40 protein-coding genes (1 of these 40 running past the window's edge) are annotated in these 57,671 nt (G+C 35.1%); 24 read left to right on the forward strand and 16 right to left on the reverse strand.

Going from position 1 to position 57,671, the window contains the following annotated elements; all coding sequences use genetic code 11:
- On the forward strand, window positions 1-3,422 hold a 3,422-nt coding region (locus tag V7719_RS11195; protein WP_335729998.1), incomplete at its 5' end, for a choice-of-anchor L domain-containing protein.
- Between the two features lie 75 nt (window positions 3,423-3,497).
- On the opposite strand, the gene V7719_RS11200 is transcribed toward V7719_RS11195, so the two are convergent.
- The 3 genes from V7719_RS11200 to V7719_RS11210 all read right to left on the reverse strand — a co-directional run bounded on the left by V7719_RS11200 (window position 3,498) and on the right by V7719_RS11210 (window position 8,239).
- Window positions 3,498-3,878: a hypothetical protein gene (locus V7719_RS11200; protein ID WP_335729999.1), complete on the reverse strand. Its 381-nt coding sequence runs from the start codon at window positions 3,876-3,878 to the stop codon at window positions 3,498-3,500.
- A gap of 69 nt (window positions 3,879-3,947) precedes the next feature.
- Window positions 3,948-5,330 carry a DUF5689 domain-containing protein gene (locus V7719_RS11205; RefSeq protein ID WP_335730000.1) on the reverse strand — a complete coding sequence of 461 codons (1,383 nt, stop codon included), beginning with the start codon at window positions 5,328-5,330 and terminating at the stop codon, window positions 3,948-3,950.
- Between the two features lie 59 nt (window positions 5,331-5,389).
- Window positions 5,390-8,239 carry a TonB-dependent receptor gene (locus V7719_RS11210; protein WP_335730001.1) on the reverse strand — a complete coding sequence of 950 codons (2,850 nt, stop codon included), beginning with the start codon at window positions 8,237-8,239 and terminating at the stop codon, window positions 5,390-5,392.
- Between the two features lie 138 nt (window positions 8,240-8,377).
- Here V7719_RS11210 and V7719_RS11215 point away from each other — a divergent pair, with 138 nt between their 5' ends.
- Window positions 8,378-9,448, forward strand: coding sequence for an endonuclease/exonuclease/phosphatase family protein (locus V7719_RS11215; protein WP_335730002.1), 1,071 nt, complete (start codon window positions 8,378-8,380; stop codon window positions 9,446-9,448).
- A gap of 72 nt (window positions 9,449-9,520) precedes the next feature.
- Here the strand turns inward: V7719_RS11215 and V7719_RS11220 are convergent, their stop codons facing one another.
- Window positions 9,521-9,955 carry a hypothetical protein gene (locus tag V7719_RS11220; RefSeq protein ID WP_335730003.1) on the reverse strand — a complete coding sequence of 145 codons (435 nt, stop codon included), beginning with the start codon at window positions 9,953-9,955 and terminating at the stop codon, window positions 9,521-9,523.
- 53 nt (window positions 9,956-10,008) lie between these two features.
- A complete protein-coding gene (gene pbpC / locus V7719_RS11225) occupies window positions 10,009-12,360 on the reverse strand; it encodes a penicillin-binding protein 1C (protein ID WP_335730004.1) in 2,352 nt (783 codons plus the stop codon).
- Window positions 12,361-12,438: 78 nt separating this feature from the next.
- Between pbpC and V7719_RS11230 the strand changes: the two genes are divergently transcribed.
- On the forward strand, window positions 12,439-14,736 hold the full coding sequence (locus V7719_RS11230) for a T9SS type B sorting domain-containing protein (RefSeq protein WP_335730005.1): 2,298 nt from the start codon (window positions 12,439-12,441) through the stop codon (window positions 14,734-14,736).
- 16 nt (window positions 14,737-14,752) lie between these two features.
- Here the strand turns inward: V7719_RS11230 and V7719_RS11235 are convergent, their stop codons facing one another.
- The 8 genes from V7719_RS11235 to V7719_RS11270 form a co-directional block, all read right to left on the reverse strand.
- Complete coding sequence (locus tag V7719_RS11235) at window positions 14,753-15,064, reverse strand: antibiotic biosynthesis monooxygenase family protein (protein WP_335730006.1); 312 nt, start codon at window positions 15,062-15,064, stop codon at window positions 14,753-14,755.
- Window positions 15,065-15,112: 48 nt separating this feature from the next.
- Window positions 15,113-20,695: an alpha-2-macroglobulin family protein gene (locus tag V7719_RS11240; protein ID WP_335730007.1), complete on the reverse strand. Its 5,583-nt coding sequence runs from the start codon at window positions 20,693-20,695 to the stop codon at window positions 15,113-15,115.
- A gap of 516 nt (window positions 20,696-21,211) precedes the next feature.
- The gene (locus V7719_RS11245; RefSeq protein WP_335730008.1) at window positions 21,212-26,434 is read right to left on the reverse strand and encodes an MBG domain-containing protein; all 5,223 of its coding nucleotides are present in this window, start codon (window positions 26,432-26,434) and stop codon (window positions 21,212-21,214) included.
- Window positions 26,435-26,956: 522 nt separating this feature from the next.
- Complete coding sequence (locus V7719_RS11250) at window positions 26,957-27,550, reverse strand: HD domain-containing protein (protein WP_335730009.1); 594 nt, start codon at window positions 27,548-27,550, stop codon at window positions 26,957-26,959.
- Window positions 27,551-27,657: 107 nt separating this feature from the next.
- Complete coding sequence (locus tag V7719_RS11255; protein WP_335730010.1) at window positions 27,658-29,610, reverse strand: adenylate/guanylate cyclase domain-containing protein; 1,953 nt, start codon at window positions 29,608-29,610, stop codon at window positions 27,658-27,660.
- A 194-nt stretch (window positions 29,611-29,804) separates the two neighbouring features.
- Complete coding sequence (locus V7719_RS11260) at window positions 29,805-29,975, reverse strand: hypothetical protein (RefSeq protein ID WP_335730011.1); 171 nt, start codon at window positions 29,973-29,975, stop codon at window positions 29,805-29,807.
- A 186-nt stretch (window positions 29,976-30,161) separates the two neighbouring features.
- Window positions 30,162-30,965, reverse strand: coding sequence for a DUF6090 family protein (locus tag V7719_RS11265; protein WP_335730012.1), 804 nt, complete (start codon window positions 30,963-30,965; stop codon window positions 30,162-30,164).
- Between the two features lie 2 nt (window positions 30,966-30,967).
- Complete coding sequence (locus tag V7719_RS11270) at window positions 30,968-32,047, reverse strand: isoaspartyl peptidase/L-asparaginase family protein (protein WP_335730013.1); 1,080 nt, start codon at window positions 32,045-32,047, stop codon at window positions 30,968-30,970.
- Window positions 32,048-32,168: 121 nt separating this feature from the next.
- Here V7719_RS11270 and amaB point away from each other — a divergent pair, with 121 nt between their 5' ends.
- From amaB to V7719_RS11290, 4 genes are all read left to right on the forward strand, one after another.
- Entirely contained in the window at window positions 32,169-33,722 is a 1,554-nt protein-coding gene (amaB, locus tag V7719_RS11275) for an L-piperidine-6-carboxylate dehydrogenase (RefSeq protein WP_335730014.1), read from the forward strand.
- Window positions 33,723-33,853: 131 nt separating this feature from the next.
- Window positions 33,854-35,227, forward strand: a complete 1,374-nt coding sequence (locus tag V7719_RS11280; protein WP_335730015.1) for a DUF1800 domain-containing protein — start codon at window positions 33,854-33,856, stop codon at window positions 35,225-35,227.
- 2 nt (window positions 35,228-35,229) lie between these two features.
- Window positions 35,230-36,420: a DUF1501 domain-containing protein gene (locus tag V7719_RS11285; RefSeq protein WP_335730016.1), complete on the forward strand. Its 1,191-nt coding sequence runs from the start codon at window positions 35,230-35,232 to the stop codon at window positions 36,418-36,420.
- Between the two features lie 575 nt (window positions 36,421-36,995).
- The gene (locus V7719_RS11290) at window positions 36,996-37,586 is read left to right on the forward strand and encodes a hypothetical protein (protein ID WP_335730017.1); all 591 of its coding nucleotides are present in this window, start codon (window positions 36,996-36,998) and stop codon (window positions 37,584-37,586) included.
- Between the two features lie 11 nt (window positions 37,587-37,597).
- On the opposite strand, the gene V7719_RS11295 is transcribed toward V7719_RS11290, so the two are convergent.
- From V7719_RS11295 to V7719_RS11305, 3 genes are read right to left on the reverse strand one after another with little or no spacing between them, the layout of a single operon-like run.
- Window positions 37,598-38,731: an ATP-binding protein gene (locus V7719_RS11295; protein WP_335730202.1), complete on the reverse strand. Its 1,134-nt coding sequence runs from the start codon at window positions 38,729-38,731 to the stop codon at window positions 37,598-37,600.
- 32 nt (window positions 38,732-38,763) lie between these two features.
- Window positions 38,764-39,492: a phosphodiester glycosidase family protein gene (locus V7719_RS11300; protein WP_335730018.1), complete on the reverse strand. Its 729-nt coding sequence runs from the start codon at window positions 39,490-39,492 to the stop codon at window positions 38,764-38,766.
- 49 nt (window positions 39,493-39,541) lie between these two features.
- Window positions 39,542-40,405 carry an aldo/keto reductase gene (locus V7719_RS11305; protein WP_335730019.1) on the reverse strand — a complete coding sequence of 288 codons (864 nt, stop codon included), beginning with the start codon at window positions 40,403-40,405 and terminating at the stop codon, window positions 39,542-39,544.
- Window positions 40,406-40,509: 104 nt separating this feature from the next.
- Here V7719_RS11305 and V7719_RS11310 point away from each other — a divergent pair, with 104 nt between their 5' ends.
- The 17 genes from V7719_RS11310 to V7719_RS11390 form a co-directional block, all read left to right on the forward strand.
- Window positions 40,510-41,082, forward strand: coding sequence for a DUF4382 domain-containing protein (locus V7719_RS11310; RefSeq protein ID WP_335730020.1), 573 nt, complete (start codon window positions 40,510-40,512; stop codon window positions 41,080-41,082).
- 189 nt (window positions 41,083-41,271) lie between these two features.
- Complete coding sequence (locus tag V7719_RS11315) at window positions 41,272-42,273, forward strand: AAA family ATPase (protein WP_335730021.1); 1,002 nt, start codon at window positions 41,272-41,274, stop codon at window positions 42,271-42,273.
- Between the two features lie 103 nt (window positions 42,274-42,376).
- Window positions 42,377-43,243, forward strand: a complete 867-nt coding sequence (locus tag V7719_RS11320; RefSeq protein WP_335730022.1) for a DUF58 domain-containing protein — start codon at window positions 42,377-42,379, stop codon at window positions 43,241-43,243.
- Window positions 43,244-43,261: 18 nt separating this feature from the next.
- On the forward strand, window positions 43,262-44,920 hold the full coding sequence (locus V7719_RS11325) for a hypothetical protein (protein ID WP_335730023.1): 1,659 nt from the start codon (window positions 43,262-43,264) through the stop codon (window positions 44,918-44,920).
- Entirely contained in the window at window positions 44,920-45,924 is a 1,005-nt protein-coding gene (locus V7719_RS11330) for a vWA domain-containing protein (RefSeq protein WP_335730024.1), read from the forward strand. Before V7719_RS11325 ends, V7719_RS11330 begins: the two co-directional genes overlap by 1 nt.
- Before the next feature lie 106 nt (window positions 45,925-46,030).
- The gene (locus V7719_RS11335; RefSeq protein WP_335730025.1) at window positions 46,031-47,074 is read left to right on the forward strand and encodes a vWA domain-containing protein; all 1,044 of its coding nucleotides are present in this window, start codon (window positions 46,031-46,033) and stop codon (window positions 47,072-47,074) included.
- 171 nt (window positions 47,075-47,245) lie between these two features.
- The gene (locus V7719_RS11340; RefSeq protein ID WP_335730026.1) at window positions 47,246-48,076 is read left to right on the forward strand and encodes a tetratricopeptide repeat protein; all 831 of its coding nucleotides are present in this window, start codon (window positions 47,246-47,248) and stop codon (window positions 48,074-48,076) included.
- A gap of 26 nt (window positions 48,077-48,102) precedes the next feature.
- Window positions 48,103-48,369, forward strand: a complete 267-nt coding sequence (locus V7719_RS11345; protein WP_335730027.1) for a hypothetical protein — start codon at window positions 48,103-48,105, stop codon at window positions 48,367-48,369.
- A 21-nt stretch (window positions 48,370-48,390) separates the two neighbouring features.
- A complete protein-coding gene (locus tag V7719_RS11350) occupies window positions 48,391-50,166 on the forward strand; it encodes a BatD family protein (RefSeq protein WP_335730028.1) in 1,776 nt (591 codons plus the stop codon).
- The gene (locus V7719_RS11355; protein ID WP_335730029.1) at window positions 50,166-50,927 is read left to right on the forward strand and encodes a tetratricopeptide repeat protein; all 762 of its coding nucleotides are present in this window, start codon (window positions 50,166-50,168) and stop codon (window positions 50,925-50,927) included. Before V7719_RS11350 ends, V7719_RS11355 begins: the two co-directional genes overlap by 1 nt.
- Window positions 50,928-50,986: 59 nt before the next feature.
- Window positions 50,987-51,289 carry a hypothetical protein gene (locus V7719_RS11360; protein WP_335730030.1) on the forward strand — a complete coding sequence of 101 codons (303 nt, stop codon included), beginning with the start codon at window positions 50,987-50,989 and terminating at the stop codon, window positions 51,287-51,289.
- Between the two features lie 86 nt (window positions 51,290-51,375).
- Entirely contained in the window at window positions 51,376-52,944 is a 1,569-nt protein-coding gene (locus V7719_RS11365; protein ID WP_335730031.1) for a SulP family inorganic anion transporter, read from the forward strand.
- A gap of 12 nt (window positions 52,945-52,956) precedes the next feature.
- On the forward strand, window positions 52,957-53,766 hold the full coding sequence (locus V7719_RS11370; protein ID WP_335730032.1) for a universal stress protein: 810 nt from the start codon (window positions 52,957-52,959) through the stop codon (window positions 53,764-53,766).
- A 51-nt stretch (window positions 53,767-53,817) separates the two neighbouring features.
- Entirely contained in the window at window positions 53,818-54,444 is a 627-nt protein-coding gene (locus tag V7719_RS11375) for a carbonic anhydrase family protein (protein WP_335730033.1), read from the forward strand.
- A 21-nt stretch (window positions 54,445-54,465) separates the two neighbouring features.
- Complete coding sequence (locus V7719_RS11380) at window positions 54,466-55,146, forward strand: DUF2490 domain-containing protein (RefSeq protein ID WP_335730034.1); 681 nt, start codon at window positions 54,466-54,468, stop codon at window positions 55,144-55,146.
- A 73-nt stretch (window positions 55,147-55,219) separates the two neighbouring features.
- Window positions 55,220-57,082 (forward strand): SulP family inorganic anion transporter, encoded by a 1,863-nt coding sequence (locus V7719_RS11385; RefSeq protein ID WP_335730035.1) that lies wholly within the window; start codon window positions 55,220-55,222, stop codon window positions 57,080-57,082.
- A 36-nt stretch (window positions 57,083-57,118) separates the two neighbouring features.
- Window positions 57,119-57,671, forward strand: the 5' portion of a protein-coding gene (locus V7719_RS11390; protein WP_335730036.1) for a carbonic anhydrase. It continues 74 nt past the right edge of the window; the window shows 553 of its 627 coding nt (coding positions 1-553); its start codon is at window positions 57,119-57,121; its stop codon lies beyond the right edge, outside the window.

Consider the following 57,671-nt stretch of genomic DNA (forward strand, 5'->3'; position numbering starts at 1 on the left):
TAAACCTTGTAGATTGTACACAACCACCATTACAATTTAATTATTGTTATGATAATAATGATGATACAGCTTGGTTATTTGAATCAACAGATGGAAGCCCAGTAAGATTAACATTTAATGCTGGAGGAATTGAAAGTTGTTGTGATGATATTTTAGTCTATGATGGTCAAGATAATACGGCACCATTAATTTACCAAGGAAATAACGGAGGAGATCTCTCAGGATTGACATTTGATTCTACGGGTGATTCGTTGTATATGGAAATTGATGCTGATGGCTCTGTAAGCTGTGCGTCTGGAAGTGGATGTTGTACAGCAGAATGGGACTTTACGGTTGCATGTGCAACCTGTGTCAATCCAGAAGCAACATATGCTGTAGTTTCGAATTGTGTAGTTGGACCAGGATTTTTAGTTGATGTTGACTTAACAAATTTAGGTTCTGCGACATCAATTACGATCAGTGATGACCAAGGTAGTGCTCCTCAAACGGTTAGTGTTTTAGGGATTGTTACTTTTGGACCTTACACGAATAATACACCTGTAGAAATTACCGTTGCTAACGATGATGATACTAATTGTATATTAACTAGTAATCCATTAACTCAGGAATTCTGTATTGATAACATTATTGATTGTGCAGTGGGACCATTAAATGCATTCTATTGCTATGATAATAACGATACTAATCAATTTTCATACACAAGTACAGATGGGTCACCAATAAGAATTACAATTAACTCTGGACAAATTGAAGGCGCACCTTTTGACTTCCTTGTTGTTTTAGATTCTGATGGAGTCACTGAATTATATAATGGAGAAGGTAATGATGGTGTTTTAGATGGACTAGTATTTCAATCTACAGGTGATACAATCTTTTTCCAAATTACATCAGATGGTTCTATAAGTTGTGCTTCAGGTAGTTTCTGTTGCTCTAGCGGAATTGATTATACTGTAACTTGTGCAACATGTGTCAATCCAACTGCTACATATCAAGTTATTGATGATTGTGCAAATGGAGAACAATTTTTAGTTGATGTCAACGTAACCTCTCTTGGTGATGCGACATCATTAACAATCTCAAATAATATTGATGCTAATACGGTTGCTGCAACTGCAACTGGTGTTTATCAAGTTGGTCCATTTCCTTTTGGAGTTGATGTCATTATCACCTCAAATAATGACCAAGATGTTAATTGTGTTATTAATAGTAACGCCATTCAATTATTAGCTTGTCCTCCAGATAATGATAACCCTTGTAATGCAACTGTTGCAGGAGTTAATGCAGATGATAGTTGTGATATCATAACCTCTGGAACATTATTAGAAGCTACAGATTCAGGAGTTCCAGCTGGAACATGTGGAGGAGATCCAGACGATGATGTTTGGTTTGAATTTACTGCCGTAGATGAATTTCAAATTATACAATTAACTAATATTGATGGGACAGGCTTCCAAAATTTAGATCACGCAGTTTATGAAGGTGCTTGCGATGCTCCTGTTGAATTATATTGTTCTCCAGATAATGCAAGTTTAACACCAGCTTTAACCGTTGGAAATACATACTATATTAGAGTGTTTTCTGCAGGTAATGATAGTGAAGATTCTACATTTGACTTATGCATTAGACCAGGTACTGGAAATGTATCTGTAGATCAAGATATATATACCATTGAAGAATTAGTAGTTGATATTTTAATTGATAGCCCTTGTGCTCTAATTACAAATATTACGTCCTCAACAGGTACAGATTTTGGAGATGTGAATGGTATTGGTTATTTCTCTTCCGATGAAGGAAGTTTCCCTTTTGAAGAAGGAGTTATTTTAACCTCTGGAGATGCAAGTAGAGCTGGAGGACCTAATTTTAATGCGATGAGTGATGGTGGATTTGGATGGCCTGGTGATGCAGAATTGGCAACTGCTGTAGGAATAGTTTCCAATAATGCGTCAATTATAGAATTTGATTTTGTACCATTATCTGATGAAATCAGTTTTGATTTCTTAATGGCTTCTGAAGAATATAATGGAAACACTGGCGGTACTTTTGAATGTACATTCTCTGATGCGTTTGCGTTTTTATTGACAGATGAAAATGGTATTACAACCAACCTTGCAGTACTTCCTGGTACAACTACGCCTATTCTTGTAACGAATATTCATCCTGAGAACCCTGGATGTGCCGCTATAAACGAAGAATTCTTTGGAGGATATACACCTCAAAATTTACCTCCTATCTCATTTGATGGTCGTACAGAAGTGTTTACTGCATTTTCTGAGGTAAACATTGGAGAGACGTATCATATCAAACTAGTGATATCAGATGCAACAGATAGTGCATTGGATTCGGGTGTATTCTTGAAAGCAGGAAGTTTTGATATTGGTGAAGTTGAATTGGGAGCAGACATTACTGTAGCTTCAGGAACTGCAGCATGTCTTGGCGAGCAAATTGTAATAGAAACTCAAGCGCCTTCAGTAGATCACGTTTGGTTTAAGGATGGATTTCAAATAGAAGGTGAGACAACTAATAGTTTAACGGTTACAGAAGGCGGGGTTTACACAACTCAGCTTATATTCTCACCATCTTGTATTATTTCAGATGAGATTTTGATAGAATTCTTACCATTACCAATTGCAAATACACCACCAGATTTAGTTGGATGTTCAATTGGGAATGATACAGCAGTATTTAATTTATCAGATAATGATTTACCGATTTTAGGAGATACGCAAAGTCCAACAGACTTTACAGTAACGATTCATTTAACTGAACAAGATGCTATTGATGGTGTAAATCCATTAGTAAGCCCTTATACAAGTGTATCAGATCCTCAAACTGTTTATGCTCAAGTGACAAATAATGCTACTGACTGTATCAATACAACAAGCTTTAATTTAGTCTTAGGTATTGAACCAGAAACTACATTTACTCAAGACTTTGATTATGAAGTGTGTCCTAATGCAACCGTACCTCTAATTATAGAAGCAACACCTGTAAATTATGCAACTTCGGAAGTTGCCATAAACTGGTACCTTGATGGTGTACTACAAGCTGGAGAAAATGGATTGACTTTCCCGGTTCTTATCGCTGGAGATTATGAGATCGAAGTTATTTTTAACGATACAGGTTGTTCTAGTATTGCGAGTCAAACAGTAATAGAATTAGAAAGTTGTATTATCCCTCAAGGTATTTCGCCAAATGGAGATGGTATGAATGATACTTTTGATTTGAGTAGCTATAGAGTTAGTAAACTTGAAGTCTTTAATAGATTTGGGACTCTAGTCTATTCAAAAACGAATTATCTAGATGAATGGTTTGGACAAGATAAAGATGGTGACGAACTACCAGTAGGAACTTATTTCTATACTATGGAATATGAAGATGGTAAGCGAAGAAGTGCTTGGGTTTACATACAACGTTTAAATTAATCAATCACTTATAATAATCAAAAAGCCTCTAGCGAGTTTTCGTTAGAGGCTTTTTATTTGAGATATGTTTTCTACTTAGAAAGCGTAAAGCAAAATAATGGATAGTATAATGCTACCAAGCAATAAAAACCAAAGCAACCAAATGTTATAATGCTCTGGTTGAACCTTATTGTTTTTTTTCGCATTAAGAATCCTTCTTTTTTTACCACTATACTGTATCCAGTTTCTAAAGTAAATAAATAGACAAGCCATTACAAAAAGTGTCCATGCTTTGGAAGAAGACATTGTCGTGGTGTTCATTTCATTTAAAAACAGAGCAATTACAATTCCTGAAAGTAATAACAAACTGCATTGAAGCGCAGTAATGTAATATAATGCTATAGTATTTGCTTTCTTTTTTTTGGTTGGCTTATAATGCTGAAAAACATTATAGAACAATACATCAAATGTGTTCATATCAGTAAGAGTGATAAAAGAAAAGCCACATCTGTTGAAGATGTGGCTTCTACTTTAATATATATTAAATTAGTTACCTGTAACTTCTACGTTATCTAAATGATATCTTGTAGTAGCACTAGGATCTGAACCTTCATAGAAGAATCCAATATTTATCATTCCATCTATACAAGAGATATTGATTGGACCTACAGTTTCAAAGTCACCAAAACCACCAGAAGGACCTGAAGGAATAGAAGCGTCTAGAGGTTGCCATGTAGCTGTTTCTGGATCTCCAGCATAGTCTGTTGATATAAATGCGGATAAGATTGTCCCGTTATCATAGTTTGCTTGAATATCAAATAATAATTCTTCTCCTGTTGTTCCATCTAAGTCAATAGAAGGTGTCACTAACCAAACGTTAGCTTCAGTATTTCCAGATGAAAATGCAGAAATTTGAGAATAATTGTTTCCTCCAAATCCATTAATAAACCAATCAGTATCAGTACCACTAATGTTTATGTTATCCCATCCTTCAGAAGTATAAGTGCCAAATCCTTCAAAGTCTTCTTCAAAGAGATTTGAACCACCACCAGAAGTACCAGTACACTCTAAAAAGTCTGGATCACAACGCTCAGCGTTATCAAAATTGATATCCTCTGGAGAGTTGATGTTTATTGTATAAAAATCATCAAAAAAGTCTCTTGTTAAGATGCCATCTAAAGTTCCTCTATTAGCAGGTAATAATAACGATTTAAAATCTGAAAAGGTACTTGTGCTTAAGATTACTGAAGAACCAGTAGAACAGCTTTCTAATTGACGTTCTCCATCGAACTGATCATTGTCTTCGGCAGCAAATGTTTTTAGATTATCGCCAAGTACATCATTTCTGTTGAATTGCACATCGCTTAAACGAATGTATAAGTTTTCAAGATCGTTAGAAAAATCTGCAATTGTAATTTCTAAAGGTACGATTGTAGCAACTTCAGAAGTACGAAGTATAAATTCTGTCATTTCAGTTGAAGCAATTTTTTCTAAACTGTTTCCTTCTCTTCTACCTATTTGTACAACACCATTATCTACAGCAACAGATAAACCATCAAGCTTTACATATACTTTTCTTCCGAAATCATAGATTGTAAATAAAGGATTCACATCAATTTGGACAACAATACCTGCTGTTGGATTTTCTGATCTATCTTGTAATACCAGTTCTTCAAAGAAGTTTCCTCCTTCATCACTAGAAATCACGTAACCTTCCATGAAGTTATTAGTATCTTCAAATGTAATGATCTCATCACCCGATTGTGTTAAATTACCAATAACGGCATCTATATCTATAATATTCCCGTTAATAACTGGATCTGTAACTTCAACGTTAGGTGTGTCAAAATCATCATCCTGAACACAAGCATTAAGTACTACTAAACTTAAGGTAAGTAGTATGATTTTGTTTAAATTAATTGTTTTCATTTTTTTTTCTTTTATCTCATCCTTATATAAGGATATTATTTTGTTTGTTTTTAAGCTTTTTAGAATCTAAGGTATACATTTAAATAGTAAGTTGTTCCATTTCCGTTAAAGTAACGAGAACCAAAAACAGGACCATTATCTCTTGATTGGTCTTCTAATAACCTAGTATACTTTGGCAGTCTTGATTGTTCAAATCCACCAGTTTTATATTCTTGATCAAAGATGTTATTAATTGTTGCAAAGAATCCAATATAATAATCACCAACTCTCCACGACTTTCCTCCAACAACATTTACGAGAACGTAATCATCAAACTCCTCTTGTTTAAGTAAATCTCTAGCAATATCTTCGTCATAACCAACAATAGCTTGGCCATCAAAATCTGTAGTAAAGTTAGCAGATCTAGCTAGGTTACCAACATCAATATAAGCATTTGAGAAGTAGTTTGTTGTTACACCAACATTCCAAAAATCTGGATCTCTATATTCAAATCCTATTTGGTACGCGCGCTCTGGACCTCCAGCTACATGGTAATCTTTGATATTTGTTGTTCCATCACCAAAAGTTAACGGACCATCAAAATCATCACTTGTTAAGTATAAGTTAGGATTGTTATTAAATGTGTACTGACCAACAGAAGCCGCAGCTTTTAATTTTATAGTTGGTGTGACTTGAGCTTCAATACCTAATTCAGCACCAATATGTCTTTTTTCAACATTAGTTAGAACCTCTTGTACAAAGGCGTCACCAGTATTTAAACCTAATCCGGCTAAATCTTCAGTAAAGAAGAAACCAATATCCGTTCCGTTTTCAAATCCAGAATAGAAACCAGTAAGTCTTGCTTTTATAATTGGAGATCTAAAAATATAACTCACATCAACAGATTGAATGTTTTCACTTTTTAATCCAATAACAACATCATTACTTTGTCTTGCATTATTAAACGAATTTCTAATTGTTGGTGCTTTTGTAAAGTAACTAGCGTTAACATCAATAAGATGACGTCCAGTAAGTTTATAAGTAGCTCCTGCTTTTATACCATAATTAGAAAAGTCTAACTTTTCACTTTTCCCAAATGAACGTGTTCCAGCAAAGTTTCCGTTATCAAACAAACCATTTCTTTGGTAAGTTGTTTGAGAAATATTTGCGCCTAAATAGAAATCTATTTTGTTGTATTTAAATTGTGCTTGAGCAAATCCTGTAAGAACATCGGCGTCAATTTCATAGTTGTATTTATAACGATCACCTTCTTGAACAATTCTATTAGGATTGTTTAAATCACTTTGTGCAACGTCTTCTAAAGATCCACCAATAGCATTTGAGTCTTCTTCAGCAAAGAAATCTACATCTAAATAACCAGTTCCTCCTAAAAGGTCTTTAAGATTAGCAAAGTTTTCACTTTTTAGCTTTCTATAGCTAACCATGGCATTTAATCTCACGCGTTCTGATAACTCTGTATCAAAAATAGTATTGATTGTAAATTGTGAATCGTCGATTCTGTCTTCCTGAATAGCATAGATAGAATTTCCACCTTGAGTTCTTAAAGTCGCATTCGCACTATATAATGCATTCCAATCAAGCTGTCCATCATTTCTGAAATCTTGTCCAGCTATATACGCTTGCTCATAATCATAAGCTGTTGGGTTTGTATCTCTTAAATGATAACTTGGTAAGTTTTGATAGTAGGATGGATCTGGATTTCTTGCACCACCTAAATAACTAGCTTGTCCATTAAAATCAACTAAGCGTGTTCCACCATTGTCAATTCTAGTATTACCTATTTTTCCAAATTGGTAAGCTATGTTTGTGTTTAAATTTGTTTTAGATGAAATATTCCAGAAATGGTTTAACATCAATATAGGTTCTTTAATTTCTCTTACCCTAGAGTTTCTAATGTCTCCATCTTGAGTTCCCCAAAATGGGTTGTATTGTCTTCCTTTTAAAGTAAGAACTTCATCTGTGATAGCTGTTGAACGACCACGTCTATTTTGAGCGTATATACCAGTAAAGTTAATACTGTGCTTATCGTTGATTTTTTTCTCAACAGCCGCAAAAAATGAATTAGAATCGTAAAGTGTTCCATCTACATAGCCTTCATTTCCAAAACGTCTAGATCCTAAAACTGAGTAAGACCAGCCACCTTTAAGTAAACCAGAATTATAACTAGCCATAACGCGACCATTATAACTTCTGTTAGCCGATGCATAAGAAATTCTTCCACCTTCACGGTATTTAGAGGCTCTCATTATAATGTTGTTAGTACCAGCAAGATCTCCAAATGAATAATCATTGGCAGACATTCCCATAGCGAATACTTGGTTTCTTTGAACGTCATTTACGCCACCCCAATTTCCCCATTGTGGTCTTCCATTAAACTGCTTGTTCATTTCAACACCATTAATAAGTACTTTTCCATTAGCATTATCTAGACCTCTAGGTCTAAAAAATGTTGAGCTAAAGTCATAAGCAGCTGCTCTTAAGAATTGATCTTTAGATGCTTGTAGTAATCCAGAAATATTGTCTGTTAAACCATCATCCTCACTATTTAAATTATCATCTGAAATTGAAATAACGAAAGAATCGGAATTGCCATTGTCAAAGTCAAGAGTCATACCGCTTATATCTACGGTTTGACCTTCATTAACAACAATAGGATAACGTTTTGTAACAAAACCTTCTTTTTCAACTTTAAGTACTTGTTCTCCTAATGGAACAATGGTTTTAAATTGAAACTCACCATTGGCATCAGTTTCAACTGATTGCGAGGTTTCCTCAATAGTAATAGTTACATCGGGAATCGGTTCTCCTGTAGTCCCATCAAGAACGCTACCTTTAATGATAGTCTCCTGAGCGAAGGATGTGAACACGGAGAACAGTCCGAATAAAATAATAAAAAAACTTTTTTTCATGCCTTATTTATAAGATTAATAGTTCTTACGCTTTAAATAATAGTTATTTAAAGCGGTCAAATTTACATTATTTATAATAAATACATACTTTTGGCTCAACATTTGTAATCATCATAACGATAACGTAATATTTAATCTATGAAACCACTACATTTCTCACTAGCAATTATTTGTTTTTTAATGACATTTAATAGCTTTTCCCAAGAAGAGAAAAAAGAAAAACGCTTTAAGATTCATACAGTAGCTTTCTATAATTTAGAAAATTTATTTGACACTATCAATGATGTGACAAAGTTTGATGAGCGTAGCCCAATAATGGAAATCAAAGCTGATAGAGCAGGAATCTATAAAAAGAAGGTCAACAATATGGCGAGAGTTATAGCTGACGTAGGTGCAGGTGTAACTGGAAACGCGCCAGCAATAATAGGCGTTTGTGAAATTGAAAACCGACAAGTATTAGTGGACCTCGTAAATCATCCATTATTATTAGCTAAAGATTACGGAATCATCCACTACGAATCTCCTGATGTAAGAGGAATTGATGTGGCATTATTATACCAAAAGAAATTATTTAAACCGACTACCCATCATTCATTTGAGTTGTTAATTTATGACGATGTAAGCAGAGATCAAGTCATGACAAGAGACCAATTGTTAGTTAGTGGAGAGTTAGACGGAGACCTAATTCATTTGATTGTTAATCACTGGCCGTCAAGAAGTGGTGGAGAAGCGAGAAGCCGATCAAAACGTGTAGGAGCAGCTAAGTTGAATAAACGTATTATAGATTCTTTACAAACCAAAGATCCTTATGCTAAAATTTTCACGATGGGAGATTTAAATGATGATCCTACCAATTCGAGTGTAAAAGATGTATTAAAAGCTGAAGCAAATAAAGAAGATCTAGACTTAAAAGGGATTTATAATCCTTTTGAAAAAATGTTTACTGACAAAGGATATGGTACAACAGCTTATAGAGATGCTTGGAGTTTGTTTGATCAAATTATGATGACAAAACCACTAGTCGAAACAGAAGATTATACATCCTATAAATTTTATAAAGCAGGTATTTATAATAAACTATATCTCACTAATAAAAGAGGGAGATATAAAGGATATCCTTTTAGAAGTTTCGCCGATGGTGGATTCACAAACGGTTTTAGTGATCACTTTCCTGTTTATGTTTACTTAATCAAACAAGTGGAGGACTAAAGACAATTTACAGTATAAAAAAAGGCGCTATTAAAAATTTTTAATAGCGCCTTTTTTTTATAAAAGAATGACTTAAAACCAATTCGACCAAGGAATTCTAGATAACACTAAAACGAGACCTAAGGTGTAAAATATAGCCAGCATTTTAAATTTTGGTTTAGAAGTCAACTTCTTCTTATGTTTCGAATACCCAATAGTAATCAAAGCAACAGCAAGAATCCCAACAAACGGATGCTCTACAGCTAAGAGTCGGGAAAATGCATCTAATCCTACCATGCCATTAGCACTTATGTTTTTAAAACCAAAAGGAGAAGAGAAATACAACACCAAACCAATTAGTAGTTGAATATGCATAACGATTAATGTAAATAGAGAAATTCTAAAATCGATGGCTTGAAATTCTTTATTACCAAAAAATTTAAATAACGCATTCAATGACGCGACAACTATCATTAATAAAACCAGATACGCCCAATAAGAATGGAGCATTTTAACAACTTCGTACATTTTTTATAGTTTAGAAATTAGATAAGCAAATGTAAGAATTTAAACCTTACGTGTTATTCGGAAATTTTAATGGTTCGTTTCGCTTCATTACCAAATTCATCTACAACTGTAATGAGGTGTTCTCCTGTCTTCGGAATAATCGCCAATTCATGAATATCTTTAGTAGAGCCAACGTAAGTTTCATCTAAATACCAATAAATATTAGTTTCTGGTTTTGAATGGGTCACCTTTAAAATAAGATCATTGATTTTCCCATTAAAATCTTTCGGAAGGAAAATAGAGTTGTTTTGTTTCGGATAAATAAAATCCATGGTCTCTTGAACCTCTCCAACACAATCCAATCGCAGTTTTGGGAGTGGTTTATAAAACGGATTTTTAGTTTTGTAATAATGTGCTTTTAAAGGGGATAATACAAACCAAGGCTTATGCTTTATATTGCTTAAGTTCTCACAAGATGAATTTACCTGATAGGTTTCAGTAGCATCAACATGTGCTAGAATATGATATGGACAAGGCGCCGTTTTTAATCCGCTATTTTGAATAAAGGTTTCTTCAGTAACATCACAAATAGAAGAGGCTCGATGCCCGCTTTTCGAACATACAGTCACTTCCTGCATTTCATCATAAGGTTGTGCAAACCATTCACTATTTGGTAATATATCAAAGACATCAAACAAAATTGGCGCAGCGGTTTGGACGCCAACCAAACCAGGACGACCTTCTCCATCTGCATTTCCAACCCAAACACCAACAACATAATCTTTTGTAGTACCAATAGCCCAAGCATCTCGAAAACCAAAACTTGTTCCTGTTTTCCAAGCGATCTGTTTGGAATCGTCAAAAAACTCCCAACTTTCATCACCTTCAGGTCTATTTACCTTTTTTAAACTTTCATAAGTAAGATAAATTGATGCAGCATCAAATATGGTTTTATCAGAAGATCTGTTTCCGAAGTCAACAGTTTCCGAAGCTATAAACGATGGCTCTACAAATTCATTAGTATAGTATTCGCTTGAAGTTTCTGAAAAGTGATTTAATGTAGACGATAAAGATGCATAGCTCTTACATAAATCCCAAAGATTACTTTCTGCGCCTCCTAAAATGAGTGATAAACCATAATGGTTGGCATTGTATTTTAAATCTTTAAGTTGTAATTGTTTAAGGTATTGGTGGAACCTATCGAATCCAAAATCTTGAAGCATTCGCACCGCAGGAACATTTAGCGAACGTGATAAAGCACGGCTCGCAGGAACGACACCATCAAATTCTTTATTGTAATTTTCTGGATTATAACTTCCAAATTGACTTGGCACATCTGCAACCAAAGTGTTTGGTAGTAAATCTCCAGAATCCAACATGGCTGCATACAAAAAGGGTTTTAAGATACTCCCAGTACTTCGAGGTTTGTCTATAATATCCACGTCTTTTTGATGTGATTTGTCTGTAGGCGTGTTTCCAATATAGGCTATAACTTCTCTAGTATGAACATCCAATACAAGAACTGCTGCGTTGTGAATTTCGTTTTGTTTCAAAATATTATATCGATTTTTCACAATGTGATTTACACGTTCTTGTAGTTTTGTGTCAATTGTTGTTTGTGTACGCTCACCACGATTAGTTTTTGCCACTTTTTGTAAAAGATGTGGAGCAATTTGTGGTAAAGCATATGGTTTTTGAGGTAAGTCTTCGGCAATGGACAAGTCGTAAGTTAAAGTATCTATGATTTCATTTTCGAGTAATTTTTTAAGCAAACGATTACGTTTTTCTAACAATCGTTTTTGGTTTTTCCCTGGATAAATCAAACTTGGAGCATTTGGTAATACGGCAAGTGTTGCGCTTTCTGCCCATGAGAGTTGGTATGGATCTCTATTAAAATAACGCCAAGCTGCTGCGTCCAAACCAACAACATTACCTCCAAAAGGCGCATTACTACTATAATAACTGAGAATTTTTTCTTTAGAATCACGGAATTCTAACCGCGTCGCTAGAATGATTTCTTTAATTTTTTCGAGGTAGGTTCGCGATTGTCCTTTTCGAGATAGTCGAATCACTTGTTGTGTTAATGTACTTCCACCTCGCTTTACCTCTCCAGAACTGATGTTGTCTTTTAATGCCTTAAAAATTGAAATAGGATTAAAACCGGGATGCTTATAAAAGTATTCATCTTCAAACTGTACAATACAGATTTTAAATTTTTCTGGAATACTATCATTATGAGGAAATCGCCATTGGCCATCAGAAGCAATTTGAGCGCCTAAAAGCTCATTTTGTTTACTCGTAATAACCGTGGCTGTTGGGTCTTCAAACAGGTTCTTAGGTAAACAGAAATAATAAACGACCAAAAGCACTAAAAGCACTATTGACTTTTTTTTATTCTTTTTTATGTACTGAGTTAACCTATACATGTACTGCACTATAACTTTATAGCTGTATTTATTATGTGAAATATAATTAATTTAGAGTCATTGACCTTAAATATATACGTGGGAAAGTACTTTAATAATCTTAATGTAATCATAATATTTAGTATTTTTTTTTCTTCGGAAATGGGATATGCTCAACTTGGGTTTTGTCAAGGAAATTCTGGTGACCCAATCTTTGTAGAAGATTTTAGTGCAGGACTAGCAGATACATCATTGCCTTCTGGAACAACAACCTACAATTATGCTAATGGTGGTCAACCTCTTGATGGATTGTATACCGTAAGCAGTAATACCAATTTCTTTGATTGGTTTAGCGTTCAAGATCATACACCTAATGATGTCAATGGAAGAATGCTTGTTGTGAATTCTGCAGCAGCAGCGGGAGAGTTCTATAGAACCAACATTAATGGTTTATGCGAAAACACCTCTTATGAATTTTCCTCTTGGATCGTGAATTTAACACCAGCTGGTGGGTTTTGTGGAGCTGGAGCCATTCCAGTAAATGTAAGATTTGAAATTTGGGATAACACAGATGCTAATTTGTTGGCCTCAGGAGATACGGGAAATATTAATAGCTCAGGTTCACCAAATTGGCAACAATATGCTTTGGTTTTTCAAACCATTCCAAGCCAAACATCAGTGATTTTAAAAATGATTAATAACGGTGCTGGAGGCTGTGGAAATGATTTGGCTATCGATGATATTGTGTTTAAGAGTTGTGGCGATTTTATTGAAGTTAGAGACACAGTAAATAATGATAGTATTTCATTATGCAGTAGCGAAACACCTTTTTCTACAACATTAACCGCGACACCGGATAATACAGTTTTTAGCAACCACTTTTATCAATGGCAAGAAAGTCCTGATGAAAATATTTGGACAGATATAGCTGGAGCAACAAGTGATAATATCATACTTACTGGAATATCCAGTACAATGTATTACAGGGTTAAAGTAGCCGAATTTGCAGCTAATCTGAGTAATTTAGATTGCATTACGTTCTCAACAACTTATGAATTAATTATTAATCAAGCACCCAATCCCCCAACTATAGCGTGTTGGGAAACCGCTACATTAAATAATACAACATGTTCATGGGAAGTGTCAGGAACGCAACCACCAGAGCCTACAGGATTGGAGTGTTGGGAAAGCACTAATTTTAATACAACAACATGTAGTTGGGAAATCATAGGAACACAACCAGCACAACCAACACTTGAATGTTGGGAAACCACAACATTCAATAATACGACATGTCTTTGGGAAGTATCAGGAACGCAACCAATAGAGCCTGCGGGACTTGAATGTTGGGAATCTACTAATTTTAATACGACGACGTGTCTTTGGGAAGTTACGGGAACACAACCAACACAACCTGCACTTGAATGTTGGGAAACGGCAACATTTAATACGACAACTTGTAGTTGGGACGTTTCAGGATCACAACTTTTAGAACCTACAGGACTTGAGTGTTGGGAGGTCACAAATTTTAATATTACAACTTGTAGCTGGGAGGTTACTGGAACACAGCCTGTACTGCCAATAATTGAATGCTGGGAGACAGCTACGTTTAATACAACAACATGTAGTTGGGAAATCACAGGAACACAACTTGAAGCACCAACCAATTTAGAATGCTGGGAAACGGCAACATTTATTGAGACCTCTTGTTCTTGGGAAATTACCGGAATTCAAACCATTGATACTATTGAAGAATTCTCTACGATTTGTGAAGGTGAAGACATTACATTACAAGCGAGTACAGATATTAGCAACGCAACATACCAATGGGATTCAGGTGAAACTACAGAGTTTATAACCGTAAGTTCACCAGGAACTTATGTTGTAGTAACCACAGATGGTTGTGCGACCATAGAAAAAACAATTGTTGTTGAGCAACCAGAAGCACCTATTATTGAGAGCATTCAATCTGACGGAAACGATATTATAGTGCTCACCTCTAATTCGGGAAATTTTATATATTCTTTAGATGGTATTAATTTTCAAACGAATAATATCTTTTATGATGTTGATGGCGGGAAGTATACTATTTATGTGAAATCAATTGATTGTGATACTAATGTTACTACAACACATTTACATTTTTATATACCGAAATTTATCACGCCAAATAATGATGGAAGACATGATACTTTTAGCTTATTAGGTATTGACTGCTTCGCATCATCAGAAGTTTTTATCTTTAATCGCTACGGAAAACTGCTCTTCTCAGCATATGATAGTCCAGCAAACTGGAATGGCACAATGAATGGTAAGGATTTACCAACTTCAGATTATTGGTATCTTATCATAATTGAAGGACAAGAATTTAGAGGGCACTTTACATTAAAACGATAATTCATCTCACACGTTTCTATGATTTAAAGAACTCATATTCACGCTCTACTTTACAGATTCTCACTTTATACCAACGATACCAATCTTCTCGACCTTTTTGTTGTGCTACTAAATGATCAGTTTCTTGTTTCCAATTTTTGATGGCTTTAAGACTTTCCCAATAACTTACTGTGATTCCAATAGCATTTCTTGCGCTTTCAATGCCTAAAAATCCTTTTTGCTGTTTAGCTAAGGTTTCCATTTGATTTGCCATGTCTGAATACCCTTCGGTGTTTTCAGAATGGGTTGAGGTGAAGATCACTGCGTAGTATGGGTTCGTGTTTGTCATTTTAAATTATTTAAATTTTGTCATTCCGCACCTGATGCAGAATGACAGTTATTTCTGTACTTCAATCCAACGCCCTTTGTTTCTCACAAAGAAATCGTTATCATACATCGCTTCTACTTGAGTTCCTGGTAAATAGTAGGTTCCTAAGTATGCCGCGTTGAGCATAACCGTAAATACTTTGGTTCCATATTTTCCTTTTGAAGGTAAATCGAAATAGAAGTTGACGCGATCATCTCTAATGTCTGTAAATCTTGCTGAACTCGTCGTCGTATCACCAAAATCTGTAAAACGTGTGTTCACAATTTCCCAACCTGAAGGGAAAATTTGAGTCAAAGCTACATCACGTAAGTTCTGACTTTTTAGATTACTGACACTAACTCTAGCGATAATATCTTGTCCTTGTTGCAGCTTCTTCACATCTATACGATTTCCTTTTAAATCTGTATAAATTACATCAACACTCAAGCCACGTTGTTCAGCTAATTCTTGTCCCAAAGGCAGTTTTCCAGAATTTAAGACACGTACATAAACCAAATTATTTGCGGAATTTCCTAGTTTCAATGTATTAGAACCATCAACGACTTGAAGTTCACGCTGTGCAATCGTACTCTTGGTACTTATCGTTTCGGTTTTACCACCAAATGTATAACTGAAATTCATATCCTTTCCACCATTAGCCTCCACCATTTTTGCCATAGCTAATAAACTGTAAGCTGTCGTTTGAGTACTCATCCATTGTTTACTTGATAAATCTTTTGCAATCAGCTCTGAAATTCCTCGCGCTTTCGGGTTTTTAGTAATAATCATCGTTTCTAAAGCCATAGCTCGATTACGATCTACCGAACCATAGGTATAGTAATTATTCTTAGGTGGTTTGAAATCTATATTCGCCGTTTTAGATAATTGCACACTAGCTTCTTTTTGTCCAGCAAGAGCGTATGCTGCTGCTAATCGCCATTTGGCTTCGTTTGAAATTTCAGTAAACTCTCTTAAACGGTTCATGGATGCTAAGTCTGGACTACCAGCTAAAGCCAATGTGTACAATCTGTAGGCTTGTGCTAAATCTGAATTGTAGTGTCTGTAACTCGGTCTCCAATCTCTGGCAGCTTGTTTTTGATAACGTAACCAATTGCTTTTAAAGGTGAGTGGTAACACAAATCCTTTCTTTTCGGCTTCAATTAAGAAATGTCCAGCATAACTGGTTCCCCAATCATTGGCTGTGTTTTCACCAATCCAATAACTCATACCACCATTTGGACGTTGGAAATTCCCTAAACGCTTAATACCGTTTTCTATGTTTGACTGAATTTCTTGTTGTTTCTCATATTTTAAATCGAAAATATCACTTAAGTATAACTGCGGAAAAACGCCAGATGTGGTTTGTTCAACACAACCATGAGGATACTTAATTAAGTATTGTAATCGTTTTGAGAAATCCATTGGAGGTAAGGTTGAAAACTCTACTGTAGCTGAATTGCTTCCAGGAACTCCGAAGGTTTTAAACGCTAACGTTTGTGAAGTCTTGGCTTCAAGTTGTGCACTTTCATATAAGGACGTTATCGGATTAGGATTAACAACATCCAATTCTACTTTATACGATGACTTTTCGCCATTTCCTGTAGCTATGACTTCAATAGTATTGACGCCTTTTGCTTTACTCACATCCAATTCAAAATAGGCCATCTGTTCGTCTGGTTTATCGAACGTCATTTTTTGAGAGCTATTTCCAACGACTGAAATACCATCGCTTAGTTTTAAACTCAAAGTCACATTTTTCACTTTTGGTTCCATAGCGAAAACCGTTACAGGAAGCATAACTTTTTCACCAGGACTTAATTTTCTTGGTAATGTCGCCAAGACCATTAAAGGCTTTTTGACTTCTACCGATTTATCTGTGCTTCCGTAGGCTTCTGTTTCATTATTTCCAGCAATAACCATAGTACGCACTGCACCAACATAATTTGGCATTTTAATCTTATGAGATTTTCGTGCGCCAGCTTCTAATTCAAAAGGCCCTAAATAGGTTACAACAGGTTTAAAACGGTTTGCTTTTTTGTTTTTACCTTTGGCTGCACTGCCATCACCACCGATCGCAAACACTTGGTCGATACTCCCAGAATACGCACCAATCACATCATCATAAATATCCCAGGTTTTTACACCAAGCGCTTCACGAGAATAAAAATCATCCCATGCATTAGGCGTTTTAAATCGTGTTAAATCCAACAATCCTTCTTCAACCATAGCAATGGTATACGTCATTGGTTTTTTATTTTTTTCTGAAACATAAACCTCAAATTCTTGTTCTGGTCTAAGTACACTTGCCATTCGTAATTCCGGTTCGAGAATGGTTTTCGGATCTTCCACTAAAATTGGAATTATACCATATAATCGAATTGGTAAATCGTTACTGGTTATCGCGTGAGGTTGCAATAATGAGATATTAACAAACACATTTGGCGCCATTTCCGAAGTCACAGGAATATCAACTGTTGTTTCACCTTTTGTAGTCTTAACCCATTTGTACTCTATCACATCTGATCCATTTTCGATACTTACTAAAGCGCGGCCTTCATCACCAGACGGGAATTTAATTTTAGCTGTTTCACCAACGAGATATTTATCTTTATCTGATGCAAAGACTAGCATTTTAGCCGCTTCTTTATCGTTTCCAGTTGACATTCCAGACCAATTTCTGTAGAAATAAGCAGTTCGCCCAGTGGCATGACCACTTACAGGATCGTAAACTCTTATGAGGTAACGACCTCTTTCATTTTCTGGAATTTTAATGGTAAAATTTGTTTTCCCGTTAGCACCTGTTGATACTTTTTGATTGTGAACCGGTCTATGGTAATTACTAGAAACATAGTTAGATAAATTGTCGTAAGAGGAATTCCACCACCAACGCCATTCTATTTTATAGACTTTCACTTCAAGGTTATCTCGTTGCACAGGATTCCCGTCTTTATCTACTACAGCTAAGTCAAAAGTTTGGTTAGTATCCGTAAAAAAAGACCCATAATAATTGCCTTTAGGTGATTTTAAGCCAACATAAGACGGATAAGGCGAATAGGTTTTTGTAAATGCATCTAAAGAAAAATCACCCCCATTTTCGAAGGCTCTAACCAAGAATTGTGCGTTAAGCATTCCTGGTGCATTTTTTCCAATATCTAGTTTGGTATTAATAGTTGCTTTTCCGTCTTCATCAAGATTACTTTCAAAAACATTAAGTTCTTCGGTATTGAATTGACGTGATGGATCAGTAAACGTATAACCTTTGAAGTTTTTAAAACCCGTATATGAGTTGCTAAATTTCGCTTTAACTTCAGTTTTAATGTTTTTTGCGGGTGCGCCATGTAACCATTTAACGTCGATAGTTCCATTGAGTGGCTCTCTACTGGAAAGCACTTCTTGTTCGAAATTAACTTTAATCTTAAGTCGGTTGGGTTTTACTGTTTCAACTTTTAATGATTTATAGAATTGAGCACCACCAACTGAAACTTTAGCATTGTAGTTTCCTGTTTTTCCTTCAGAAGATGTTGGCACAGTAAACTTATAGAAGTTATTGACATTATCTGTAGTTACATTTTTGTAAACCAGTTTTCCGTTAGGATCAGTAATTTCCATTTTAACCGGATGCCCTTTTGGAAGATCATTAGCCTTGTCATTGAGCATAAACGTTAAGAATAGTGAATCTCCTGGTCGCCAAACACCTCGTTCGCCATAGATGTACCCTTTTAAGCCGCGTTGCAACCGTTTCCCAGAAACATTAAACTTGCTTAAGGATAGCGAATTTCCGTCGGTAAGTCTTAGGTAACTTGTGTTATTACCTTTAGTGACAATGGCAAATGAGGCATATTTATTGGCTTCGTAAACCGCTAAGCCTTCACTATTTGTAGTAACCGAACCTATTTCTTGTTGCTGAAAATTATATAGCTTAATTGTTGCACCAGCTTCGGGTTGGGTGTTTAAAATATTTGTAACCGCAAAATAGTAGTTGTTATTAACGCCTTGCTTGACGATAACGCCTATGTTGGAAGCTAATAAATTTTGTGAAATAACTCGGTTCTCGTTGTAATAAGCATCATGACACGGATTATCTCGTTGTCTCCAATTATAGGTGTGATTTCGGTATCTGTATGTTCGATTATCCCAATACTCTTGCTCTCTCAGTTCTTCGTCTTCGGTATTTGAATCTGCGTAGTCATCATAGTAATAATCTTCTTCATAATAGTAGTCGTCATATTCGTCATTTTCATTTAGGTTATTATCAGGATTTGCTTCACAATCGTATAACGAGTAGTTTCGAGAATAGCTTAATTCGACTCTGTAAATGGCTCCAGGATCTGCCTTAAAGAATTTTGATAAATCGATACTGTAGGCTTTCCATTTTCCGGAGTTTTCTGCAGCAGATTGTAATTGTATGGTTTGTTTAGCAATGCGACGACCAACACGTTTAATTTCGTTTTGGTTATTGCTGGACATTGGATTGTCTTGAAGAAACTGCAGTACATTATCTTCAAAAATTTTAATGACTCTCACATCAATAGCACTCAAATTAATAGCCTCAAAGTTAAATTTAAGGTCACTGGAGTTTGGTAAAATCGTTCCGTTGCTAACTAAGCGAACTTGTGGTTTTATTTCTTCAAAAGAAATGGCTTCGGAGAATGGTGTTTTAAGTTTATAGCCATCGGTGTTTTTAATGCCTTGAAATACATCAACTTGAATATTACCAACTAATTTAGTATCTGGATATACTTTAAGAACATTACCAACAACAACAAATTTTGGATTTTTTACCTTCTGAATAGTGACTAATCCATCAAAATTTTGTTGATTTTTTATAGGATCAGAAAAATTGATATATAAAAATTGCTCGGGACTTTTATAAGCTTCAACATTTACAATTTTGAAGTTATTAATACCTGGAATTTGAATTTTGTTCTGGCCTTTATTTTCTGCACTAATAGGTTTTCCATTCCATTTTACAATGATTTCTGAATCTTCAACGAAGCGATTAATGCTATCTATTTTAAATTCGAAATATTTTGAGTGTTGGTTAGGTGCATCAAATTCTAACCTTAGTTTTTTTCCTTTTTGAGTGGCTTCAACTAATTGTTTTGCCTCATCTAAAGAAATCACATCAGCCGATTTGATAACTGCTTCTAAGTACTGCCATTTTTTGCTATACGACTGTAAGCTATTCGTGATGATATTAAAATTTGGTGTTATGGTTTTAAACTGAAATACATAATCCTCATAATCTTTAGGCATATCCTTGTAGATCTTATCTAGCTTTACAACGACTGTATATTCTGTTGCTGGCTCTAGATGTTCGTCTGGCATAAAAACTAAAGTATGTTTGTTAGACGCTTTAAGTATCCCTTCAACATGTGGAGAAATACGAATGAGATCAGTATCAATGACTTTGTCAATCCCCCAACCTTCAACATCATTTGCTAAGTTAATTACGATAGGGTGTACAACCGATTGTAAGCCAGAGGTGGTATAACTTATATAGTCTCTAAACTTGAATAGATTGTCAGTTTCTTGAGTAATGTCTTCCTTTTTCTTGCAGGAAAACATAATGACGAAGCATAAAATGAGTGCAGAAAGATGTTTTAGTTTCATGGCTTAGCGTATGTTTATTGGTTTGTATTTAAAAGTTCAAACCATCAATTTGACATTTGAATACCATAAAAATAAGCTATTCATGAGGCTCTAGAGCTTATGTTTTGTTATGTGTAATTGATAAAATAGAATTCGTTGAGAATTGATAAGAATTCGTTTTTTTTATAGGTTATAAACCCCGATCTCTAACTCACCTAAAAATTGCCATTAACATTCCCTGTCTGTAGCATATTTGCACCTCTTGTCGTTGTTAATGTATGAACGTTTTTTGGGAACACCTTGGTATATACGACTAAATAAAATTCGTATTAAATTACGGATATAGAATTATTGAACGTGGAAGATTTCTAGAATATATAGCGATGAAGAACCTGTACAATTTGAAAATCACGACAAGTTTATTTTAAGGATTGGAATGACCATCCTAAATCACATGATATATTTGGAAAGGTCAGACTCATGGTTGTTATAACCTTGGGTCTGACCTTAATTGGAATGCGCTAATTAAACCTAAGGTTATTTCTTCATTATTTTATATGCGGATCTATTACCATTGTGCTGATAAATGAAAAACAATATTCCTGGGCTGTAATCAGAGACATCAATCTGAATGTTGGATGATGCATTTAATTGATAATCCTTTTTGTGTAATATTCTTCCGGTTTGGTCTAAAATCATGAGGCTAGCTACACCTGTTTTATCAGCAATCGTGAGATTGACGAAATCACTGGCTGGGTTTGGATACAATTTAGTTTGTCCCTCATAATGCGTTGTCAATTGATTGAGGTTAGATTTGGAATTGTCATCCTTTTGATCTGCGTCAATGGGAGTTTCAGGTGTGGATGTATTTCTAGAAGGTGCAGTCTCGTCACAAGGGTCAGCATTGGAGCCATTCGCTGACTTCGATGCATTGTTACAGCCTTGAGTAATTACTTCCCATTGTAATCTGCCTCCATTGGTGTAAATATCAAAAGTGTGCGTGCCTGGCAAAAATAGTTCAGGAGGAGATCCAATGAATTGTGCATTGCCTTTTAATAGATTGTTAGGGCCATTAGGGATGTATATAGGCACATTTAATCTGTTTGTGTATTCAAATCGTAGTAGGCTTACTATGTTCGGACTACCAACCAATGATGCAGGGCTTTGACATAGGTCAGAGGCCTTGATACGATCGTTGCATCCTACTATAGGGTTTACGAACAGGGACCCTGGTGTTTGCGTAATGGTATAATTATCGTAACCCGAAAGGCTTGACAGATCAGCAAATACGTCATAAAGGCCTCCATCTAAACTACCAGTTTGTACAACGCCATATTGGTCTTGAACAATGAAACTTGTTATGTTTGGAGTCACATCATCACAGACCAGTCCGTTTGCTACAGCATTAAAATTAGTCGGTACGGCATCTCCTTCTGAAATAAAGGATGAACCTATTTCAATATGAAGCTCAGCGGTTGCGACAGTCAAATTTCCCGATTGATAGGTAATAGTATAATTATCGTTTTGCAATGCGGGGCTTACCGTAATAGTCGTGTCTGTAGTACAGGCGTCGCTCGGCGTAAATGTCAATTCACCTAAAATGTCAGAAACTGTCTCATCATATGGCAAGACTTCCGGAGTTGTGCTTATGCCGAACGACGGTAGATCCGCTTGGCCATAAGTTATCGTTGCATCGTTTACCGTAATGGTAAGGTCAAACGGATTGACCGTGAGGGCACCTGCGTCAACGAACAATATGGTATAGTTTGGAGAACTATTGGTTGCAGAGGCTTGAATTGCGTATGGACTTCCAGAAACTCCACATTGTGTACAGTTCAAACTGTATACTATCCCGTCAGGGAAAACATTTTCTAAGGTATCATTGTATTGCAATTCTTCAATAATTCCAGTAGGGGTGATCTGGTCGTTCCCATAGGTAGTAATCGCATCTTCGGTCGTAACCGTAAGATTGGCCGGCAAAATCTCAAGAGGTGTTGGTACATATCGAATCTCGAAATTAGTATCCAAAACCCCGCCAGGAATGACATATTGCGTCCCAGCGTCTACTCCAGTGATGACATTGATCGGTCTAATTTCAATTAGCGCATCACCTAATGCGTCGTCTGAATTCAATATCACTAAAATGTTTTCGAAAGCATTCAATATAGGAGTACTTTCGCTATTCACCAAAGCAACACCGTTAACAAGAGCGAAACCATTAACCAAGGACAGACCATTGACCAATGAAACGCCGTTTACCAATGAAACACCGTTTACCAGTGAAACACCGTTTACCAGTGAAACACCATTCAAAAAGGCATCACCATTCACTAGCGCAAACCCATTAACCAAGGATACCCCGTTCGTTATTGAAGAGAAATCGCCGTTGGCGATGGCCTCATCAGAAAAGAGGTCAGCCCCAAAGTTTACCAGCTTTTCAGTGCCAGTGCCGTTGACTAGTGAGTAACCATTCTGTTCTACAGTCTCTGATTGCTCAACAGTACTTTGTGAGACGAAAAAGGTTTTATTTACCAGTGAAACACCATTGATAGTTGGCTCGTCGTTCACTAAGGAAACTCCATTCACTAAAGAAAGGCCATTAACCAATGAGACCCCGTTGACCAATGAAAGGGCATTTACGTGATTTGTGGCAAAAGTATTAGCAACTTCTGTATCTACGTTAAGATCCGTTTCATCTGGGTTACCGAATATATAGTCAAAACTGATGTCTGGCAAATCGTCGCCATAGGTGATGTCATCCAAGGCCTGAGGCATTATCGTAACTTGCATCGGTGATATATTCAGCACCCCTTGGTCTATAATAAAATTGTATAATTCTAATAACCCAATATTTACATCGGTTAAATTCAATTCGATAGCATAGATGCCAACATTCGAATTGGCAGCCGCAGCCGTTGTCATGGAAATTGATGGTAAAAAGAGATCTAGTTCTTCTTGTGCGAGAGGATCATCTGTATTGCCAACTTTAGTCGTGAAGGAAAACTCAGGATTGCCTTCCCCATATCGTCGTGATGTATTATTTGGTTGTACCAGTACATCTGTAATGACAAGATCATTAAAAGTTAAAGTTTCTGACTCACCACCATCTAAGCCATTGGTCAATGGCCCTGCTTCTGTAAATACATAGATGGGTGGATTGCCCAAAAATTCTGGTATTGTAACGGTCAATGTGTTTTCATCAACAAATGTGGTTTCTAATTCATCGCCTCGAAATATGACTACAGATGATTCGTCGAATGAGTTTCCTTCTAATATAAGCTCAAAGGCCACATCGCCAGGATTATAGAGCGTCGTATCAAGATTTTCGAGATTGAAAGTAATGAGGTTTGGTGAAGGATTAGAGAATGCTCCAATCGAGCTATCTGCCGATAGGAAACCATGGCCCGTTTTGTTGTCGAAACCAACAGGTCCCATGTCAATGGCATTGCTGGTAAGTAAATTGCGAACACTTAAACTCGGTTCTGAATTTGAAATATCAACGCCAAATTTTGTTTTAGCTTCAATAATCAATACTGCCACACCAGCTGCGTGTGGTGCTGCAGCAGAAGTGCCAAAGAAATTAGGTAATGAATTAAGTTCATAATCAGGAGCACCTAAGTTCACTGATGTATCGACACCAGTTGGCGCCATGATATCTGGCTTATCTCTTGAAATTCCGTTAGTTGTAGTGCCTCCAAGAGAGGATGATTGCTGGGCAGCGAGCGTTCCTCCATAGTTTGAAGTGTTGTCATAACGCACAGCGCCAACCGTTATAGCTCCAACTGCATTTGCATGACCAATAACGGTCGAACTATTGGCTGGTGGAACAGCTTCAAAATTTCCATTGTCCCCAGCTCTGAAAACAACATACTTGAACATTGGTGCTGCACCAGATCCGGAAGCCCTTTCGATAACAATATTAGTAGTTGTGGGATTAATGACCGTAAATGGCATAATTTCTACTGGGTCTGCTCCCGTATTGTTCCTGTTGAAACCATATAGTATCGTGCCATCATTACCAGCTAGATAGATGTCTAAATCATTTGAAGCGCCAGAATTAGATCCAAAAGAATAAAAATCATCATCCCATTGCAGCACCACAATGTAAGATCCTGGTTCTAAAGACAAGTTTTGCAAGGAATTTCCGCCTCCAAAATTGTGTCGCAATGTGTTTGGATCAGAGGCAGTAAATGTCGACTGATAGGATCTTGAGCCAAAATTACCAGCAGAGGTAAAATAACTTACACCATTAGCCGTGGCTTCATTGATAGCACTGGCTACAATGCCATCTCTAAAATAAGGCGCCTTCATATAAGTGAGATCATCTACTATGACTTTGCAATCGAGAGCGACAAGTTCGGCGATTCCAGCTGCCATATTTCCTTCTGAGATGTAACCAGTCCTAAAGTACAACTCGGCATCTGGAGCCACATCATGTACAATCTGTAGCATGGCTCGTCCCTCGTCGCTGGCTATACCAAAAGGATAATCCTCGACAACATTCACTGGATTTTCAGCCCCAGGAAGGTCTCCATTAACGATGTCTGTTTGAACGGCAGAACTAATACCTGTGATTACACCAGATTTTCTGTCGTAACTGTCTGAGATCACTCCGATTTTAACACCTTCACCACTAACGTTCCACCCTAACCTGGCAATATTTGAATTTTGAGCGATATCACCCTGGCTGTCTATGAGCCCAGCATTAGGAATCGGAGGAGATACCTCGTATACTTGGTTAATGATATCGGTTCTTGGATTAAGAGCTTCTAGGTCTGTTATAGGAAAAAACACGGTAATCACGCGCTCATCATCTTGTGGGTCATAAACATCTGAAATATAGTCATCTTCAGATATCCCAAAGGTGATTAGGAACGTTGCTACGGCATCGAATTGATCATTAAGAGCTACTATTTCAATCAGAACCTCACCATCTTCATTAATAATGTATATAAACTCATTGGTTGGGTCACCAGGATTGTAGCTATCGAATAGTGAAGTCAAGGCGGATCCAATGAGTTCATTGACTTTAGAATTTGGTGGATAACCAGGCAGAATATCACAATTGATCAGGATACACTCGCAAACTGCAGCAACTTCAGCTTCAGTACTTGGGGAGCCTGGAAGTCCACTACTACTATTACTGAAATAATAAATAACATTGTTACTCCAATTACCCGAATTGTTGATATTGCCATTCTCTGTCTTTATGCTCCCGTTGCCTGAGATTACTGCATGGTTGTTGAAATTACCATCTGTAAGCCTAACGCAAGCATCCAACATTATTAATTGAGAGTCATTAATGAAATTGCCGTTTTTTAACATCAGGGCATTGGTCAACTCAATGTTACCTTGATTTTTGAGGACACCAGGACCAATTTCAATCTCTCCTTGATCTACCACCAATAAGCCACCAGGACTCACATTGATGTTGCTAATCGTCGTTAATTTGGCATTATTGAATATGTACAGTTTTGCATTGTTCTTTAACTTAATTGGATTATTGGAAGCGTAAACGATATCATGATTGATGGTAATGGTGGAATTGCCCACCTCGTTGTTTGGAAATGGATTGTTGTTACAGGGGCCTCCTGAACAATCCCAAGCAGCGGCATTTTCCCAATTGGTAGATAGGCCTGTAGTTGTATAATTCTGCCCGTATAACAAGATGGTAGATAGCAGAAAAAACAAACTTGATAAAACAATGTTGTAGATTTGTTTTGTGGTAAAGAAAGTACCACGAGCTGTTGTAGAATTCATATAGCTTGACTTAAAGTTAATACCATACGCTTATATAACAAAGCTTAAAATAAGCATTATTAAGTCAAATCTAGAAGAGGGCGAGTCGCTATGAATCAATATTCAGGTTCTGTTAAGATACTGCTTATCAGTTAAATAATAAAGAATGAGAAGTCAATATTTTTATTTTAACATTTAATTAACATAAAGGCTAATCCTTTTCCGACATTATGCTATTTGTATCACTTTCTATCTATTATAATACTACATGTTTTTTACCGCAGATAGAAACGAATTTTGATGCTAGTGTGTTTTTCTGTCACGATGCCGTTACCCAATATTGCTCAATCCGTGAGTATTCTATGGGTCTTATGAATTTAATGGATGATGAAGAGCTGCTTTATGAGCAACTAGGAGAACAGATCTTGATTGCTTTTAAGGAATTCAAGGATGTTAACAAATCTGTGAAGAACCTGATTTATAGTTTTATTCGCTAAATGCTAATTGGCGTTATTATAAGCGTTTAAAATAATTCTTAATTTGTTAGACCTGTTTTGCCTTGAGCTCTTTAAGTTTTCTCAATTTTAATTTTCGACGATTCCATTTCGCATAAAGGGTATGGAACTCATGATTTTCGAGAAAATTGATTTGCAAATCTAGCCATTCTCGTTCCGTCTTAATAACTCCAAAATGCAAAAACTCTTGATGTAGGTTTTCACTAAGTTCATTGTAATCGTTTCTTCCTAAGTAGTCCAAGTCAGCATCTGCAAGAATTTTATCATAAAAAGTCTTTGGTTTCTGAGGGACTTTTGTAGCTCTTATCATCCCGTTTACAAGGATTATTTCCTCTTTTGTAAGAATAGGCCTGAGTATTGGCTCTATCAAAGTGATGCTGCACTCTTCATGGTCTATTGGTGAGACAGTGTAACCAAAATCATGGCTAACGGCAGCTATTCGAATGAGTTTTGCCATTTGATCATTTATTCTATATTTCCTGATATAACTGTCACATACATTGGCAACATCGATCATATGTTCATAGGAATGATAGCTTAGATACGGAGCTAACTTCCCCTTCAATTCATCTAGAATTTGGAAACAGATATCTGGATATGTCTTTTTGTTCTCAAGAGTCATGTATTTGCGGGTCTAAGAATGGTATTCTCTCAATTATCGTGGTTATTTTTCTCGATCATCCCCAAAACCGATTTAAATTAATACTAAGTTATGACAATAATCATTTATCAGGCTATCTCACTAATTTTTTCTTCAGCATAATACATTTTAAGCAATTGTTCATTCTTTGCCTTTATCACGCCTCTATAAGTAAAATCATGTCTATTTTTTAAGAGTTGGTATGTGCTCTCTGCAACATTGATTTTTCCTGGGACTGAATTGCTCTCCATACGAGCGGCTATATTAACTGTATTGCCCCAAATATCATACTGAAATTTCTTGTGGCCAACAACCCCAGCCACTACTGGACCTGTATTAATACCAATACGTACCTCAAAAGGATATATCCCCTTTGGTGGGTTATCTTGCGTATCCTTTACGAACTCCAAGATCTCTAGGGCCGCCGAAAAAGCATTCTCTGCATGTGTCTTATTTTCAGTAGGAAGCCCGCCAGCACACATGTAAGCATCACCAATCGTCTTGATTTTCTCTAGGTTGTGTTTTTCTGTAATGATATCGAATTTCTTGAAAAAGTAATCCAAACTTTGCACGAGATGCTCAGCCGGAATTCCTTCAGCCACTAACGAGAATTGCTTGAAATCAGTAAAGAGCACGGTTATTTCCTTAAAGTACTTGGCCTTGATAGAACCGTGTTCTTTTAACTCTTCAGCTGTTTCTTTTGGGAGAATGTTCAAGAGAATACTTTCACTTTTATTTCGCTCTTCGGCAATACGCGAGTTGGATTTCTGGATGAATCGGTAACGTGAAAATATCCCTCCTACCATCGCCAAAAGAAGGGCAGCAAGTGCGTACAACAATCTTTTGGAAGCGGTGGTGCGTTCCAGCTGAGTTTGTTGTAGTTCATTATCTACGTTGAGAAGTTTTATTTCCTCTTCCATTTCTTTTAAATCATACTGGAATCGCATGTTGCCTATAGATTCATCATAAGAATCGTTCCTAATGGTATCGCTAATGGATGTAAAAAGTTGTTGATAATCATAGGCGTTTTTGTAATCCTTCATGCCAGAATAGGCCTTGGCCAGTCCTTCATAGGCATCCTTTTTGTCCCTGTATACTCCTGTAACTTCAGTTATCTTAAGCCCCCTTTTAAGATTATCAACGGCTTCTGCATAGGCTTTCTGCTCTATAAGTACTTCTCCTAAGCTAATGAGAGCCTTAGTTTTTTCCAATTTAGCATCATTGAGGTCCGCCGCCTCAATGGCTTTGAGATGATATTCTTTTGCCAGACGATATCTTTTTAGGTCTTTATAGGCCCAACCCATATCATTATATGTATTAGAAAGATTACTTCCAGATCTCGAATACGCCTCTAAGGCATCATTGAGATGAGGCAAGGCGGCTTGTGGATTGCCACTCTTTAAATATAATTCGGCCATATTGATGGCGACTGCCCCTACACCTTCATCATATCCCAAATTAATAAGTATATCCTTGGATTTGTTGAAGGATTCAAATGCATCGTCATAGGTTGTTTCTTCGTTAGAGTAAACAGTGCCAATATTTAAGTAAACCGTTCCTAACCTGGTTGAATCTTGAATCTTTTCTGCAATCTTAGCAGACCTTATAAAATAATCTAGAGCCTTAGGGTCATCTCCTTTTGTTTGCCAAACGGCTCCTATATTGCTAAGCAAGTTACTGATCCCGCTTTCGTCATTGATTTCTTCAAAAATGGCTAATGACTTTTCCCAATGAATGAGGACGTCAGAGAATTCTCCCTTCATATAATAGCCAAGACCCATGTTTTTATGGGCGTACGCTAGACCTTTTTTGAAATTAATTTCTATGGCAAGATCAATGGCCTTGCCAGAATATACGATAGATGAATCTGGTTGCGATCCATAAAGCTGAGAAGCTATGTCTAGTAAGGTATTGACTTTTGTGCTATCATTTGCTTGTTCTGTGACAAGATGCTTAAGTTCTTCCACAGCTTGGCTATTTTGACCAAAAGAATTAAGTGCAAAGCAAATCAGGATGATAAAATAAAGGGTGTTACGATTCATCAAAGTTGTACATCAATAAGTTCTTGAGGATAGTTAAATTTAGGTAATTATTCTAGATAAACCTACTTATTAATCCGTTTTCAATAGACAAACACACAGTAACACAGGCTTTTGCGTGCTATTATTAAGCATGAATAGGCTAGCTTATGGTACTTGTAAGGCTTTACTGCCACTTGGAGCATTTCCTTTTTCATCTAAAATACCATCCGATTTACTTCAGGGTACTTTTCTAGAACATTTTTAAAATAATTGTATTGAATAGGGCTTATACCACCTGTTCTGCGTTTCGACGTATTATAATAGTCCGACTCTTCAAAATCCATCATCAAGAACAATATATCTCCAAGCTCAAACACATCGCTCATCCAAGTTGTTGAACTTTTGACGATACCATATTGAATGCAGGCGGCCCTTTTCGTATTGGCCTAACAATCAGTGATAAGAAGGGCCTACAGAATAATTTCGTCAATTGCGTATTTATTGAATTTACCTGTTTTGTTATGTTTAATGAGGTTGTATTATTGTATGTTTCTGAAGAGTTTTGTTATTTACTAATTGGACACGTAATGCTTAATTTCAGTTTTTATTTTGTTTAATTGCTCTTTTCTAATCTCAATACTTGTAAGAGCATTGAATGATCTTCCCAGGTCACCTGATAAATAGGATTCAAATGCGGGGTTTTGTAATATAACATTTAGATCAACTAAGATTTTTCTTTCATCTTTAATAGCGTCCAAGAATGTATATAATTCTTTAAGGTCTTGTAGCTCAGAGGTTATAACGTAAACACCTGTTTCCTTTTTCACATAATTTATTGGAACTGTAGCCATAATAGGCTCTAATCTAGTTTCTAAAAAACGTAAGGTAGCTGCCATGATTCCTTTTAATTCTTCAAAGTTGGTGTAATACTGATTAAGTTGTTTCAGAATTTCTTTGTTCTCAAAAAGGGCAAATGCTCCAGAACTTTTAGCTGCTTCAAATGAAGAATTAAAAATAACAGGAATTGGACCAATATATAGTGGCTCAACATGTTGACCAAATTCTAATTTATTAATAGAACCAATAGGTTTCCTTACTTTTTTTAATAGCCAACCCGCATGCTCAATTCTGTTATTATAGAATTCTGTTAACCCTTCTAATTTGATATTATCTTTTTCAAGATCACTAAGTATTTCTTTATAGAATTCCTGCTCAGTGTTTCCATTCTTTATGCCTTCACTCCAATTATTAATCTGCAAAGCAATGAGAATACCAATAACGACAAGGATAATTTCACCAATGGCATATTTAAAGTACTTGCCTGTTTTATTCTGCTCCATGAGGTCATGGCGTATTTTTCTAAAGAATTTAATCATAGTTAGTTTTCGTAAATCCCAATCGTTAATTCTCCTTTTTCATTCATAGTGGCACGATACATGCCTGCCGTATTAAATTCCATAACCATATGACCATCTTTATCTACAGCTACAATACCACCTGTACCACCTAAATCCGTTAATTTATCTTGGATTACGATTCTTGAAGCGTCTTTTAATGACAGGCCTTTGTATTCCATCAAAGCAGAAATATCATGAGCGACCATGCCTCTAATAAAATATTCGCCCCAACCTGTACTAGATACTGCACAAGTAGCATTGTTAGCATAAGTTCCAGCGCCAATAATAGGCGCATCACCAACACGACCATAACGTTTGTTAGTCATACCTCCAGTTGAGGTTCCTGCAGCTAAATTTCCATGTTTATCAAGAGCAGCGCAACCAACAGTGCCAAATTTTGAGTCTTTAATATCTGCATCATAAAAAGCCGTTTTGGCATCGCTTTCTTTTTTTGCTTCTGAGGCTTTTACACGTTCTAGAGATTTAAATCTGTTATCAGTAAAAAAGTAACTTGGTTCAACAATTGTCAAACCTTGCTCATTTGCATAAGTATCTGCGCCAATCCCAGCCATCATTACATGAGGTGATCTATCCATAATTACTCTAGCCAAATTGATTGGGTTTCTTACTGTTGTTGTTCCTGCGGAAGCACCTGCATTAAGTGTTTTTCCATCCATTATAGACGCGTCCAATTCGTTAGTTTCAGCATTAGTAAATACAGCACCTTTTCCAGCGTTGAACAATGGAGAATCTTCCATCACATTGATGGTTTTTTGAACAGCATCGAGACTGCTTCCTCCATTTTTCAGAATCTCATAACCTACTCTTATGGCCTCTTCCAATTTTGCTTTGTAAGCCGCTTCACGTTCGGGCGTCATGTTTTTCCTCAAAATAGTTCCTGCACCACCATGAATGATGATAGCAAATTCGGCTTTGGCTTGCGTATCGTTACCCGAAGGACTTGATGTTGTGCTTTCGTCTTGATTTTCTGAAGTTTTATTAGTTTCAACACAACTAAAGCAGATTGAAAACAATAAAATAAAAAAGATGAAATGTCTCATGGTTATTGGTGATTTATAAGTGCTTTAAAGTTACATTATTCAACATGTTTCATCAAGTAAAACTGACAATTTATTAGTAACTTCGCGTCAAAATTTAATAATTCTTAAAATACAAGCATATATGGAAGCGATTGCTACCGATTTCGGAATAAAAGAGGCTTTGAGCCAGTTAGGTGTTAAAGACTTAAATGAAGGAACTTCTACGGGTTCAAATAATTTTTCTAACGGAGAAATTATTGAATCATATTCTCCAGTAGACGGCAAATTAATTGGTAAAGTAAAAACGACAACTAGAGAAGATTATGACAAGGTGATGGATGCGGCAACAAAAGCCTTTTTATCATTTAGACATATGCCAGCTCCGCAGAGAGGAGAAATTGTTCGCCAATTTGGAAATAAATTAAGAGACCTAAAAGAACCTCTTGGTAAGTTAGTGTCTTACGAAATGGGGAAATCTTTACAAGAAGGTTATGGAGAAGTCCAAGAAATGATTGACATCTGTGATTTTGCTGTTGGATTATCAAGGCAATTAAACGGACAAACAATTCCATCTGAGCGTCCAGGACACGTTATGAGAGAACAATGGCATCCAATAGGTGTTGTTGGTATTATCTCAGCATTTAACTTCCCTGTGGCAGTTTGGGCTTGGAATACAGCTTTAGCTTGGATCTGTGGTGATGTATGTGTGTGGAAAGGTTCTGAAAAAGCACCTCTATGCTCTATTGCTTGTCAAAACATTATTGCTGGAGTCTTTAAAGAAAATAACTTACCTGAAGGTATTTCTAATATCATTAATGGAGATTACAAGGTTGGTGAATACATGACTACTGATACTCGAATCCCTTTAGTTTCTGCAACTGGTTCAACAAGAATGGGAAGAATAGTTGGTGCAACTGTAGCTGAACGTTTCGGGAAATCTTTATTAGAATTAGGAGGTAACAATGCGATTATCATTACACCAACTGCAGACTTAAAAGTGGTGGTTCCTGGCGCTGTATTTGGTGCTGTTGGAACTTGCGGACAACGTTGTACATCTACTCGACGATTAATTATTCACGAATCTGTTTACGATAAAGTAAGAGATGCAATTGTGGGTGCTTATGGACAATTAACTATTGGAAATCCTTTAGATGAAAAGAATCATATTGGACCATTAATTGATCATGATGCAGTAAATACGTATTTAGCCGCTATCGAAAAAGCAAAAGCTGAAGGTGGAAATGTATTAGTTGAAGGTGGTGTTTTAGAGGGTGAAGGTTACGAAAGTGGTTGTTACGTTAAGCCAGCTATTATTGAAGCTGAAAATAATTTTGAAATTGTACAACACGAAACATTTGCTCCAATCTTATATTTAATGAAATATTCTGGAGAAGTTGAAAATGCTATTAAAAAACAAAATGGTGTTGCTCAAGGATTATCTTCTGCTATCATGACGAACGAAATGAAAGAAGCAGAGAAATTCTTGTCTTATGCTGGATCAGATTGTGGTATTGCTAACGTAAACATCGGAACATCTGGTGCTGAGATTGGCGGTGCTTTTGGTGGAGAGAAAGAAACTGGAGGTGGTCGTGAGTCTGGTTCTGATGCTTGGAAAGTGTATATGCGTCGACAAACTAATACAGTTAACTATTCAGATGAATTGCCTTTAGCTCAAGGAATTAAATTCGATCTATAATATATAGTTTATATCAAAACAGTTATAAAAGCCGTTTCATTTATTGAGACGGTTTTTTTGTGCTTTCATCTTTGGAATCATTTTTGAATGTATACAATTAAACTTAACATCGATTATAAAGTCTAAGAGTCATGAAATCTCATCACGTACAACATTTATATTGGAGAGCAGGTTTTGGAGGGACGCCAAATCAGCTAAAGACATTATCAAAAAAAGATAAGCGTCAAGTTGTAGATGAATTATTTTCAGAATCCACAAATATTACAAATTTAGAGATGGATACTTCAGAATTAAATCATTTGGTTTCAAAGGAATTACTTAAGGATAAGGCTAAGCAAGCGGAATTCAGAAAACTAAGTAACGAAAAAATCAAAGACTATAATGTGTTTTGGATACATCGATTAGTGACGTCAGAAGAAATACTTAGAGAAAAAATGACCTTGTTCTGGGCAAATCATTTTGTATGTCGCGACCAGAATATTTTTCATGTACAGCAATACAATAATACTTTGCGAAAACATGCACTTGGGAATTTTGGCGATTTTGTAAAAGCCATTTCAAAGGAATCGGCAATGCTTAAATATTTGAATAATAAACAAAATCGTAAGCAACAGCCCAACGAGAATTTCGCAAGAGAATTAATGGAGTTGTTTACTTTAGGTGAAGGCCATTATACCGAAGAAGATATTAAAGAAAGTGCAAGAGCATTTACGGGTTATAACAATAATTTTGAAGGAGAATTTGTAATAAGAGAATTCCAACATGACTATGAATTTAAAACATTTTTTGGTCATACAGGGCGTTATGATGGTGATGATATTATTGATATGATATTAGAACAAAAACAGTGTGCTCGTTTCATCTGTCGAAAAATATACGGTTACTTTGTTAATGATGTCATTGACGAAGAAAAAGTAGAAGAGTTGGCAACTGTTTTTTATAAAGACTACAATATTGAAAACTTAATGAGGCACATCTTTTTGTCGGATTGGTTCTATGCTGAAGAAAACATCGGGACCAAAATAAAATCTCCAATTGAGTTTTTGGTTGGTATGAGAAAAACGGTTCCTGTAACCTTTGAAAAAACTAAGGATGTATTAAAAATTCAGAAATTACTCGGACAGGTATTATTAAATCCTCCTAATGTTGCAGGATGGAAAGGCGGAAAAAGTTGGATTGATAGTAATACCATTATGTTACGATTAAAATTGCCTTCCATTATATTAGCCAATGCTAAAATACCTTTAAAAGAAAAAGGAGAGTTCGAAGATTCCTTTGAAAAGCATTATTCTAATAAAAAGAAAAATAAATTCGTAACCGTAAAGGTAGATTGGGATAGCTTTGATAAGCAATTTAAAAACCTACCTGTAAATGATTTAAAACATCAACTTATCATTCCAGAATTAAGTGATGGAACCGAAACCTATTTAAAAACATTAAGCCAAAAGTCAAAACGAGATTTTTGTGTACAACTTATGTCATTACCAGAATATCAAATGTGTTAATTATGGATAGAAGACATTTTTTAAAGCAATCAACCTTAGCGAGTAGCTTATTTTTTGTGCCAAATTTTGTAAAGGCATTTGAAAACATATCAGCTAAGAACCTAGGATATAAACGTTTGGTAATTATACAACTTGCTGGTGGTAATGACGGTTTAAATACTATTATTCCGTTTAATAATGATGTGTATTATCGCAACAGACCAACAATTGGTATTAATAAAAATGAAATAATTAAAGTTACAGATGAACTAGGCTTTCACTCTAATTTATTGCCATTAAAAAAATTATACGATCAAGGTCATTTAACAATCATTAATAATGTTGGGTATCCAAACCCGAATCGTTCTCATTTCAGATCGACTGATATTTGGCAAACTGCAAGTAGCTCTGATCAGTATCTACAAACAGGTTGGATTGGTCGATATTTAGATGAATATGGCAATAAACCTTATAACGCTATTGAGATTGATGATAGTCTGTCCTTAGCTTTAAAAGGTCAAAACATCAATGGTATAGCAACTAAAAATCCGCAAGTGTTATTTAGAACTTCTCAAGACCCTTATTTTAAAAATGTACTAGAGCATTATCAAGATGAACATTTAAGTGAACATAATTTAGGATACTTATATAAAACAATGATTGCTGCAGAGTCTTCTGCTAAATATATTTTTGAAAAACATAAAACCGCATCGAACAACCAAGAGTATCCAAATAACGAATTTGCAAATCAGTTGAAGACAACCGCTAGATTGATTAATTCTGGAATAGAGACTAAAGTATTTTATTCTTCTCTTGGTGGATTTGATACACATGCTAACCAAATTAATAGTCAGGCACGTTTACTTAAAATGTATGCTGAAGGCGTTGAAGCTTTTGTGAATGATTTAAAACAACAAGGAACGTTTAATGATACACTTATTTTGACCTTTTCAGAATTTGGAAGACGCGTTAAACAAAATGCGGCCAACGGAACAGATCATGGCGCAGCGAGTAATCTCTTTATTATTGGAAACCAATTAAAAACTCCTGGATTTTATAATGAATTAGCAAACTTAAATGATTTGGATGCAAATGGAGATTTAAAATACACAGTCGATTTTAGATCTGTATATGCGACAGTCTTAGATAAGTGGCTAGCCGTTAAAGATCAAACGATTTTAAACAAATCTTTCACAAAACTGAATTTCATATAACTCTAAAAAACAAAAACCCTGTTTCACATTCGACACGTCGACATTGAAACAAGGTTATATGCAATTGATTAATAGCACTTCTAAAATGGGGAAAATTAAGCTTGATTTCTAATAAAAACTATAAGTGGTAAAAAAACCTGTATGAATGGTAATTATACTATAAATCTGTTCACGAAAAACATTTTTTTTTATATTTCTGAATAGAAATATTCCTTAAAAAACAAAAACCTTATTTCGTTATTAGACTGGCTAACATTGAAATAAGGTTGTATGTAATTGATTAATAGCACAGCGAAAATCGACAAAAACTAATGCTATCTATAAAAAAAACCACGATTGGTTAATAAAACTATATGAATGGAAATTTTTGTAATATTTCTTCGATGAAATGCACTTCCTATTCGAAAGGGACTAGTTTGCTATAAAAAATGTGTAGGACTTTTCATTAATAAAAAATTAAACTTACTAAATAGCGTCTAATTACAAGGTTGTCAGTGATTTAAGTATTCTATTATGACTTATTTAGCAATATATTCCTTATATTTAAGGCGCTATTAATCAATACATATATTATTATGAAAACAATTTTTAAATTATTCTTGGTATGCTTAGTTATTTCTTTTACTTCATGTGAAAAGAGCGAGATATCAAACGAAAACGACTCTTTAGAGTTAGAAAACAGAGAGCCAGATGTAAAAGGTTGCGAAACAGCATACGCTTTTGATAAGGAAGCACTATGCTTTTCAGATGATGATGATTTAAATTCAAATCGTTGGGGATGGAGTATTGGGCCACTCACCGCGCCTTATTCTAACACTTATGATATTTATCAGGCAGCTGGTCAATGTAATTTAGAAAACGGAGAAATAGTTGGAACCTTAACTGTAAATTATGGATTAGACGGAACTGTTTCAGTAGATTATAATGCCTTTGAAGGGTTTGGTTTTTATGAAGCCCACTTGTATATAGGTAATGAAAAATATCCTAGAAAACGTAATGGTTCATTTACTGTAGCAAGTGGACAGTTTAATCATTCGTATAGTAATGCAGATGGAACTGATCATGTGCCTTTTGATGCGACTGATTATAGTGGAGGTATTTACATTATAGCCCATTCCGTAGTGTGCCCGTATGATAAAAAGGATGAGAAAGACGATAAAAATTAGTTGAGTACATATTAACTGTATTTGACTTTTCTTAAAATACGCATAGATTCTTTATAAAGCTCATAGAGTTCTTCACTATGAGCTTTTATATGTGGTTTTGCTTCATATAATTTATCAATTGCATCATCGAATGAATTGAGGTAGCAAATAACATAAGTTCCCGATAAATTTCGTAAATCTAATTCTTCGTTTTTTGATAAATCATGGCCTCTTTTTAATTTTTCGAGTATAGCATTATTCGTATTGTAAATATGATGCAGTACTTTTTTATCAAATTGTGGAGGTTCAAAAAGTAATCGAGTTTCTATGTTATAATTAGCGTTATTTTCAAAATGAATAATAGTTTCTTCTAATGGATAATATTTGTAGGATTTTTGAAGACCTAGATTGACGTATTCAATAATTTTAAATTTATTTTCATTAAAACTTATTGCCACTTCATCTAAAGTGGAGAAAAACAATCGCACTTGCTCATTTATGAGTTCAATATCCACTCTCGAATAGAACACCTCGCTCTTTATTTCTTTTTTTTGGCCAGACCAGCACAACACGAAATATTCTTTAAACACCTTATACTGTGGATTGTAATCTTTTCGTTGATTCATAAAGTCAAAAACACCATCTAAAGTATATTCAATATTGTTTTGTGCATGTGCTTCAATGGCATCAACAATTTTTGAATTAGCATCTTTGATTTCAATATCAAAAACCTTTGGCATACTCATACTTCCATCTCTAAGAAACACAGAACCCCCATAATACTTCCAGATGTTCTTTCGAAGTGAAGTAATTTGATCTATTGCTCTAATCGTTACTAATCCAACTACTTTGTCATCTGATAAATGTGGAAACGGAATATTTTCATACTGTACAATAGGCGGATTGGCGAGATAAGCATTGATGAGGTTTTGAATTTTGCTATCATCGAAAAAGTTGACACCAATTATTGTATTGTCTTCATCTTCAACTCCAATTACGATGTAAGAGTTGTTTTTAGGGTTGCTGTTAGAAAGTGCACAAATATGCTTTAGAAATTTTGCTTTGCCTTCTTTATGTGTAATATCAATTTTTCGTTTTTTATCATAGAAGCTATTCTCATCATTGTGAGCGAGCAAGTTTTTGATAAGTAGTCGTTTATTAATCATAGCATTTCCCATGAAAACGGGAATCTCAATATTTAATTTTTGGTCTCAGCAATTATAACTCCAAAATCACCATCTAATTGCTCCCATTTTTTCTTCGGAAGGTAAGTTTTAGAGATTTTACCATCAAGGTATAATGCATTTTTACAACCATTGCTTTTAAAAAAATCAGCAAAATCATATAATGTTATGGTATCCTTTGACATGGCAAACAATAGATTGCCATTTGGTAAAATACCCACACCATTTCTTATGTTGAAATGTTTGGAGTCTTTCACAAATACAGAATGAATTTCATTTTCAATAACAAGCATTGGTCCAGACTGAGTAGCATATGTAATATTAGGGTTAGGATTAAAATCGGATGTTTTACATACGACACCTTTATGATCTTTCGTAATATAAAAGATGCCATTCGGTTGTAAATAGAAATTACCGTAACCTTTTTTTGCAGTGTCAATTTTGGCTTTCGTGATGCCGTTTTCAATATACAAACCTTGAGGAGAACCATCTTTGAGATACATGCCGCCGTTCATAGCAAAAAGTAAGTTTTGATTGGTGTTTTCTAGGGCTTTTTTTAAGTTACTATGATTTCCAAATTTAATGCCGTTGTCATTTTGTAAATAGAATTTTAAATGTTGCTTTTTTAAATCAACGGTATGGGTTAGAATTTTTGGATCGTTAATATCCTGATTGCTTTTAAATGCAAACAAACCTATAACCACAAAGACTATAGTCAAGAAGGTGAGAGTTATTCGTTTCATTTATACATTTTTATTCATTCGGATAAGTAACGGCAAACTACTTACTTTTTCATGGCACTTTATGACCTTGACAAGCCACTAATATTTTAAACCAATCTTCTAATTCTAAATCGATATTTGCAGCTTTTACAGCATCCGAAATTCTTTTTTTAGTTGTTGTCCCAATCACAGGATGAATGTGTGAAGGATGCTTTAATGTCCAAGCCAAAAGTAATTGATCTTCGGTTGCACTGTATTTATCTAATAATTCGCCAAGTTGCTTGTGAATTTGGCGAGTTTGTTCGGTGTCTTCTCTAAACACACTACCCAAAGGAGACCAAGCCATAGGAATTATAGTATTGGTCATCATATGATCTAAAGAGCCATCATGCATGGCTGTATGTTGGGTTAGAGAGAATTCAATTTGATTTACAGAAACAGCTGTTGATTTAGATAATAGTGCCATTTGCGATGGTGTGAAATTAGATACGCCAAAGTTCTTAATTAGGCCTCTTTTTTTTAATTCAGAAACGGCTTCAGCAACCTCATCTGGTTGCATTAAGGGACTAGGTCTATGCAGTAGTAATAGATCTAAATAGTCTGTTTTTAAATGCTTTAAAGAGGTTTCAGTAGACCAAATAATATAGTCCTTACTATAATCATAGTGTTTTATGGTATTTTTTCTGTTATCACTTTCATATTGAATACCACATTTGCTAATCAATTCTATATGGTCTCTTTTTATATCACTTTCCGCGAAAGCATTACCAAAATCGGCTTCTGTAGTATAACCACCATAAATATCTGCATGATCAAAGGTTGTAATGCCTTGCTCTATGCAATGATGCATGAGGTCAATGGTTTCCTTTTTTGAGAGTTGTTTTCCCCAACGTCCCCAAGTCATTGTACCTGCTATTAATCGAGAGTATTTCACTTTTTTTTCTGTTTGTATGGTTTTTTTTGCAATTCACGTATAAAAATAGTCAAATATTGAAGAATGAGGTATCATTGTTTTGTAATTAATTCAATGTCCCAATCATGAACTATTTCCATACAGGCAAAACCGCCATTTACAGTCTTTTGTTTTTGTTTCTGGTAACAAGTTGCTCTAAGGAGTATGACACAGAGACTTTTGAAAACAGTAGTTTAGTTACTGTAAAGCTTCAAGGCACTCAAAGTGTATTTAGTAAAGTAAATATTGATGTACTAGAAGTTCAATTTAGAGTTTTAGAAGATAAAAATGATCCTAATGCTTGGATGACTTTAAATACAATCAATACAGGAATTCATGATTTAACTAATATAACAGATAGTCAAATTGTGACTCTGGTTGATTTTGATGAAGTGCCTTCAGAATTTATCTATAGTATTAAATTAGTTTTAGGCGACCAAAATTCGGCTATAAAAAATAGCGTAGAATATGTTTTGGATATGGCTCCAGAACACGAAAATGGTCCAGTAAACATTGTCGAGAAACAATTGAAAGCTAATTCGTTATATGAGTTTGTTATTGAGTTTAATCTTGATGATTCTATTGAATTAACTTCAGAAGGAAATGCAGAACTTAATCCTAAAATGAATACCCTTTTGAGGCGATTTGAATTGTTTTAATAAGCCTTCATTTTTTAATAATAAAACAAAGAGCAGCACCAATTGGTGCTGCTCTTTGTTTATATGATGTTTTAATACATTAGTAATGCTAAGTTTTAACCAATTCTTAACAGCATCACAGCAAAAAAATTAACAATTTGCGTAACTAAATTAATTAGAGATAATCACAGCGTTTAAAATCTATATATAATGGAAGAAACAGGAACAATTGACATTAAGAGCATTAACGAAAAAATTGAGAAAGAAAGTGCTTTTGTTGATTTGTTAATGATGGAAATGAACAAAGTCATCGTTGGACAAAAACACATGGTAGAACGATTACTTATTGGATTGTTAGGACGAGGACATATTTTATTGGAAGGTGTCCCTGGACTAGCGAAAACTTTAGCCATTAATACCTTAGCTCAAGCAGTTGATGGAAGCTTTAGTAGAATTCAGTTTACTCCAGATTTATTACCAGCAGATGTTGTAGGAACCCTTATTTACAATATGAAAATCAACGATTTTTCTATTAAAAAAGGGCCAATATTTGCAAATTTCGTTCTGGCAGATGAGATTAATAGAGCACCAGCTAAAGTACAATCAGCGTTATTGGAAGCCATGCAAGAAAAGCAGGTAACTATTGGTGACGAAACTTATATCTTAGATAAACCATTTTTAGTAATGGCAACTCAAAACCCAATAGAGCAAGAAGGAACATACCCATTACCAGAAGCTCAGATTGACCGTTTTATGTTAAAAACAGTTATCGATTATCCTAAACAAGCAGAAGAGCAATTGATCATGAGAGCGAACCTTAAGGGCAATTGGGAAAAGGTAAATCCTGTTGTTTCTGTAGCTCAAATTTTAAAAGCACAAGACGTTGTTAGAGAAGTCTACATGGATGAGAAAATTGAAAAATATATTCTTGATATCATTTTTGCAACACGTTACCCAGAGCAATATGGACTGGCCGATTTAAAACCACTCATTTCTTTTGGAGCGTCTCCTCGTGGGAGTATCAACTTAGCGACAGCAGCAAAATGTTATGCATTTATCAAACGTAGAGGTTATGTTATTCCTGAAGATGTTCGTGCTATAGTTCATGATGTATTGCGTCACAGAATAGGACTCACTTACGAAGCAGAAGCAGAAAGTGTCACCTCTGAAGACATCATCAATAAGATTGTTAATGAAATCGAAGTGCCTTAGTAGATGCTGCGCATCAGTAAAAAGCACAAAGGGATTAGTAACTAGTTAATACTTGCTACTTTGTAATAACGACTTAATACTAATTGAGCGAAAGCGAAAATAAATGGATACTAAGGAATTACTAAAAAAGGTACGAAAAATTGAGATTAAGACACGCCGTTTGTCTAATCATATATTTGGAGGCGAATATCATTCGACGTTCAAAGGTCGTGGTATGACTTTTTCTGAAGTTCGTCAGTATCAATTTGGTGATGATGTTCGTAATATCGATTGGAATGTCACTGCGCGTTACAACGAGCCATTTATTAAGGTTTTTGAGGAAGAACGCGAATTGACCATGATGCTTATGGTTGATATTTCAGGATCTGAATTGTTTGGTACTGATGAGCAATTTAAAAATGAAATCGTTACCGAAATAGCAGCTACATTAGCCTTTTCGGCAACTCAAAATAATGATAAAATTGGTCTTATATTGTTTTCTGATAATATTGAACTTTATATTCCACCAAAAAAAGGACGCTCGCATGTGTTACGAATCATTCGCGAACTTATAGAGTTTAAGCCTAAAAGTAAACTCACTAATATTTCCGAAGCACTTAAGTTTTTGTCTAATGTGATGAAAAAGAGAGCTATCGTTTTTGTGCTTAGCGATTTTATTGCAGATGACTATAAGCAAAATTTGAAAATTTCAGCTGGTCGCCATGATATTACCGGAATTAGAGTCTATGACAAGCATGAAGAATCTATTCCAAATTTGGGAATGGTTCAAATGGAAGATGAAGAGTCTGGAGAATTGGTTTTAGTCAATACAGCATCCAAAACCGTGAGGCAGAATTATAGCAAATATTACAACGAAAAAGTAGAGTACTTCAGGGATACGTTTACGAAATCTGGTTCTGGAACAATCGATTGTCGCGTAGATGAAAGTTATGTGAAAAAATTGTTGGGCTATTTTAAAAGAAGAGGTTAATCAAGTTAAAAGTTAAAAGTGAAGAGAATAGAATTGTATAAAAAAAGGAGTAATGATAGAGCTAAGGTTCTAGCAGTATTTGCTATTGCCTTTTTACTTATGCCTTTATGCTTAACTGCTCAAGTTACCTCTTCAATAGACACCACTAAAATTAGAATAGGCGAACAGATTACCTATAAAATTCAGGTAGAAGCTGATACTACAGATTTGGTTGTGTTTCCAGAAGGGCAAACCTTCATGCCTTTGGAGATGATTGAATCTTACAAGATTGATACCACTAAAAAAGACGCAAAATTTAAGCTAATTAAGTCTTATGGCTTAACACAGTTTGATTCGGGTTCCTACATGATTCCGAAGCAGAAAATAATTATTGGCACCAAAACCTTTTTTACCGATTCGCTAAACGTTGAGGTTAATACAGTCGCAATTGATACAACTAAACAGAACCTTTACGATATCAAACCAATGATAGAGGTAGAGAAAGCATCGAGCAATTGGTGGAAATATCTTCTCTATATCTTATTACCGTTAGCTTTAGCAGCTTTCTTATTGTATTGGTTTATATGGCGAAAAAAGCCACTAACTGAAGAAGAAGAAATTGCCATGCTTCCGCCTTATCATAGGGCGAAATTGGCTTTACAAAAATTAGATGAACGCGATTATCTTCAAAAGGCCGAATTAAAAGATTACTATTCTGAATTAACCTTTATCATCAGAAAATATCTAGATGAGAAAGTGTACGATAGAGCATTAGAAAGTACAACAGATGAATTAATAGATCGACTCGGTCTGCTTCGCGATGCTAATAAAATCGATTTGAGTACTGAGGATATCAACAATATTGAAACGATATTGAAGCGTGCCGATTTAGTGAAATTCGCTAAGTCTGCGCCAGATATTGAACTCGCAAAATTAGATAGAAATACTGTTGATGTTGAGATCGATCAAGTGAGAGAGGCTTTGCCTGAGCTTACTGAAGAAGAGAAATTACTCAATCAACAATACAAAGAAGAACAAGAGCGCAAGAAAAAGCGAAAAAAGGTTTTATTGACAGTATCTGCAAGTATTTTGATTCTAATTGCAACTTATGTTGGTTTCGGACTCAAATATGGCTTTAGCTATGTAACAGATAGTATTGTCGGAAATGAAACCAAAGAACTGTTGGAAGGCGACTGGGTAAGAAGTGATTATGGAGTGCCTCCAATTATGATTTCTACTCCTGTGGTTCTAGAGCGCACGGAAGTTCAAGCTATAGATAGCACTCAAACTGTAAAGCACACAGCGTTCTCTTTCGGAAATATAGATACCGCATTTAATATAGGTGTTGGTACGACGAGATACCAACTTAAAGAAGGCGAAGATATTGATGTTGATGGGGCGGTTGAAGAAACCATCAAGTTATTAGAAAATAATGGTGCAAGAAATTTGTTAGTAAAACAGGAACAGTTTATTACGCCAAATGCAGCCGAAGGATTAAAAGTCTATGGAACAGGAGAATTTCCATCAAATGTAAAAGATGAGTATAGAAGTGGTGAGTATGTCATTCTTATTTTTGTATCAGATGACAAATCGGTATTGCAAAAAATTGCCTTGATTTGGAATAATCAAGACGATTATGCAGATCAGATTATGGATCGCGTTTTAGAATCTGTAGAACTCAAAAAAATCGAAGAATAATGTTTGAAGGAATTGAGTTTTTAAATAAAGAGTTTTTCTGGTTGTTTTTACTACTGCCACTGGCAATCCTATGGTATGTTATAAAACGTAAACGCCAAACAGCAGAACTTAAAATATCAAGCATTAAAGGGTTTAAAGTTGGGAATTCTATTTTGCCAAAACTACGTCCATTGTTATTTGTATTACGTTTATTGGCTTTGGCATTTCTAATCGTTGCATTGGCAAGACCAAGAACTTCAGATGAGACCACTAAAACCAAAACTACCAAGGGTATAGATATTGTTATGGCAATCGATGTATCGGCAAGTATGTTGGCAAAAGATTTACTACCAAACCGTTTGGAAGCCTTAAAAAAAGTGGCTGCAGAGTTTATACAAGGACGACCAAATGACAGAATAGGTCTTGTAGAATATGCAGGAGAAAGTTATACCAAAACACCAATTACTAGCGATAAGGGTATCGTGTTGCGTTCCCTTAGAGATGTGAAATACAATGAAATTATAGAAAGCGGAACAGCAATCGGTATGGGTTTAGCAACCTCAGTGAACCGCTTAAAAGACAGTAAAGCTAAGAGTAAGATTATCATTTTATTAACCGATGGTGTCAATAATTCTGGATTTATAGATCCAACCATTGCCAGCGAATTAGCGGTCGAATATGAAATTAAAGTATACACGATTGGCTTAGGAACTAATGGCATGGCATTATCCCCTTATTCGATTTTACCTAACGGAAACTTTCAATATAGAAGAGTACAAGTTGAGATTGATGAAGAGTTACTTAACGAAATAGCTGATGTTACTGGTGGCAGGTATTTTAGAGCAACAGATAACAAGAAATTAAGAGAAATTTATAACGAAATAAATAAACTGGAAAAAACTGATATCGAAGAAATAAAGTATACCACTTACGATGAAAAATATCGTCCGTTGGTGCTGATAGCTTTAGCATTATTGCTCTTAGAAGCTTTACTTAGATTAACTGTTTTTAGAAGTTTTGTGTAATAGAGTTTAGTGCTCGATGACAGAAGTTGTAATTGGGAAAATTAATATTTAGGTGTCGTGGTAAAACAATTCCACGATTCCGCAAAAAACGAATAAACAACAAACAATGTTTGATTTTCAACTAGAAGAAAAAGTATGGTTTTGGATATTGCTGGCTATCCCAGCAATCATCTTACTATTTGTTATACTTCAAATTTGGAAATACAGAACGCAAAAACGTTTTGCCAAGAGTAAGTTATTAAAACGATTAAGTCCAAACCAATCGTTGTTTAAATCCATATTGAAAATTGCGGTACTATGTCTAGCTTTTGGATGTTTGGCCATCGCATTAGTCAATCCAAAAATTGGGACTAAACTAGAAACAGTTAAGCGTCTAGGTGTTGATATTGTATTTGCCCTAGATGTGTCAAAAAGTATGCTTGCCGAAGATGTCGCACCAAACCGATTAGAGAAATCGAAACAACTAATTAATCAAATTATCAATAACCTTGCGAGTGATCGCGTTGGGATTATCGCTTATGCAGGAAAAGCGTTTCCGCAATTACCTATTACAACAGATTATGCTTCGGCTAAAATGTTCTTAAACCAAATGAATACAGATATGTTGTCTTCACAAGGAACAGCAATCAACGAAGCTATTGAATTATCAAAAACCTATTTTGATGACGAAGAACAAACTAACCGTGTGTTGATTATCATTTCCGATGGTGAAGATCATAGCAATGTAGCAAGTAATGTGGCAGAAGAAGCAAGCGAAGAAGGTATCCGGATTTTTACCATAGGTGTTGGTGATGTGAAAGGTGGACCAATTCCAATCAAACGAAACGGTGTGCTTTTAAATTATAAAAAAGATAACCAAGGCGAAACTGTTATTACCAAACTCAATGAAGAAACCCTAAAGGATATCGCCAAAGAAGCCAAAGGCGCTTATATTAAAGGAAATAATACTGCTGAAGTTATTGAAGAAATCAAAGACATTTTAAATCGAATGGATAAAACCGAATTTGAAGCCAAAGAGTTTGCCGATTATAAAGATCAATTCCAATGGTTTTTAGGCTTCGGACTTTTCTTTTTGTTCTTAGATATTTTCTTCTTAGAGCGAAAAACAGGATGGTTAAAACGACTAAATCTTTTTAACGAGAACTTTTAATCACTATCGAAGATTAATATTTTATAAAATCTTTAACTATATACAGTCTTACAGTTTTTTATATTGCTGTTTGGATAGTATGAATCTACCTATAATTTCAAAGTAGGTTGTTATAATACCGGAAAAAGGGAGGAAATTTGCCTCGAAACAGTGTTTAAAGAAAAAACTAAAATGAAAACGCTTTTTATTATTTGTACAGCCTTGTTCACAACATTGTCTTTTGCTCAAGATAAAGACAAAGAAAAGGAGAAGCAATTGAAGCTTGATACTGCCAAGAATTATGTTTTTGAAGCTAATGAATTGGTCGAAGCCGAGAACTATATTTCCGCAGAAAAGGAATATAGAAAAGCCATCTCAAAAGCACCATCAGTAGTTGCAGGTTCTTATAATTTGGGGAACACCTATTATGAAAACGCCAACTATGAAGAGGCTTTATATCGTCATACAGAAGCTGCCGGAAATGCCACATCTAAAACTGAAAAACATAAAGCTTTCCACAATATTGGTAATATCCTGATGAAGGAAGAATTGTGTAAAGAAGCGGTTGAAGCTTATAAAAACGCATTGCGAAATGATCCTACTGATGATGAAACGCGCTACAATTTGGCAATAGCAAAAATATGTGCAGAACAACAACAGCAGGAAAAAGATAAAGAAGAAGATAAAAAAGACGAGGATAAAGAAGACGAAGACAAGAAAGAAGATAAAAAGGAAGACGAGAAAAAAGAGGACCCTAAAGACGAAGGCGATCAAGATAAAAAAGAGGGTGATGACCAAAAGGATGAGGAAGGCAAGCCTAAAGATGATAAAGATCAGGGTGAAGGCGAGAAGAAAGATGACCAGAAGCAAAAAGGAAAACCTAAGCCTCAACCTGGTCAATTATCACCTCAGCAAATCAAGAATTTGCTAAAAGCTATGAATAATCAAGAACAAAAAGTTCAAGAAAAAATAAATGCTGAAAAGCAAAAAGGGCCAAAAACAAAACCAGAGAAAGACTGGTAATAAATATCAATCAAAATCAAAACGACATGAAATTAATAAAACAAACCCTATTGCTACTAACGATATTATCGTCAGGTGTAGTAGCTGCCCAAGTCAGTTTTGAAACTAAAATAAATAAAGATGCAGTTGGTTTAAACGAACCTATTCGCATGGATTTTGAAATGAATACAGAGGAAGACAGTTTTACACCTCTAGAGTTTAACGATTTTAAAGTGGTGAGTGGTCCAAGTTACATTATGCAACCTGTAAGCAAAACGCTTGAAAAGAACATGGTCACTGTTACTGTAAAATAAAAGATATCGGTTAACATTTAAATGAACACCCTAAAACACATAACTATTCTTTTTATTCTACTGACTTCAAGTATCACTTTCGCACAAGTGAAATTTGAAACTAAAGTGAGTAAGACTAAATTTGGTGTAAATGAACGTTTACGCATTGATTTCGTAATGAATAAGGATGGCGATAATTTTAATCCGCCAGATTTCGCAAATTTTACCGTAGTTGCTGGGCCAAATACGTCTGTAAGTAACTCTTGGCTTAATGGAAAACACTCTTATTCAAAAACCTACAGCTATTTTTTAGCACCAAAGCGTAAAGGGAAAATTAAAATCAATTCAGCGACCATTGAGATTGGAAAAAATATTTTTAAAACCAAAGCGGTTACTGTTGAAGTGACCAATGCTGTGAAACGACCAAACGATCCAGATAATGTTGAAGGTGTCGCTTCAGAGAGCATCCATTTGGTAGCCGAAGTCTCAAAAACAGATCCATATCTTAACGAAGCTATTACAGTGGTTTACAAACTCTATGTGTCGACAGACATAGGTGTTAGTAATTGGAGAGAAGTTGATAATCCTAGATATAATGATTTTTGGAGTCAGAAAATTGATGTTAAAGGTTTAAGAATTCAGAACGGAAAATACAAAGGCAAAGACTATCGTTATGTAGTACTTAAGAAAGCGGTTCTCTATCCTCAAAAATCAGGTAAGCTAGAAATCGAACCTTTAACCCTTGATCTAACTGTTGAAGTACCGACACGCCGAAAAAATATTTTTGGCGGAAGACATATGGCAGAGGTGAATCGAACGGTTTCTGCAGGAAGCAGAACCTTAAATGTAAAGCCATTACCTGAAAAAGGTCAACCAGATGATTTTACAGGAGCAGTTGGTGATTTTAAGTTTAATGTGATTACTTCAAAATCTGAATTAAATGCTTCAGAATCTTTACAAGCAAGAGTTGAGGTAATAGGAAAAGGCAACCTAAAATTGTTTGAATTGCCAAAGTTAACGCTTCCAAGTTCTTTAGAGGTTTACGAACCTGAACATAATGAAAATGTGAGAACGAATTTGGGCGGAATGCAAGGTTCAATATCTGACAACTATACAATTATACCGCAGTACAGAGGAAAATATCCAATTCCGAGTGTGTCGTTCTCCTATTTTGATTTACAAACCGAAACGTATAAACGTGTGTCTTCAGGAGAGATTATTATAGATGTTATTGAAGGACCTATTAATAATTCTTCAGGTGATGATAATTTGGCAATAGCTGATAGTAATAAAAAAGGAATTACGTTAAATAGTGATCAGTTTGCATTCGTTAAAACGGAAGCCAACCTTCAACCGATTTTGAAAAACAATTTCTTTAAGTCTGCTGGATTCTGGAGTTCATTATTGGTTCCGTTTTTAGTAATCCCGTTAGCCATGTTCTATCGTAAAAAACGTGATGAACGCAATGCAGATGTCTTCGGAAATAAAATTAGAAAAGCAGATAGATTGGCGAAACGTTACCTAAGTGAAGCTAAGAAGTCCCTGGGAAATAAAGAAGCATTTTACATTGCTCTAGAAAAAGCATTGCATAATTATTTAAAGGCAAAACTTCGTATTGAAACTAGTGATTTCAGCAAAGAAAAGATAGAAGAGATTCTTATTGAACGACAGGTTGACGAGCCTACAGTAATAGAATTTATTAGCATTTTAGAGCACTGTGAGTTGGCGAGATATACACCAATTACTAATGTAGAAATGCAGCAGGATTATGAAAAAGCGGCGTCAACCATTTCAATTATTGATAAAGAAATAAAGTAATGATGAAACACCTGATTTACATACTTACGTTTCTAATAAGCACTTTGTCTTTTGCACAAAATGAAACTGTTTTTGAACAGGCCAATACCTTATATAACGAAGGCAAATTTGACGATGCTTTAGAAAAGTATAAGGCTGTTTTGGAAACAGAACAACATTCGGCAGCGTTGTATTTCAATATGGCCAATGCACATTATAAACTCAACCACATTGCTCCTAGTATCTATTTTTATGAAAAGGCATTATTACTGAAACCTAATGATAAGGATATCAAAAATAATATTGCCTATGCCAGAAATATGACGATTGATGATATTGAAATTGTCCCAGAAGTTGGTTTTTCAAGACTTATCAAAACTGTTACAAATACCATGAGTTTTGATAATTGGGCTAAAACGGCTGTTGGATTGGTTGTGTTTTTTGTGGTATTATTCATGGTCTATTATTTTTCATATAGTACTTCAAAAAAGCGTTTTGCATTTGTGTCGAGTTTAGCCTGTTTACTATTAGTATTTGTGGCACTTGCTTTTGCATTTCATAAATATAAATTAGCAGATAATAATCGGCCAGCAATTGTCTTTGCTAAAGAAGCACAAATTAAAAGTGAACCTAATTTAAGAAGTTCAGAAGCCTTTAAACTTCACGAAGGCACAAAAGTTCAAGTGTTAGATACAGTTTCTAACTGGAAAAAAATCAAACTTTCCGATGGTAAAACAGGTTGGGTTGCTAGTATTGATATTAAAATGGTGAAGAATTTTTAAAGATTCTTTAACAAAAATTCCGGAATCTAAGTTTATATTTGCTTCTTTCTAATTCAACCATGAATAAAAGCTTAATTGCAATTTTATTTTCACTTATGTTTTTGTCGCTTGTCACAGCGCCAACAATAGTCATGGCTATAGATGACACCATCGATATTTCTTTTTTCTATGATATTTCTGAAGAAGAGGAAGAAAAAGGAAATGAAAACAACAAAGAATTTGAAAAATTTGTTGTCGATTTAGAAATTGAAATAGAGAGTTTTATTACTTCTAACAATAGAGAGCATTTGGGATATACTTTTAAAACATATCCTAAGCCTCATCTTAATTTAATTTCCCCACCACCCGAATTCATTTCATAATTTTTTAAAATATTTGGACAGCTTGGTCCTAAAAAAATTATTAAAATTAGCTATCGAGTTTTTCTTTAGCACAAATGAATTTATACATGTTTAAAACTATTAAAAATGACTTACCTGCGAGTATAGTCGTATTTTTTGTTGCATTACCATTATGTTTAGGTATTGCATTAGCCAGTGGAGCACCTCTTTTTTCGGGAGTTATTGCTGGAATTATTGGAGGTATTGTTGTTGGCGGATTAAGCGGTTCCAAAATTGGAGTTAGTGGACCAGCAGCAGGATTAGCTGCAATTGTATTAACCGCAATAGGAACTCTAGGAGGTTATCAAAACTTTTTAGTTGCCGTTGTTCTAGGAGGAGTTATTCAACTGATATTTGGTATACTTAAAGCCGGAATTATTGGGTACTACTTCCCGTCTTCGGTAATAAAAGGAATGTTAACAGGTATTGGGATTATTATTATTCTAAAGCAGATTCCTCATTTTTTTGGTTATGACAAGGCGTTTACCTTATTTAATGTAAATGGAGAAAGCACCATAACTCAATTATTGAATATTTTTGATCACATTCAATTAGGTTCAACAATGATTGGAATTGTTGGCTTAGCTATTTTATTATTGTGGGATAAAGTGTTGTCTAAGAAAGGAAAGGTTTTTAAATTAATTCAAGGGCCTTTAGTAGCTGTTGTTGTTGGAATTATTTATTTCCTAATCACAAAGTCTCATGATACTTTAGGTATTGAACAATCACATTTAGTGAGTGTGCCAATTCCAGGAGATGCTGCGTCATTTTTCGGACAGTTTAGTTTGCCAAATTTTTCAGCTATAACAAACCCTCAAGTCTGGATTGTTGCTTTTACGATTGCACTTGTCGCGAGTTTAGAAACTTTACTTTGTGTTGAAGCGACTGATAAACTCGATCCACATAAAAATGTAACACCAACTAATAGGGAGTTATTGGCTCAAGGTACAGGTAATATTATTTCGGGTATGATTGGTGGTTTGCCAATTACTCAGGTAATTGTTAGAAGTTCTGCTAATATCCAATCTGGAGGGCGTGGTAAAATGTCGGCAATTATTCACGGGTTTTTATTATTGATTTCGGTGATTTTAATTCCGAGATTATTAAATATGATTCCGTTATCTGTACTAGCTGCAATTCTGTTTATTGTCGGATTTAAATTAGCAAAACCATCATTATTCAAAAAAATGTATGAGATGGGTTGGAAACAATCTATTCCATTTTTTGTAACTGTTTTGGGAATCATATTTATAGATCTACTGTGGGGAATAGGCTTGGGATTAGTTGTTGGTATTGTGGTGATATTGATAAAGAGTTTTCAAAACTCTCACTTCTTACACATTGAAGATAAAAGTAACGGAAAGCATAAAATTAAAATGACACTTGCAGAAGAAGTGACATTTTTCAATAAAGGCGCTATTTTGAAAGAATTGGATAGTTTACCAAGAGATACATACTTAGAATTAGATGTTCGTAAAACAAGATATTTAGATAATGATATTATTGAAATATTAGATGATTTTGCCTTCAAAGCTAAAGAACGACAGATTGATATTCAGCTTATTTCAGAACTAGGAATCGTTGAAAACCCAGATAGTTTTATCGAGTTTTTTAAATTAAGACCTAAAACGGCGTAAAAAAGGAATATCATGAAAAATAACACATATAAAATATTGGTGCTTTCAGATATGAAAGACACTACGGTTAACGCAATAATAAGTGGTGTTAGCCTTGCCAAAATGATTGATGGAGATTTGCGCTTTTTCCATGTAAAAAAACCAACAGAAGTTGTAGAAAAAGAAAGTCAATTATCTGCGATTAGGACTATTAATAGGGCTTATTTGGAAACAGGTAGTGACATACAAAATCTAATAGAACCAGTATCTAAAGATTATGATATTCCTATTGGCTTCAGTCATGCTTTTGGCAATGTAAAAAGTGAGATAGCGGATTATATTCAATCGTATAAACCGGATGTTATCATACTAGGAAAAAGGAAATCTAAACCACTTAGTTTTATTGGGGATAATGTCACTGACTTTGTTATTAAAAATTATGATGGAGCAATAGTGATAGCATCAGAGGAAAATGCCTTAGAGCCAAACAAAGAACTATCATTAGGTATATTGAATAGTTTGAATATGTCTTTTAGTACTGAATTAACCAAAAGTATATTTAGTCATTCACAAAAGCCTTTAAAAGCCTTTAAGGTCATTAATGGTCAAAAAGAAATAGTAAACCAATCTGCTGTTAATAGAGAAGAAATTGTCGAGTACGTGTTTGAACAAAATGCTAATACAATGACGACCCTTTCTAAATATATATTAAAAAATAATATTGATTTACTATGTGTTGATAGAGCTAAAGTTACAACTAAAGACACCCATGATTTAATTGAAATACCGCTAAAAGAAATAGTAAGCAAGTTAAATGTTTCGTTATTAGTTTCGGGCTCATAATAAGTTGCAAATCTATTAAACACAGGAATAAATAAATATAAAACAAAACACATGAAAGCACATACAAAAGAAACCCAAACAACAATGACGCCGGAAAAGGCATTACAATTTTTAGTAGAAGGAAATAAGAGATTTGAAAATAATTTAAAAGCAAATCGTAATCTGTTAGAGCAGGTTAATGATACAAGTGATGGGCAATTTCCATTTGCAACTATATTGAGCTGTATAGATTCTAGAGTTTCGGCAGAACTGGTTTTCGATCAAGGTCTTGGTGATATTTTTAGTGTAAGGATAGCAGGTAATTTTGTCAACGAAGATATTTTAGGAAGTATGGAGTTTGCCTGTAAATTGGCCGGAACAAAACTAATCGTTGTACTAGGCCATACAAGTTGTGGAGCAATAAAAGGAGCTTGCGACCATGCCGAAATGGGTAATTTAACCAAATTAATAGAAAAAATCACACCTGCAGTAAATGCTGTTTCGGAGCCTGCTGAGGAAAGTTTGCGAACCTCTAAAAATGTAGATTTTGTAGATGCAGTCTCTAAGAAGAACGTTCAATTAACTATAGATAGAATTCATAATGAAAGCCCAATATTATCTGAAATGGAGAAAAACGAGGAGATTAGAATTGTTGGTGCTATGTATGATATCAATACAGGTATAGTTGAGTTTTACTAAAAAATCATTTGCTAAATGGTGATGAAATTTAAAATTAAAAAGAAAAACTTAATTGCAACACTAGCGTTATCGTTAGTGTTGCCTTTTTATGCAATAAGTCAAGATAGTAATTTGGGAAATTGGTTAATCTATATAGGAAATAAAAAACTAAATTCTAAATGGAATATTCATAATGAGGTTCAGTATAGAAATTATGATGCCATTGATGATTTAGAACAATTATTGTTGCGTACGGGTTTGGGTTACAACTTAACCGAAAACAACAATAATATTCTCTTGGGTTATGGTTATATTTTATCTGAAAACTATATAGATGATACTAATGATAAAGTGTCCATAGAAGAGCATCGTATTTTTCAACAGTTTATAACAAAGCAAAAAGTAGGTAAGGTAGGTTTAAGTCATCGTTATCGATTTGAACAGCGTTTTGTTGAAAATGATTTTAAAATGCGTTTCAGATATTTCTTAGGAATTAAAATTCCGCTACAATATAAAGAGGACAAAAAGAACCCATTATATCTTTCGGTATACAATGAGATTTTTCTTAATACCGAAACTTCCGTTTTTGACAGAAATAGAGTCTATGGAGGCTTAGGTTATGAATTTTCAAAGGCATTGCGATTAGAATTAGGTTATATGAACCAGTTTTTTGAAACCTCTGGAAGAGATCAAATCAATATAATTGCTTTCATTAATTTTTAATTAGATGGGTTTTACAATTTTTAATAATTTAAAAAATTAAACTAACTTAGAAGATTAACACAACAACTGAACTATGAAGAACTTATTTTCTAACATTAAAGGCGATGCCTTTGGAGGAATTACCGCTGGAATTGTAGCGTTACCATTGGCCTTAGCATTTGGTGTATCATCTGGTCTTGGCCCAAGCGCTGGATTATATGGCGCTATTTTTATAAGTTTCTTTGCTGCATTATTTGGAGGTACACCAACCCAAATATCCGGTCCTACGGCTCCTATGACTGCTGTGAGTATGATTGTTGTTGCGGGCATTATCGCTGCAAATGATGGTGATGTTTCTAAAGCGTTACCAGCCATACTTACCGTATTTTTATTGGCAGGTTTAATGCAAATTGGCTTAGGTGCAATTGGGTTGGGTAAATATATTAGATATATACCGTATCCTGTAGTCTCAGGTTTTATGACTGCTATCGGACTCATTATTATCATAACCCAAATCTTACCTTCCTTAGGGTATTACCCAAAAGAAGATATGGCATTTGTTGAGGAATTTAAGCCTCAAGCAGAGGAGGTAATGTTAGAAAATATCTTAAAAGAAGAAGCTGGAGAAGGGATCTTAGTACTAGAGGATTTTAAGGTGACTATTGATAGAGCTGATAAAATTACTCCTGAAGATATTCTCCAAGAATCAAAAACGTTAGCAGCCAAAGAAGCTTCTGGAGCTTTAGGGGCTTTAAAAGTGATTCCACGAGCCATTAAAAATGTCAACTGGTTAGAACTTGGCTTAGCTCTAGGGACGATTTTTATAGTCTTTGGGTTTAAACGGATAACTAAAAAAGTGCCAAGTTCCTTAGTCGCTTTGGTCGTTATGTCTGGCATTGCTGTTGGGTTTGATTTAAAATATATACGCATTGAAGAAATCCCAACCGGAATCCCTATACCTAAATTCGAGATGTTTTCTGATTTTAGTTTTGGTAGCATCACACCTTATATATTTTCAGCTTTAACATTAGCACTTTTAGGAGCTATAGATTCTTTATTGACGAGCGTTGTTGCAGATAATATGACGAAGACCAAACACAACCCTAACAAAGAATTGGTAGGGCAAGGTATTGGAAATAGTATTGCTGCTTTGTTTGGCGGTATTCCTGGAGCAGGAGCAACCATAAGAACTGTAGTTAATATTAATTCTGGCGGTAAAACTAAACTGTCAGGAATGATTGCAGGTGTAATGTTGCTAGTTATTCTGTTAGGCTTAGGACCTATTGCCTCTAAAATTCCAGCAGCAGTATTAGCCGGAATCTTAATCACAGTAGGAATTGGTGTTATGGATTATAAAGGTTTAAAAGCAATTCCTAGTTTACCAAGAGACATGAAGTTAGGGCCTTTTAAATTAAGTTCTGAAGTATTAATTATGCTTGTGGTATTGTTACTATCCACATTTTGGGATTTAATCTATGCAGTGGGCATCGGTTTGGTTATTGCATCTTTAATGTTTATGAAGAAAATAGGAGATTTAACTGCTGAACGCTCTGATGTCAAATCATTAAAAGAAGAGGTATGGGCAGATGAAGTAGATTTTCCTAAGAACTTAAAAGAAGAAGTATTTATTAAACACCTTAAAGGACCTTTGTTCTTTGGTTCAACTAGCGATTTTCAAGCATTAACACAACAAATTCCTGATTCTGCCAAGACAGTCATATTACGATTGGGTAGAATGCAGTATATGGACCAATCTGGTTTATATGCGATGGAAGATATGCTTCAAGAATTAAAAACAAAAGATGTCGAGGTGTTGTTTGTGAGCTTATTGAAGCAACCACGATACATGATGGAGCGTATCGATATAATTCCAGACTTTATTTCAGAAGAACATATCTTCAAATCATTCAGAGACTGCTTGTCTTGGATTAAATTAAATATGAAGGATAATCATTAACAAACGCTCAATATTGAGAACTAAGAACTAAAAATTATGAATTTAGATAATGTATTTAAGAACAACGAAAAGTGGATCAAGGATAAATTAGCTGTTAATTCAAATTACTTTGAAGAATTAGGAAAAGGCCAAAATCCAGAATTGCTTTATATAGGTTGTTCAGATAGTAGAGTGACTGCTGAGGACTTAATGGGACTTGGCCCTGGAGATGTTTTTGTGCATCGTAATATAGCCAATATGGTTTCAGGAATTGACCTAAACGCAATGTCTGTTGTAGAATATGCTGTTACTCATTTAAAAGTAAATCACGTTGTTGTCTGTGGTCACTATGCCTGTGGAGGAGTAAAAGCAGCTATGCAGTCGGCTGATTTAGGTGTGCTTAATGGATGGTTACGTAATATTAGAGATGTCTATAGAATACATCGTGATGAACTAAATGCAATCGAAGACGAAGAACAAAAGTATGACAGACTCGTAGAACTCAATGTTCAAGAACAATGTGTTAATTTGATTAAAACTGCTGCAGTACAAAAAGCTTACAGAGATAGAGGTTTAAAGGTACATGGTTGGGTTTTTGATGTTCATACAG

This window comes from Psychroserpens sp., assembly GCF_036960315.1.
In the GTDB taxonomy this organism is placed as follows: domain Bacteria; phylum Bacteroidota; class Bacteroidia; order Flavobacteriales; family Flavobacteriaceae; genus Psychroserpens.

Coding starts and splice junctions, on each gene's coding strand:
- pbpC (WP_335730004.1), bottom strand. CDS start 12,360: ATGTATAGGTTAACTCAGTACATAAAAAAGAATAAAAAAAAGTCAATA.
- V7719_RS11280 (WP_335730015.1), top strand. CDS start 33,854: ATGAAATCTCATCACGTACAACATTTATATTGGAGAGCAGGTTTTGGA.
- V7719_RS11235 (WP_335730006.1), bottom strand. CDS start 15,064: ATGACAAACACGAACCCATACTACGCAGTGATCTTCACCTCAACCCAT.
- V7719_RS11350 (WP_335730028.1), top strand. CDS start 48,391: ATGAACACCCTAAAACACATAACTATTCTTTTTATTCTACTGACTTCA.
- V7719_RS11375 (WP_335730033.1), top strand. CDS start 53,818: ATGAAAGCACATACAAAAGAAACCCAAACAACAATGACGCCGGAAAAG.
- amaB (WP_335730014.1), top strand. CDS start 32,169: ATGGAAGCGATTGCTACCGATTTCGGAATAAAAGAGGCTTTGAGCCAG.
- V7719_RS11295 (WP_335730202.1), bottom strand. CDS start 38,731: ATGATTAATAAACGACTACTTATCAAAAACTTGCTCGCTCACAATGAT.
- V7719_RS11340 (WP_335730026.1), top strand. CDS start 47,246: ATGAAAACGCTTTTTATTATTTGTACAGCCTTGTTCACAACATTGTCT.
- V7719_RS11240 (WP_335730007.1), bottom strand. CDS start 20,695: ATGAAACTAAAACATCTTTCTGCACTCATTTTATGCTTCGTCATTATG.
- V7719_RS11365 (WP_335730031.1), top strand. CDS start 51,376: ATGTTTAAAACTATTAAAAATGACTTACCTGCGAGTATAGTCGTATTT.
- V7719_RS11335 (WP_335730025.1), top strand. CDS start 46,031: ATGTTTGATTTTCAACTAGAAGAAAAAGTATGGTTTTGGATATTGCTG.
- V7719_RS11220 (WP_335730003.1), bottom strand. CDS start 9,955: ATGTACGAAGTTGTTAAAATGCTCCATTCTTATTGGGCGTATCTGGTT.
- V7719_RS11200 (WP_335729999.1), bottom strand. CDS start 3,878: ATGAACACATTTGATGTATTGTTCTATAATGTTTTTCAGCATTATAAG.
- V7719_RS11345 (WP_335730027.1), top strand. CDS start 48,103: ATGAAATTAATAAAACAAACCCTATTGCTACTAACGATATTATCGTCA.
- V7719_RS11360 (WP_335730030.1), top strand. CDS start 50,987: ATGAATAAAAGCTTAATTGCAATTTTATTTTCACTTATGTTTTTGTCG.
- V7719_RS11290 (WP_335730017.1), top strand. CDS start 36,996: ATGAAAACAATTTTTAAATTATTCTTGGTATGCTTAGTTATTTCTTTT.
- V7719_RS11330 (WP_335730024.1), top strand. CDS start 44,920: ATGTTTGAAGGAATTGAGTTTTTAAATAAAGAGTTTTTCTGGTTGTTT.
- V7719_RS11310 (WP_335730020.1), top strand. CDS start 40,510: ATGAACTATTTCCATACAGGCAAAACCGCCATTTACAGTCTTTTGTTT.
- V7719_RS11355 (WP_335730029.1), top strand. CDS start 50,166: ATGATGAAACACCTGATTTACATACTTACGTTTCTAATAAGCACTTTG.
- V7719_RS11320 (WP_335730022.1), top strand. CDS start 42,377: ATGGATACTAAGGAATTACTAAAAAAGGTACGAAAAATTGAGATTAAG.
- V7719_RS11205 (WP_335730000.1), bottom strand. CDS start 5,330: ATGAAAACAATTAATTTAAACAAAATCATACTACTTACCTTAAGTTTA.
- V7719_RS11215 (WP_335730002.1), top strand. CDS start 8,378: ATGAAACCACTACATTTCTCACTAGCAATTATTTGTTTTTTAATGACA.
- V7719_RS11210 (WP_335730001.1), bottom strand. CDS start 8,239: ATGAAAAAAAGTTTTTTTATTATTTTATTCGGACTGTTCTCCGTGTTC.
- V7719_RS11285 (WP_335730016.1), top strand. CDS start 35,230: ATGGATAGAAGACATTTTTTAAAGCAATCAACCTTAGCGAGTAGCTTA.
- V7719_RS11300 (WP_335730018.1), bottom strand. CDS start 39,492: ATGAAACGAATAACTCTCACCTTCTTGACTATAGTCTTTGTGGTTATA.
- V7719_RS11380 (WP_335730034.1), top strand. CDS start 54,466: ATGAAATTTAAAATTAAAAAGAAAAACTTAATTGCAACACTAGCGTTA.
- V7719_RS11260 (WP_335730011.1), bottom strand. CDS start 29,975: ATGAGCGATGTGTTTGAGCTTGGAGATATATTGTTCTTGATGATGGAT.
- V7719_RS11250 (WP_335730009.1), bottom strand. CDS start 27,550: ATGACTCTTGAGAACAAAAAGACATATCCAGATATCTGTTTCCAAATT.
- V7719_RS11385 (WP_335730035.1), top strand. CDS start 55,220: ATGAAGAACTTATTTTCTAACATTAAAGGCGATGCCTTTGGAGGAATT.
- V7719_RS11315 (WP_335730021.1), top strand. CDS start 41,272: ATGGAAGAAACAGGAACAATTGACATTAAGAGCATTAACGAAAAAATT.
- V7719_RS11265 (WP_335730012.1), bottom strand. CDS start 30,965: ATGATTAAATTCTTTAGAAAAATACGCCATGACCTCATGGAGCAGAAT.
- V7719_RS11270 (WP_335730013.1), bottom strand. CDS start 32,047: ATGAGACATTTCATCTTTTTTATTTTATTGTTTTCAATCTGCTTTAGT.
- V7719_RS11370 (WP_335730032.1), top strand. CDS start 52,957: ATGAAAAATAACACATATAAAATATTGGTGCTTTCAGATATGAAAGAC.
- V7719_RS11255 (WP_335730010.1), bottom strand. CDS start 29,610: ATGAATCGTAACACCCTTTATTTTATCATCCTGATTTGCTTTGCACTT.
- V7719_RS11245 (WP_335730008.1), bottom strand. CDS start 26,434: ATGAATTCTACAACAGCTCGTGGTACTTTCTTTACCACAAAACAAATC.